The organism is Jilunia laotingensis (assembly GCF_014385165.1).
GTDB lineage: Bacteria > Bacteroidota > Bacteroidia > Bacteroidales > Bacteroidaceae > Bacteroides > Bacteroides laotingensis.
In genome coordinates this window covers 1211102-1268772 of the sequence record NZ_JACRTF010000001.1, presented here as the reverse complement: position 1 = coordinate 1268772, position 57671 = coordinate 1211102, and the positions used below count along the sequence as shown (strand labels likewise).

The window sequence follows — 57671 nt, the reverse complement described above, 5'->3', positions numbered from 1 at the left end:
CCGTTGACTTTGTTGGTAAAGCCATAGGTCAAACGTCCCAATTCGACATCCGCAATGTCTTTCAGTCGTAAGACTTGTCCGTCACTGGTCGCGCGGATCACGATATTTTCGAATTCGGTTTGATCCTGCAGGCGACCTTTGTATCTCAATGTGTACTGGAACGTTTGGTTCCCCTGTTCACCGAATGAACCCGGTGCGGCTTCTATGTTCTGTTCCGACAGGGCAACCGATACATCGGTAGGCATCAGATGGTATTGAGCCATTTTATCGGGTTTCAGCCAAATACGCATAGAATAGTCGGCACCCAGCACCATGGCATCACCTACACCCGGTACACGTTGTACTTCCGGAATTACGTTGATCTTGGCGTAGTTCTCAAGAAATTCGTTGTCATATTTGTTGTCCGAACTATAGAGGGAGAATACCAGCAACATACTGGTTTGGCGTTTGGAAGTGATGACGCCTACTTTGGTTACTTCGGCCGGTAAGAAACCTTGTGCTTTGGCTACGCGGTTCTGTACGTTTACGGCAGCCATATCAGGGTCGGTGCCTTGTTTGAAATATACATCGATACGGGCTTCACCTGTATTGGTGGCGGTAGATGTCATGTACATCATGTTCTCCACACCATTGATCTGCTCTTCCAATGGAGCAATCACACTATTCAGCACAGTTTGTGCATTGGCTCCCTGGTAAGTGGTGGAGACGCTTACCGTTGGCGGTGCAATGTCCGGATACTGGGAGATAGGGAGCGAGAGCAATCCCAATACACCCAATATAACTATTACGATGGAGATCACCGTAGATAGTACCGGGCGGTTAATAAATCTATCTAACTTCATAGTTTTGTTATCTCTATAAACTGAATTTACATTTTTCCTTCTTTACGATCTTGCATGGCTTGTTGGAAGCTTGCTTCCGATTCGGCCGGAGTGACAGGTTTGATGGTCTGCCCGTCTTTCAGTGTACCTACGTTCTCGATTACGATTTTATCACCGCTTTTCAAGCCGGAGGTTACCACATACTCTTTTCCATCACTGATGTTAAATACCGAGATCTCGTTCATCTTGACGGTGTTGTCCGGTTGCAGAAGGAATACGAATTTTTTGTCTTGTATTTCCGTAGTAGCTTTCTGAGGGATGCTGATCGTATTCTCCATAGTGTATGGAATGATCAGATTGGCCATACCTCCACTTCTCAAGAGATGGTTGCTATTCGGGAAAGTGGCACGGATACTTACAGCACCGGTATTTGCATTGATTAAACCACTGATGGTTTCGATCTTACCCTTTTCTCCGTAAGTAGTTCCATCGGAAAGTTGCAGCTCGACTTCCGGATAAGTCTCTACGGCAGCCGTTTGTGAACCGTCTTTGCGCACCAGATTCAGAAGTTCTTTTTCTGTCAGTGAAGCATAAACAAACATCTCCGTGATGTCTGAAACTACCGTCAGCGGTGTTTGGATGGAGGGACTTACGAGACTACCCAAACGGTAGGGGATGTTGTTGACAATACCGTCTGAAGGGCTTTTTACGTTTGTAAAGCCAAGGTTCTGCTCTGCGCTGATAAGCTGTGCTTTGGCGGAAGCTAATTGTGCTTTAGCCGATGCCAGTGAGTTTTCAGCCATCGCCAGATCGTAGTCACTGATAATATTCTTCTTGTTTAATTCGCGTTTGTTGTTGACGGTGATCTGCTGGGTGCTTACGGCAGCTTCTGCAGTTGCAACAGCGGCTTTGGCAGAGCGTGCGGCTGCTTCATATTGGGTAGGGTCAATGACAAAAAGGACTTGCCCTTTGCGAACCATAGAACCTTCATCCACACAGACTTTAGTGATGAAACCGGAAACCTGAGGGCGGATTTCAACGTCTTGTTTACCTTTAATAGTAGCCGGATAAGAACTTGTCAGGCTGACAGTCACAGGCTCCAATGTTTGTACAGCACATTCCGGGGTTCCCCCTAAGTTAAAACCCTTTTGACCACAGCTTGACAAGAGGGCTAAACAAAATGCAAATAATACAATTCTACTTTTCATACTTTTATTTCAGTGTTTATTGATAATTTCTCGGCTATATCGCGCATCCATAGTAAAGACAGGAGATAGAAGAAGAAAACCGAGTGGCTTTTCTCGGTTTTCGCTGCAAAAGTACTTCATTTTATGCTAAAAATGTTCTTTGTCCCGTTCTTTTTTAACTATGTTTTTCTCTTATTAATAGAGGCCTTCCTGCTAGGACGGAATATTTCAGTAAATAGTTGACATTTGGAGACTATCGGTGAACCTATTCCTCGTTTTTTCATTAAATTAGTGTAAAGTATGACGTTTATTATTCGAGAACCTTTAATTTTGCACCATGTTAAGGAAGAAAGAATACAATAGGAAGCAGCTTATCCGCAAGATAATGAGCGCAGTCACCTTGGTGGCTGTCCTTTATTCCTGTGCAAGTATAGGACGACCGGACGGTGGTCCGATCGACGAGACTCCACCCCGTTTTATCGGCAGTTCACCGGTTGATGGAGCGTTGAATAATAACAAGACAAAGATTTCACTTGTATTTGACGAATTTATAAAACTCGAGAAGGCGAATGAAAAGGTTGTCGTTTCCCCACCGCAGATACAGATGCCCGAGATAAAAGCATCCGGGAAGAGGATACACGTCAACCTGCTCGATTCGTTGAAACCCAATACTACCTATACGATTGATTTCTCGGATGCCATCGTGGACAATAACGAAGGAAATCCGTTAGGTAATTTTGCGTATACCTTCTCTACAGGTGGAGCGATCGATACATTGGAAGTATCCGGTACGTTGCTTGAGGCTTCAGACCTCGAACCGGTGAAAGGGATGTTGGTGGGATTACATTCTAACTTGAGCGACACGGCTTTCACAAAACTCCCGTTTGACCGGGTGGCGCGTACCGATAGCCGTGGTCGTTTCTCGATCCGTGGCGTTGCACCCGGCAAATATCGCATTTACGGGTTGATGGATTCCGATCAGAACTTTGCCTTTACCCAAAAAAGTGAAGCGATTGCTTTTGACGACTCGTTGATTATTCCGCGCTGGGAAGAACGTCTTCGTCAGGATACCTCTTGGATAGATTCACTTACCATCGATACGATAATAGAACGGAAATATACTCACTATTTGCCCGATAATGTCATTCTGCGCTCGTTTAAAGAGGAGTTGTTCTCTCAGTATCTCATCAAGAGCGAACGCCTTACTCCTGAAAAGTTTACTTTTTATTTTGCAGCGAAGGCAGATACGTTACCCCAATTGAGGGGCTTGAATTTTGATGAGACCGATGCGTTTATCATCGAGAAGAATTTGAGGAATGATACTATTCATTATTGGGTAAAAGATTCGTTGCTTTACAAACAGGATACGCTGTCGATAAGCCTGACTTATCTCTATACGGATACTTTGAACCAGTTGATACCCCGCACGGATACTTTGAATCTGGTTGCAAAAAAGGTGAAGAAAGATACGGAAGAGCCTAAGAAAAAGAAGAAAAAGAAAGGGGAGGAGGAAGAACCGGAACCGACCCAGTTCCTGCCGGTATCTCCACACGTGCCTTCTGCCATGGATGTGTACGATTATATTTCACTGAACTTTGAGGAACCTATCGCATCCTATGACACTGCGGCTATCCATCTCAAACTGAAAGTGGACACATTGTGGGAGGACGTGCCGTTCTTGTTTGAACAGGATTCATTGAACTTGCGCAAGTATAATTTGTTTTACGACTGGGAGCCTATGGCCGAATATGAGTTCTCGGTCGATTCCACCGCCTTTCATGGCCTTTATGGGCTGTTTACCGACAAGATAAAACAGAACTTTAAGGTACGGTCTACCGATGAATACGGTGCTTTGTTCTTTAATGTGACGGGAGCGGATTCCATTGCCTTCGTCGAACTGCTTGATTCGCAAGATAAAGTGGTACGTCGTCGTGCGGTGGACAAGGAGGGTAGGGCCGACTTTTATTTCCTTGACCCGGGAAAATACTCTGCCCGTCTGATTAACGATACGAATGGGAACGGAGTATGGGATACGGGGAGCTTTGAAGATAAACGGCAACCCGAGATGGTGTACTACTATCCGCAACTGATAGATATAAGGGTGCTGATGGAATACAACCAGGATTGGAATGTGAAGGCCGTTCCTCTGGATAAGCAGAAGCTTGATGAATTGAAAAAACAGAAACCTGATGAAGATAAAAAAAATAAAAACAGGAACAACAGTCGGAATAACCGCTAAGATTAACAGAAGGATTCTTCTGGGGGGATTGGCGATACTCTTTTGTCTTTGTTCTTCTCTGCCTGCAAAGGCGCAATGTGAAGCTCCGAATGAAGCATTCAAGTCGGGCGAACATGTCATGTACGATTTGTTCTTTAACTGGAAGTTTATTTGGGTAAAGGCGGGAATAGCCAGCCTGACTGCCAATGCAACGACCTATCAATCCAAACCCGCCTATCGGTTCAATCTGATGTCGATCAGCAGTAAGAAGGTTGACTTCTTTTTCAAGATGCGGGATACACTGACCTGCATTGTGACGGACAAGCTTGAACCCCGTTACTTTCGTAAAGGAGCCGAAGAGGGCAAACGCTATACTGTCGATGAGGCTTGGTTCACTTATAGGGACGGTGTAAGTTACGTCAACCAAAAGCGTACATACAAGGATGGCGAGATAGTGGAAACGGAATATAGTGACAGCCGTTGCATCTTCGATATGCTCAGTATTCTCGCTCAGGCGCGTTCCTATAATCCGAAGGACTATACCGTGGGACAGAAAATAAAGTTCCCGATGGCCACAGGACGTAGGGTAGAGGAACAAACCCTTATTTACCGGGGAATGAAGAATATAACGGCTGAGAATGATACGACCTATCGTTGCCTGGTATTCTCTTTTGTGGAATATACCGATAAAGGGAAAGAGAAGGAAGTGATTACATTCTATATAACTGATGACAAGAATCACCTCCCCGTCCGTCTGGACATGTTCCTTAATATCGGTTCGGCAAAAGCTTTCCTGAAGAGTGTTACCGGAAACCGTTATCCGCTGACCTCGATCGTTACAAAGTAAAAGGCACCTGTTGGTCTTTGCGGAATACGCTTGACTCGAAAGTTGCAATCAGTTCTCCCTTTTGGTTGGTGATATCTATCTGATAGTATCCCGTACTCCTGCCGATGTAACGTTCGCGCGCTTCGGCATAGAGTGTGTCACCTTCTCCGCTGGCACGCAGGAAAGTGATGTTCGATGACAGTGAAAAAGAGAGTTGTCCGTGTGAGTTCGCGGCCGCTGCCAAGGTGAGATCCGCCAGAGTGAAGATCGCTCCTCCTTGGGTACGGTTTCCTGCGTTCAGATGTTCCTTCTTTATTTCAAGTTTGGCTTTGCCATATCCTTTACCTATTTCCATCAATACAACGCCTGTCTTTCGGGCGAAAAGGTCTTCATTGAAAAATTCTTGTGGAGTCATGATCAGATTGTTTTTTGTCTTTTGCCTGCAAATTTACCAATTTTGAAGTTTAATTGGTTATTTCCGGGAGATCAAATCTATTATTTCATGTTGACTAGTATTCTTGCGGGACATCGGAAAGGAAAAGGGCATTATCCGTAGCCCTTTAATGCATGTCTTATAAAGGAACATATGACAACATGCCGACATAGTATGTAAGACATGCCCATGTTTCACTGTCAAACATGTACATGTCTCACTGCGAAACATGGGGGTGTTTCACTGTCAGACATGGGCATGTTTCACATTGTATCTTTGCAGGTAACTCCACTTTCCTTTCGGAGGGATGTGGCTTTCCTTTCCTTGCTTGCTTATCTTGGTGTCTGATAGACAATGAGACTGAAGCAAAGAAGTCACTTGTTCCATAAAATCCCTTGTCGATCTTACAAAACGTGATGGCTATTTTATGATTTACGTTTCACCGTAATGTTTGCAGTATACATCCACTAATAAGCTTTCAGGATGGCACTGTTGATATTGGTATTGGTGTCATTTTTCTCTCTGTCTGTCTTTTTCCCGAAGTCAAAAGTGTATGATAGGCTGATGTAGCCGGTTTGTTGGAGTGATTCGTCATAACGGATCTGTTCATATTGATAGGCTTCTGTATCCAATCCGGTGGTGATCGACCAGTTCTTGCTGAAAGGATTGTTCGTTCCTATTTCTGCCGACCATCCTCCATGATTCCAGCTGATGGAAGCACCGTAATTTGTCTTGTATTTGAACTCTTTTCTTAATAGAGAAGTATCTACTATTTTGTAGGGTAGGTTTGTAAAGAGATTAAATTTCCAGTCTTTTAGATAATAATTCATAGTAAGGCTGCCCATCCAGGTCGTATGGTCTTTGTGAGTAAGCTTGGAGATTCGGCTATGTACCCATTGCCCTTTTGCTTTAATGCTGAGGTTATTAGTCGCTTTCCATGTTATTTCTGCCATCATATTTGTAAGTAAGAATCCGGCATGGCTGCTATAGCTGCTTATTAATTTTTCTTGGTCTGTATAGTAATGTTCCGCCACTGTATTTGTCGAGTAGAAGCAAAAAGCTGCAACCATGATGTTGATGGGGCCGAATTGTGCGTTGTAACCGGCATTGCCTTGATAGAAGATGGAGTTGTCCATGTCCGGATTCCCTCGTTTGATGATAAAAGGATCTATATCCAATTCCACATCATTCAACCGATCGAGTGTGGGATATGTGCTTGTGATGTCAAAAGAGACTTGTATAAATTGGTTTTGCTTCGGTTGAATTGTCAGACGGCCGTTTAGTCGTGGCCCTATGCGGTCGACACGATCTTTGCCCAACAGTTTGTATTGTAACATCGAAAAACCGGCATGTGCGTAGAGCGAGAGCTTCTGGTTGATTCTTTGGTTGTAGCTTGTATAGAAGAAGGATTCGGCTGACCACAATTGCTGTTTGTTGTTATAGTCGCCCGTGTAGTTCGATCTACTGTTTTGATAAAGGTGACTGAGTTGTATGGATAGCGAATTGTTATGTTTCATTCCGATATAGTACATAAAGTTTGCGAGGCCTTTGTAGAAATCTTCATTTGCATCGGTTGCGGAGTTGAATCCTGTTTCCCGGTAAATGCGATTGTAGTTGTTGTGCGAGTAGGAAGTATTTAGGTACGCAATGAACATTTGATTGCTTTTTATACTGAACTTGCCCATGAGGTCTAAGTTAGGCATCCATCCGCTTTGTGTGTTTTCAATATAGGCTGACGACTCTTTTCCCGCATATCGGCCTCCGTAGATGATGTTCTCTTCCAAAAAGTTTAGTGGTGAATTGCTGTGCGCAAGGGTCAATTTGCCGGATAATGTGCGCTTTTGTGTGGAGTTTTCTACATCGAAACGTGCATATTGGTTATTTGTTTTTGTTGTTGCTCTGTTGCCGCTTTTGTTGCGGGTGATATTGTAATCGTGAAAATTCAACGTTTCAAGTTCCTTTACCGTACTGTCCACCTTTCTCATACTGTGTCCGCCGAAAAATTTATAAGTCGTGCTTCCTCGGCTCATTTTCGCTATTGCGTTATAATCCCCGTTCAAATATCCTATGGACTGTCTCCCGTCCACAGAGAGGTATCCCCCTGTCTTGTATTCCTTAATGATGTAATTAATTGCTGCTATCTCGCCCGCGTATATTCCTTTTGGCGCATCATGATATTCTATCTTTTCGATATCTTTGGAACGAAGGGATTTGACTTCACGGAAGTCTGCTTTTCGTCCGTTAATGTACAGGGTGACAAGTCCATTGAAATTTTTGACAATGCCGCTTTGCTTGTCCACGTCCAAACCGGGAATCATCAGGTTGTCCAGTAAATCATATCCTGTGGTGGCATGTTTTGATTGCTGTTTGCCGGGTATAATCAGCATGAAATCCTCTTTCCTTATGAATTCCCTACCTTTTACTTCCACTTCGTCCAGGAGGAAATTGGATGTTCTCAGCAGGATGTCAGGCATGTCGATGTCTTTCCCTTCCATTACGATAGGGTTTGAAAAGTCTTCGAATCCCATGCTTTTTGCTGTGAATATGTATTTACCTCTTTCAATGTTATTGAAGGTGAAATGTCCGGTTGAGTCCGTCACTGCGCCTTTTATTAGAATAGAATCGGGGTCGGACAGTGTCACTGCGACATATGGCAATGGTTTATGCTTTTCATCCGTTACGTTACCTTTTATATAATGGAGTTCTTGCGCATATGTTGACAGAAAACAAGCGGTTGAAAAAATGAATAGTAATATGCTTTTCATAATAGTAATAGATTTTGTTAAACAATATATAATTGACGCGATCGATTCTATGTACCAAAAGGCTAATTGCATGTATATTAGTTTGTGAATTACAACAGTCGCAATAAATGATAATGTTTTATTGCTCAGTAGGATGTCTCTCGCATGCTAATAGCCTCTTCATCTTGTAATAGATTAAATTACCAATGGCTTATCCTTTTACAATATATGGTTATTTTTGTGTTTATTGATAATATACGTTTAAATATTGTTGTATTTTAACACGACAGGGAAATAATTATACAATTTATGAATAATTACAGACAGACTTCGTACAAAATACTTTGCTGGGAAATGTACAAAAACATCTTCTCGGCTTCATTCTACTATACTACAGATTATACCTATGAATATTGACAATGACCACTCCTTCTGAAAAGTGTAAATGAGTATCGAAATAAGCATTAATAATGAACGTGCTGGGTATTAATACTTATCGTGCTGGTTATTAATGTCCAGCATGCTAGCCTTTAATACTTGATGCGATCACTGTTAATACCTGTTAGCATGGTTGTTGCTTGTAGTAAATTTGGGTAATAGGGAAGTTGACAATAGAAAATACCTAACACCCTTAATCATTATGATATCGTCTTATGCTATATCTAATAATAAAGGGCGTTAGGTGTGACAGGGATGATTTTCAAAAGTGATATTTGGGGGAGTGAGAAAGGGTTTATTTATTCAGTCTCCACTCAAATCCGTCTTTCGTATCTTTGATCTCAAATCCCAATGCGGTAAGTTCGTTGCGAATCAAGTCCGAAGTTGCCCAGTCTTTATTCGCCTTTGCCTTCATACGCTGATCCAGCAGCATGTCTACCACTTTGCCGTAAGCGGCTTCACGTCCATCGGATGAACCTGTTTCTTCTTTCAGTCCCAAGACATCGAAGCTGAACAGGTGGAAAGTCTCTTTCAGGTCTTTCAGGTCTTCAGCGGTGATCGTGTCGTTTCCAGCGATGATGGTATTGATCATCTTTGCACCTTCAAACAAGTTGGCAATGACTATCGGTGTATTCAGATCATCGTTCATCGCCTCGTAGCATTTGGTGCGTATATCTTTTACGTTTACGGTTGAATGGGCTGACGGAGTGATCTTTTCCAGATTGTCCACAGCTTCCATCAGTCTCTGAAGCCCTTTTTCGGCAGCCTGCAATGCCTCATTGCTAAAGTCTACCGTGCTGCGGTAGTGCGCCTGAAGGATGAAGAAACGGATCGTCATCGGAGTATAAGCCTGAGACAATATCTTGTTGGAACCGGTAAAGAACTCTTCCAATGTGATAAAGTTGCCCAATGACTTACCCATCTTCTGACCGTTGATAGTGATCATGTTATTGTGCATCCAGTAATGTACCATATCGTCACCTTGTGAAGCTACCGATTGTGCGATCTCACATTCATGGTGCGGGAATATCAAGTCCATTCCTCCCCCGTGAATGTCGAAATGTTCGCCCAGGTATTTACGTCCCATAGCCGTACATTCGGCATGCCATCCCGGGAAACCATCGCTCCATGGGGAAGGCCAGCGCATGATATGTTCCGGTTGTGCTTTCTTCCACAAGGCAAAGTCAGCGGGATTGCGTTTCTCGCTCTGTCCGTCCAGTTCGCGGGTGGTGTTCAGCATATCGTCCAGATTGCGTCCGGAAAGCTTGCCGTAATTGAAATCCTTGTTATATTTGACTACGTCGAAATATACCGAGCCTTCGCTTTCATAGGCATAGCCTGCTTCCAAGATCTTTCCCACCAGTTCGATTTGCTCGATGATATGTCCCGATGCGTGAGGCTCGATGCTGGGTGGAAGGACGTTGAGGGCATCCATCGCTTTGTGATAGCGGTTTAGGTAATATTGCACCACTTCCATCGGTTCCAACTGTTCCAAACGGGCTTTCTTGGCAATCTTGTCTTCTCCTTCATCGGCATCATGTTCCAGATGGCCGACATCTGTGATGTTGCGCACATAACGTACTTTATATCCCAGGTGAGTGAGATAACGGAAGAGTACGTCGAAGGTGATTGCCGGACGTGCATGTCCCAAATGGGCATCACCGTATACGGTCGGCCCGCAAACGTACATCCCTACATGAGGTGCGTGCAATGGCACGAACAACTCTTTTTTCCTATCTAAAGTGTTGTAAATGGTCAGTTGATGTTCCATAACGTTTGAGATTTATTCTATTTGAATCCACAAAGTTAGAATAAATAATTGATTCGGACAGTCCGGGGAGTAACTTTTTGCATATCCCGGCTTTTCTATCGCTTACTTTTTAAAGAATTGATAGGTCAATGATAGTCCGAATTCTTTTGTCTGCATCACATTTCTTTCCGTCAAATTATTAAATGTTTGGGTAAACCGTTTATCACCTATGAAGTCTGTGGCGTATAAGGCGACAATCAAGTGTTTCTTTAATAACTCTTTTGAGAGGTTCAACCGATAGAAGTAATTGCCCATTTCTTTATTACCTTTTATTTGCCGGGGGAAGTAATATCCACCGTTTGCGGTCAGATTGAACAAACCGGGAAATGTGAAAATTGCTCCACCGGACAATTGGCCGTAGGTGCCATCAAGTTCTTTTTCATTAACTATAGTATAAGTCTGTTGAGCGACCATGGCTGTTGCTTGTAGGCGTATGGATGGAGATATTTTATAAGATCCTGCCAATGAAAATAAAACTTGCTTGTAATGGATGTTTGCTTTATATATATCATGATAATAGCCATATGGCTCTTCATAATTATCGTAGGAAACGAATTCAATGGCCGATATAATGCTTTTTGGACTGTTGTGATAGATCAGGTCAGCCAATATTTGGAGTTTTGTGCCATTATAATGGTAATTCAGGTTTAATTTATTCAGGTATTTGTGTCCCGTCCATCCTGCGGCCAAAGCTGGTTCGGGAACGGTACGCTGTATGGTATAGTCCACTGAAAACCATCCGTTGGGAGTTATTTGGTAGCTTGCATTCAAAAAAGGGTAAAGTGTGTTTGAATCATCCAGATAATAAAAATGATTGTAAGGACGTTCCCACTGTAAACCGGTATTCAGTCGGAATTTGGATAGTTGCAGCGAATATTGTAGATAAACTGACCATCGATCCAAATCGTTTGAGAGATGATCGTAACATTTTGAGGAATAGCGCGCGCCTGCACCGATTGCATTGGCATGGTTGAGGGGAACAAATGCATCCAATCGAACGGCATGTTCTTTTAAATCAATACTGGATAAAGTTTTAATTAAGATTGGTGACAGTAAGTTTGTTGCTCTGGTTTCGGTTGATATCGGTACAATTGCCTCGGTTATTATATCTGTTTCAGAATTGTATTTTGAAGAGCCTTGTTCATAGGCAAGTGAGAGATACCCTCCACTGTTGAAACTGTGTTGGTAGTAAGCGCTTAAGTTATGGGTCGTTTGTTTGGTACTTAATTTGTTGTTTTCGTATAAGTAATAGTCTTCCGCAGGGATAAAGTTTATTTGAGCCTTCCTGTCGAGTTTCCAGGGATTTACAAACAAATTATACGAAAAGCCGATAATATCTTTTTTTGTGAGATTAACCCCGGTTTGTAAATGTGCATTATGATTATTGTTATGGCGTATGTCTAAATGACTGGGCGTAAAGGTGCCGGTTTCGACTTTTTTGTAGGAGAGATATGTTGCATCGTTGTCTGATTTTTCATAGTTTTGGTAAGTATAAGCATATCCGCCATCAAAAAAGAACTTTTTGTATTTGGCATTCAGCATGACATTTCCGCCCGAAAGGGTAGAAGTGGCGGTATGGCCGGATGCTCTTACAAACATTCCTTCGTTTTTTTGCTTTCGGGTAATGATATTAATGATTCCACCTTCATCTAGTGCCTGATCAGCTACATGATGGTTGGTGTAAATTTCAAGTCGTTCTACTTGATTGGCTGGCATCGATTTGATGAAACTACCTATCCCTATTTTGGGTAATAACTGGGGTACACCGTCTACATAGATGGCAATGCCCGATAAGCCTGTTAGAGTGACTTCTTCGAATGCATTGACTTGTACAAGCGGCATCTTTTGTAATATTTGCAAGAGATTGGCAGAAACGGCCTCGGGATCGGTTGCGACATCGTAAACGATGGCTTCATTCTTTGATTGGTTTTCTTTTACTTGGGCAAACCCATGAAGAGAAAGTGTTGCAAGCAACAAAATAGTAAGAATCCTTCGTGTCATAATATTACATTATTGGTTAGTCATAGTGTGTTGAGAATTCGCTTCTTTTTCACAAAGTTAGAATAAATAATTAAATACTATGTCAGTTGAAGGATAATATTGCTTTTGTAATTGAATTTTCCCTTACTTTTCTACTAGAAAGAACTTTTCGACGGCTGCTGCTACTCCATCTTCATCATTTGAAAGAGTGATATAATCGGCTGCTTTCTTTACCGGTTCCTGTGCATTTGCCATGGCTATGCCGAGACCGGCAAACTGGATCATGCTCAGATCGTTATAACCGTCGCCTATGGCTACCATCTCTTCTCTTTTCATTCCTAACTTATCCAGAAGCACAGCGAGTGATTGGGCTTTGTCTATGCCGAGGGGGACAAGTTCGAGGAAATAAGGCTCCGAGCGGTAAACGCTGATCTCTCCCTGTAACCGGATGGAGAGATCGGACTCTACTGTCATTAGAAGTTCCGGATCACCGACAATCAGGCATTTGGGAACAGGAAGAGAGAGGTCTGAAAGAAAGTCGTTGCTTGCCCTTATCTCCATTTTGTTGAGGTATGCCTCTTTCAGGACATATTCATCATCGGGGTTTTCAGTGATAACACGGTCTCCATCATAGGAAAGGATGGCCATTTTGTTTTGTTTTGCGCATTCGTAGAGTTGGGGTATTATAGCATTGGGCAGTACGTTGGCATAAAGCTCTTTCTTGGTTTTCCAATCGATGATTTCTCCACCATTGTACGAAAGGATGTAACCTCCGAACTGTTCCATGTGGAGTTTGTCGGCAAGAGGGGCTATACCATAGGTGGGGCGTCCCGATGCTAGCACCAATTTGGTCCCTTGCTGTTGAGCGCGTATTAATACCTCCAGGTTTCGGGGAGTGATCTCTTTTTTTGTGTTTGTCAACGTGCCGTCCAGATCGAGTACGAGAAGTTTATAATCCATTTGCATCTTTGTTTAAGTTGAATGAGGGTGCAAAGTTAGTACTTTTCTTGTTATTCCAATAAACCTATCCATTCTTGGTCGGTGAGCGCAGGGATGGAATCTGTGTCTGTGATGAATGTTTCCGCCAGTTTCCGCTTGTCTTGTTGCAGATGGATTATCTTTTCCTCAATGCTGTCCTGGGTAATGAATCTATAGGCAATGACCTGTTTGTCCTGTCCGATACGATGGGCACGCGCTATTGCCTGGGCTTCGGTGGCGGGATTCCACCACGGGTCGATGATGAAGACGTAATCTGCTTCTGTCAGATTCAAGCCAACGCCTCCGGCTTTGAGCGAGATAAGGAAGGCCTGGATATCTTCGGAAGTGCTGAAACGGGTGATCTCTTCCGGACGGTTGGTGGATGAACCGGTGAGCATGGCGTATTTCCAATTGCGCTTACGCAATTCGTCAGCGATCAGTTCCAGATGTTTCACAAAGGAGGAGAATATAAGTACCTTATGACCTTCGCTGCGGAGGGTCTCGAAGGTGTCGATTACTTGTTCCAGTTTGCCGGAACCTCCTGTGAAGTCGGGGAATATCATTTGCGGATGGCAAGATAGCTGCCGCAGGCGAGAAATACCGTTTAAGACGGTGAATTGTTTGTGTTGAGGCTGTTTGCCTTCAAATTTGAGTTTGAGTAAGGTGTTGCGGAGGCTGTTCTTTTCCTGCTGGTAGATCTCATTTTGTTTCTCCGTCATGTCGCAGTAGATAATCTCTTCGGTAAGTGAGGGGAGTTCGGGGGCAACCTCACTTTTGCTCCTCCGTAAGATGAAAGTGCCGATGAGTTGGCGCAAACGGGTTTCCATGCGTGTATCTCCCTGTTTGATGGGGTTGATGAATTGTTTGGTAAATGCACGTTCATTGCCTAAAAGTTCGGGTTGGAGGAAATGGAACTGCGCCCAGATGTCTTTGAGCGAGTTTTCAATCGGAGTACCGGTCAGTACCAGCCGATGACGGCTTTGTAATTGTATGGCCGAACGAAAGGTGATTGATTCGCTGTTTTTGATATTCTGGCTCTCGTCAAGTACGACATATTCGAAACAATAGTTACGAAGGATCTCTATTTTGCTCCGTAAGAAGCCATAAGAGATGAATATCAGATGAAAACGGTTGAAATATTGTTCGGGATGAGCTTCGTTAAGCCGGCTGTTGCTATTATATTCTGTCATGGACAGGGTAGTGAAACGAACCGCTTCACGTCTCCAGTTATGTAATAAGGAAGTCGGCACGACAATCAGGCTTGCCGGTTTGCGTTGTACTTTTTTTATATCTTGGGAGATTGTAGGAGCATCCAGTGTGTTTTCAACTGTCAATTCTCCAAATAGTTCGAATTGTCCGTTTGTGGCGGAAGGTTCTGGGCCATTCTTTCCAAGTTCCATACTACTCCTTTCATTCTGCGGGTGATATATCTGTTCCAGTAAGGTCAATGTCTGCAAGGTTTTTCCCAATCCCATGTCATCTGCCAAGCAGCCGTTGAACCCTTTTTCATACAAGTTCATCATCCACCGATACCCTTTTAACTGGTAGGGGCGCAATTGGGCTTTTAAACCGGAGGGGATGGGATATTCTTCTTGTGGCCGGAATAATGGAATCTCCTTTGGAAAGTTACTTTCCAGAAGAGATTGTACCATACCTGCATAGGGATGTTTTACATAAATTGCTTTCCCCCGGGGCGTTCCTAATTCCATTAAATTGGCATATTTGCTGAACCACTCTTCCGGAAGTAAGATTACCCGTCCGTCAGGCAAAGTGAATTCATGCCTGTCTTCCAATATGTGTTTGCGGAAACGGCTGAAAGGAATCTGAAGCGTACCGATCACTACGGTAATATGTAATTCGAACCAGTCCGGTCTGTCTTCAAAACTTTGTTCGATACGGATCTCATCCAGGGCATAGGGGATGTCTTGGATGCTACTGGTCAGTATAAATGACTCCCGGAGCAAGGAACGATAATGGGAGATCCACTCTGTGAGGGTGCGTTGCGGAGCATCGTCAGACAATTTGAAATGACAATCGCTGATTTGTTCCAATCCGGCTTCTTGCAATAATTGCACGGCTCTTTTTTCAGCAGTTGCATTGCGACGGAAATAGTTGACCGGGTTTCCTTGTCCTGTCTTTCTCCGTGAAAAATACTTTTTAATTCCGTTCTCTTCCAAGGAGGAGAAAAGCTGGTCACCATAGCGAAAGTTGAGGCGCAGGAGGGGAGAGGAGTAGATTGTCTCTTCTACGTACAACAGGCATTCGCAGGCTCTTTTTTCTTCTATGATGTTGAAACCATGGGTACTGATTGTGTGATACCGGGCGATAGGGATGAGTATGTTTTCGATATATTTTTCGGTAAGCGAGGCATCTACGCTGATACAGTTTTTCTTGGTAAACGGCAATAGGCGGGATGCTTCAATATGCTTGAAAGTGTGGACTTCCATACCTAACAATAGTGTTGCAGGGTTAGAGGTTAACACACTGACCGGCTTGAGTTCGGTCAGAGGAACGGGTTTATCTTGCTGAAAGCATTGCAATTGATAACAGAAGGATGTTTCGTTTATTTCAAAAATGGAATGAATCCGAGTATCTTTCTTATGTACCAGGTAGGCATGGTAGGGATAAAGTTGTTTGCTCCCGCTTTGTTTTTGGTAAAGAGGTAGATTGCTGTTACGAATCAGTTCGATCATTTCCAGAAGTTTCTTCTCAATGAACAAGCGGATCGTCTTTAGTTTTTCCGTATCTTCTGCAACCCGGTGTAAGAATCTGCTGATCGTTTTGTCTTTGGAATAAACCGTCATCAGGTATTTTTCAGTGTAATGAGAGGCTATTTCAATGACCTTCTGATCGGTTTCGCTCATTCTTGAAAGAGCCTCCGGTGAAAGGTGGAAGGCTTGTTCCGTCAAACGGAGTTCTCCTTGCCCGGAAGAGGTTTCGGCAATGTATGGGATAAGGAGCAAACCTAGTACCGGATGCTCTGAAAGGACGATGACAAGTTGATTAAGTGACTCTGCTTCTTTCATTCTATCTGGTTTGAAAGGGTAAAGGTACGGGATTTTGTTTAATTTTGCGGCATGATGGACGAAAAGAAACGTGTTTTATTAGGTATGAGTGGTGGTACGGATAGTTCGGTAGCTGCCATGTTATTGCAAGAAGCCGGTTATGAAGTGACGGGAGTGACTTTTCGTTTCTATGAGTTGAACGGCTCTGTCGAATATCTTGAAGATGCCCGGCACTTGGCGGAACGGCTTGGAATTGAACATATCACGTATGATGCGCGCCATATTTTCCGTGAAAAGATTATTACTTATTTTGTGGACGAGTACATGGCAGGACATACACCGGTGCCCTGCACACTTTGCAATAACTATTTGAAATGGCCTTTATTAGCGCAATTGGCTGATGAAATGGGAATTTATCACTTGGCGACAGGACATTACGTACGTAAAATGTATTTGGACGGGAAGTATTATATTATTCCCGGAATGGATGGGGATAAAGATCAGTCGTTCTTTTTATGGGGGTTGAAACAGGATGTGTTGAAACGAATGTTATTACCTATGGGAGAGATGACGAAACCGTATGCCCGTGCTTATGCTTCGGAAAGAGGTTTCATGAAGGCTGCGACTAAAAAGGATAGTCTCGGAGTGTGCTTCTGCCCGATGGACTACAGGACTTTTCTGAGGCAATATTTAGCATCCAATTCTTTAAATGCTACTCTTGCCAAAGGGAGATTTATCGATGAAAAGGGGACTTTTATAGCTTGGCATGAGGGATATCCTTTTTATACAATCGGCCAAAGAAGAGGGTTGGGCATCGATCTGAACCGGGCCGTATTTGTGAAAGAAGTCCGTCCGTCTGAAAACGAAATTGTATTAGCTTCTTTACAGGCTTTAGAGAAAACTGAAATGTGGTTGAAAGACTGGAACATAGTCGATGAATGTCAATTGCTGGATCGGAAAGATATTATCGTGAAAATAAGATATAGGAAACAGAAGAATTTTTGTACGGTAAATATCGATGGAGAAGGGCTTTTGCATGTTCGGCTGCACGAACCTCTTACTGCGGTAGCTCCCGGTCAAGCTGCTGCTTTTTACCGTAAAGACGGGCTGTTGCTTGGAGGTGGGATCATAACCGGCTCGAAATAAAGTCATTGTTTGCTTATTTCGAACACAAATTGCACGGTGCTTCTTATTCGATAAATCCGTGCAATCCGTGTCTGAAAAAATTATAATGATAACGATTATACTTTTAATGTACTCTCACGGAAAATATTATTATTCATTCAATGATAACATTTCTTCAATATATTCCCGTGTATTGCTAAGCCTTGGAATCTTATGCTGGCCTCCTAATTTCCCTTTTTTCGCCAACCAGTCATGGAATAAACCTTTGCGTGCTACGATCACCTCCAAAGGCTGGAGGGCAATATCTTTCCAACGTTTTGCTTCGTAATCAGAGTTTACCTCTTTTAATGTTGCATCGAGTATGGCTGCAAAATGTTCGATGGAATCCGGCATTTTAGCAAATTCTATCAACCATTGATGGCGGCATTTTGCATGTTCGTCCATAAATACCGGGGCCGCCGAGTAATCACTAACCTGCGCTCCTGTTTCTGCACAAGCTTTAACCAATCCTTTTTCGGCATTGTCTACTATCAACTCTTCACCAAAAGCATTGATGAAATGTTTAGTCCGTCCTGTAATGATAAACTTATAAGGGTTCTTACTGGTAAATTTAACCGTGTCACCGATCATATACCTCCAAAGTCCGCAGGAAGTCGATATTATCAAGGCATAATTCTTGTTCAATTCGACTTCTTCCAGTTGATAGGTCTTGGGAAACTCTTTGCCCACTTCTTCTAAAGGGGTGAATTCATAGAAAATACCATAATCGATCATCAACAACATTGCCGGATCGGATAGATCATTTTGGGTGCCGAAATAACCTTCGGAAGCATTGTAAGTCTCTACATAATGCATCTTAGGCGAACGAATCACTTGCTTATATTGCTCCCGGTAGGGGGTGAAGGCTACGCCACCATGGAAAAATACCTCCAGATTGGGCCAAACTTCTTCTAATGTTTGTTTCCCGGTCTTTTCAAGGATTCGTTTGATCAGTACAAGCATCCAGGATGGTACTCCCGATAGATTGGTGACATTGACTGGAATGGTACTGTTGGCAATGGCTTCAATTTTGCTTTCCCATTCGTTCATCAGAGCGATTTCTTTACTGGGAACACGTATCAGGTTAATGAGCGGACTTACATTCTGAATAAGAATAGCAGATAAATCTCCTACCAGACTATGGTTTGAGTTTAAATTCGGACTATGGCTACCACCTAATATTAAACCTTTTCCGGAGAAAAAATGACTATTGGGATTTATCCGGAAATAGAGTGCGGCTGCATCTTTTCCGCCACGGTAATGAATGTCCTGAAGTGCTTCTTTACTGACAGGAAGAAATTTACTTTTATCATTAGTCGTTCCCGAAGACTTGGCAAACCAACGGATTTCTGAAGGCCAAAGCAGATTCTGTTCTCCTGCCCGAAGCCGTTCCACGTATGGCTTTATTTCCTCATAAGTCTGTACAGGTATGCGGTTCTTGAATTCTTCGTAATTTTGAATAGATTTATAATCATACTTCTTTCCCCATTCTGTGTTAGCGGCCTGGGCTACAAGGCGTGTCATAACACGGTGCTGTATGTCGCCAGCATGACTGGCATAGAGGTCGATTTCTTTCAAACGGGAATTGAACGCTTGCTTTATAATCTTTGTGATATTCATTTCTCTTAAAATGGATAATGTTTAATCGTGCAAAAGTAACCTTATTTATCTTTTTTTTCTATCTTTACGACGGAAATAATAGTTAAAAGTTGGAGCTTGTTTTTAAATTTTCCTCCAAAAACATTTTATTCAGCTTCTCTTAATTTCCTTTTTGGTCTGTTTTTCCTTTTTATTCGTCACATGGCCCTGTTATGCACCTTATAGAATAAATAGCATCATAAACAGTATCCTCAAAAGGAATTTAAAAATGAGGCTGATCCAAATTTGACAGGTTCTTAACTGATAGTAGATTAGTGCTGAATATATAGAACAAAAGAGACGATGATGAGAATAGGAATTTTAACTTCAGGGGGCGACTGCCCAGGCATCAATGCTACTATTCGTGGCGTGTGTAAAACAGCTATAAATTATTACGGTATGGAGGTAATAGGTATTCACAGCGGATTTCAGGGGCTATTGACCAAGGAAGTGGAACTTATTACTGATAAGTCTTTGTCTGGGTTACTTAATCTGGGCGGTACGATTTTGGGAACTTCCCGTGAAAAACCTTTTAAGAAAGGTGGTGTTGTGGCAGAGAATGTTAATAAGCCTGCATTGATTGAGCAAAATATCAAAGAGATGGGGTTAGATTGCATCGTTTGCATCGGTGGTAACGGAACTCAGAAAACAGCTGCAAAGTTTGCCGCTATGGGATTGAATATTGTTTCTGTTCCTAAAACAATTGATAATGATATATGGGGAACCGATTTTTCTTTCGGATTTGATTCGGCTGTCAGCATTGCTACAGATGCCATCGACCGGTTGCACTCAACTGCCAGTGCCCATAAACGTGTAATGGTTATTGAGGTTATGGGGCATAAGGCTGGTTGGATTGCTCTATATTCGGGTATGGCAGGTGGAGGAGACGTGATACTTGTCCCTGAAATACCTTATAATATAAAAAATATCGGTGAAGTGATCCTCAATCGTTTGAAAAAAGGGAAACCATATTCGATTGTTGTTGTAGCGGAAGGCATTCAAACAAATGGAGGCAAACGTGCGGCCGAATACATCGCTCAGGAGATAGAATATGAAACAGGGATAGAAACTAGGGAAACAGTTCTTGGATATATTCAGCGTGGTGGTTCACCTACTCCTTTCGACCGTAATCTGTCTACCCGTATGGGTGGTCATGCTACGGAATTGATCGCAAATAGACAATTTGGACGTATGGTAGCTTTAAGGGGTGATGAAATATCTTCTGTACCTCTTGAAGAAGTGGCTGGTAAATTAAAGTTAGTGACGGAAGATCATGACTTGGTTATTCAAGGTAGGAGGATGGGGATTGGTTTTGGATAAATTAAGTTTATCTAAATCTATTCCGTAAATCATCTAACTTCCTTTTTATGACATCTATTGTGCTGAAAAGGTTTAATCGTTGGCGATAGATTCTGACACGTCCATAGTCTGTGAGATATCTAGCTTCCGATTTTGGTTTGTTGAATATATTGTCAAAAAAATCATAGAATTGGCTTTCCCAATTTAGATAGTTGTTTTTGTTAAGCCAGGGGATCGATAATTTGGAGAGATAATCTTCGTCATTCGTGTCTAATTTAACAACATATTCAACGACCGCTTCTAAAGAGGGAAAGTCTGTAGCATTGATGAATGATTGAGGATTAAAGTCCAATCCCACTAATTTGTTGCCCCAATAAATAGGCAATGAGTCCATAAGCATAGGTTCCAGTAACTTTTCTGTAGTGTACCCATCATATATGCTATTCTCGAATGCAATATTGAATTTGTAGTCTTTTATAAATGCCTCTTTGTCTGGAACCGGGCCTCCGATATTGTTCATAAAACGTCCTCCGGAATCTACTCGTTTGTATTCGGATAATAATTTAAAGAAACGATTCCTTTCCGGACTGACACCATTAGAAACAACGAAACTACAGAATTTTCGATTTAATACTTTCTCCGGATCAATAGCCTTAGGCTTTGCTAATCGCTCGATATCATAGGATACATAGAGGGGTAAGCGCATATAACGATCACCAAAGGTTATGTGGTCGAAACCGATGGCATAGTCGCAAAGGTTAAAGTCCGGGGTTATGTTTTCTCCGGAATATAATATCTTTATGCAATTTTGGAATTTCAGATGTTCGTACCCAAAGATAGAGAATATTAAATAATCAGGGGTGTCGCTAAACTCAATATGGTATTTTTTAGATAAGACGTTTGTTATGAAATTGTTTTTGGGATCAAAATGATCCCAAAAATCGGTATATTTTAACTTGATGGTTTTCATTCAGACCGGGTTGTTTAAAGGTTCTTTTTTATCCTTCTATTGTTTCTTTTTGTTTGGTGTCTTTCTCTAATTCTATTAATATAGTCTCTTCTTTTTCTAATAATTCTCCTTCCATCTCTTCACTACTCACTTCTGTTACTGATGCCTGTGCCTTGGCTTCCTTTATGTTTGCCATAAATTCGGGAGATTTGATTTTTTTCAAAGCCATTTGCGCAGCGTTTTGTTGAGACTCTTTTTTTGAATACCCCGTTCCATTTCCTCCTGCTAAACCTTCAATTCTGACTTCTGTTTGGAATACCGGGTTACTCTCTTTGTCAAAGAACTGTTCGATAAGTTCAAAAGAAACCTCTATTTTGTTTTTCTGGCTCCATTCAATCAACTTTGATTTGAAGTTTACTTCTTTACGTGATAACTTGTCTAGGTCGATATAAGGATGGATAATCCTTTCTTCAAGAAAACGTTTGCATCGTTCATAACCTTGATCTAGATAGATTGCACCGATAAACGCTTCGAAAGCATTTCCGTACATATAGCTGTTGTGTGAAGATGAACGGGCGGAATATTTAATAAGCTTGTCGAGCCCTATTTCTACTGCTAATTTATTTAATGTTTCTCGCTGTACGATTTTAGACCGGGTATTGGTGAGAAAACCCTCTTTTTTCCCTTCGAAGTGTTTGTAGACAATATCCCCTACGATGGCATCGAGAATGGCATCACCGAGAAATTCAAGGCGTTCGTTGTTGATAGGACGTCCTTTTTCCGAACGGAGGGAGGTTGACTTGTGCAGGAGAGCCTGGTGGTAAAGATGAATATTATGGGGATAGAATCCTAATATTCTATAAAAGCAAAGATAAGACTCTCTGTCCTTATGGAACAGGAGCCTTATCTTGTCTATTTGATTTCGTAACACGATATTACTCAGCGTATTTCTTGAAGATTACACAAGCATTGTGACCACCGAATCCGAATGTATTGGATAGGGCAACGTTAACTTCACGTTTCTGTGCTTTATTGAAAGTGAAATTAAGGTTATAGTCGATGTTCTCGTCATTGTCACCTTCTTCGTGATTGATAGTCGGAGGCACTATATCGTTTTGGATGGCCATTATACTTGCAATAGCTTCTACTGCACCGGCTGCACCTAATAAGTGACCGGTCATTGATTTGGTTGAACTAATGTTCAATTCAAATGCATGATCACCAAATACTTCTTTAATAGCTTTAGCCTCCGAAATATCGCCTACGGGGGTCGATGTTCCGTGTACGTTGATATAATCAACTTCTTTCGGATCCATCTCTGCATCTTCCAATGCATTGAGCATCACTAGTTTTGCACCCAAACCTTCGGGATGGGAAGCGGTCAAGTGGTATGCATCGGCAGACATGCCCACTCCGGCAACTTCTGCGTAAATCTTCGCACCGCGTGCTTTGGCATGTTCCAGTTCTTCAAGAACTAGACAACCACCACCTTCACCCATAACAAAGCCGTCTCGGCTTGCACTAAACGGGCGGGATGCTGTCTCCGGAGATTCATTACGGGTTGACAGTGCATGCATGGCGTTGAAGCCACCTACGCCAGGAGCAGCAATCGCAGCTTCCGAACCACCGGACACGATGGCATTGGCTTTACCCAAACGGATAAGGTTGAATGCATCGGCAATGGCATTGGTTGAAGTTGCACATGCGGAACATGTGGCATAATTAGGACCGTGGAAACCGTACATAATAGAAATTTGTCCGGCAGCGATATCCGAAATCATCTTGGGGATGAAAAACGGATTGAACTTAGGACCATTTTCTTTATTGATAGCGTAGTTGCCTACTTCTTCTTCGAATGTACGAATACCACCGATACCTGCACCAAAAATAACTCCGATTCTATTTAAATCTTCCTTTTCGATATCAAGACCTGAGTCGGCAACAGCCTCTTTAGCTACGGCTACAGCGAGTTGTGTATACCGGTCCATTTTGCGTGCCTCTTTACGGTCAATATATTTGGTTGCATCGAAGTCTTTCACTTCACATGCAAATCGGGTCTTGAATAGCGAAGCATCGAAATGAGTAATAGGCCCTGCTCCACTAACCCCGTTCACCAGATTTTCCCAGAATTCAGGTACACTATTGCCAACGGGAGTAATGGCACCGAGGCCCGTTACTACAACTCTTTTCAATTCCATACTGATGAAATCCGATTACTTAGCGTGTTCTTCGATATAAGATACAGCGTCACCTACAGTGCCAATCTTCTCAGCTTGGTCGTCAGGAATAGAGATGCCGAATTCTTTTTCGAATTCCATGATAAGTTCTACAGTGTCAAGAGAATCTGCTCCCAGGTCATTAGTGAAGCTAGCTTCAGTGGTAACTTCTGATTCTTCAACGCCTAATTTATCAACGATAATCGCTTTCACTCTTGATGCAATTTCAGACATAACTTTAAGTTTTTAATTAATAATTAGTTTTATTTCTTTAATTTTGCGGTGCAAAGGAATGAATATTTATCGTTTCGCGCAAATATTTGACTAATTAAATGCAATCTTTTGCACATTTTTCACTGTTTTGTGCATTGAAAAGACAGCTTATGAAGAAAAACATCGCTATTTTTGCTTCCGGTTCGGGTACAAATGCCGAAAATATTATCCGGCACTTTGAAAAAAGTGATTTTGTTAGAGTGGCATTGGTAATTTCTAATAAAGAAGGTGCGTATGTTTTGGAACGTGCGCATCGCCTACAGGTGCCTTCTGAGGTGTTTCCAAAAGAAGAGTGGCGTTCCGGTGAGCGTATTTTGGCTTTATTAAAGGAGTATGAGATTGATTTTATTGTGCTGGCGGGATTCTTACTGCGAGTGCCAGAGGTGCTTTTGTATGCTTATCCTGATAAAATCATAAATATACATCCGGCACTTTTACCTAAATTCGGTGGAAAAGGTATGTACGGTGACCGTGTACACGAAGCGGTGGTTGCTGCGGGCGAGTATGAAAGCGGAATTACTATACATTATATAAATGAACACTATGATGAGGGAAGTACTATTTTCCAAGCGAAGTGTTCTGTTCTTCCGGAAGATTCAGCTACCGATGTGGCAAAGAAAGTACATGCATTGGAATATAAATATTTTCCAGTAATTATTGAAAAGGTACTTGATCAGAAGTAGGTTGATGCGAAGGGATTTGAAAGCTATATGCTTCTTTTTCTCTCCTTAAAGGATAGTCACCTCTTAGCTTTTCAAAAAGCTCGGGATGGGTTTTGAGGACTTCGCTATCTCTGCGAGGATCATAGATCGATAAAAGTGCTTCATCAAGAGTCGATGCTTTTACGATTTTATTTTGTGGTTCAGGCGGTGTAATCTTATAATCTGTTGGGGTATTGAAGAACCGACAAAGGGCATCCAGTGACATACGGGTTGCATTAGCTTTTCCATCGGCTGAGTATCCGGCAATGTGGGGTGTACCTAATAGTACCTTATTTAATAGTTCAAGATTAATTTTTGGCTCATTCTCCCAAACATCAATGACGGTATCCGAAATAAGTCCAGTATTCAATGCTTTCAATATTGCTTCGGTTTTGATAACCTCTCCACGGGAAGTGTTGATTATAATAGGTTTCCGTTGTAAGGACTGAAAGAATGCTTCGTCTGCCAAATGGTAAGTTTTGTATTTCCCTTCTTTATATAAAGGTACGTGGAAAGTGATTATGTCGCATTCTTGCGCCAATTGTTCCAATGAACAAAAAGCTGTACTTCCTTCTTTATCTTCGCGAGGAAGGTCGTTTAACAGAACGCGCATACCTTGTGCTTCGGCTACTTTGACAATCTTACTTCCAACATTTCCGACGCCTACTATTCCCAAGGTCATTTCATCCAACCTCTTCTTCTGGAAGAGCTTTAGTAAAATAAGAACGGATTCTATATATTGAGCTACTGAAGCTGAATTACATCCCGGAGCGTTAGTCCAGGTTATTCCGGCTTCATGGCAATAATCGGTATCTATATGATCGAAACCGATTGTTGCCGTTGCAATGAATTTTACACGGCTTCCTTCAAGTAACTCGCGGTTGCAGCGGGTACGTGTGCGTACGATAAGTGCATCGGCATCCCTTACGATATCCGGGGTAAAATCTTTTCCTGAAATAAAGGTTACATCATGAGTTAATTTCTCAATGGCTTTATTTATATAAGGAATCTTATTATCTATAATTATTTTCATCTTGTTTCCTCTTTTGTGGCAAAAATACGAAAAAATAGTATCTTTGCCCGGATTTATCAGGTAAAAACAATTGTAAAAGAGGCCGAAGGGACTCCGTTTAGAGCAGTTGGCCTGACCTATTACAGATTGTACAGGTGTAAAATGTGCGTTTCTGATGCCAAAGCACAATAAAATACAGGAAAGGATTGCCCGTATGAGAAATATTCTTTAGTTTTGTCTCTTGTAGTATATTCATTAAAAAACGATTAAGATTATGGTATTTAGTAACCTTTGCAACGACATTTTCTGGAAATCAACTAACGATTATCATATTACAGATAGCGTGGATGCACCGATGAGTAATCCTTTTGAATTGAAGACGATAGAGTATTATCTGTATCTTAAAAATTGGATTGATGCCGTGCAATGGCATTTTGAAGACATTATCCGTGATCCGCAGATAGACCCTGCAGAGGCGTTGAAACTGAAAAGAAGGATTGATAAGTCAAATCAGGATCGTACGGATCTTGTAGAACTGATCGATAGCTATTTTCTTGACAAGTATAAAGAAGTGGTTCCTCAACAGGATGCAACGATCAATACCGAGAGTCCTGCATGGGCGATAGATCGTCTTTCTATCCTTGCTTTGAAGATTTATCACATGCAGCAGGAGGTAAAACGTACGGACACGACAAAGGAACATCATGATCAATGCGAAGCGAAGCTTGCCGTTTTACTTGAGCAAAAGAGAGATCTTTCCGCTGCTATTGACCAGTTACTGGCCGACATTGAAGCCGGACATAAATATATGAAGGTATACAAACAGATGAAAATGTATAATGACCCGGCATTGAATCCGGTTCTTTATGCTAAAAAATAGCCGATGGCCCGTATTCTTATTATTCGTTTTTCAGCACTTGGTGATGTCGCAATGACAATCCCGGTTGTGTATTCACTGGCGAAACAATATCCTCAGCACGAAATAACCGTACTGAGTCGCGGTACATTACAACCTCTTTTTCAAGGTTTGCCGTCAAATGTTAGTTTTATGGGTGCGGACTTAGTTGGGAAATATAATGGGATTCGAGGGCTAAATGCCCTCTATTCGGAATTGAAGGAAAAAAAGTTCGATTACATAGCCGATTTTCATGATGTGCTACGGACAAAATATCTTCGGCTTCGATTCAGGATGGCAGGTATCCCGGTCGATTATATCCATAAAGGGCGTAAAAAGAAGCATCAGTTAGTGCGACGTCGTCATAAAGTTATTGAGAATCTGAAAAGTTCTTTTCGTCGTTATGAGGAAGTTTTAGAAAGACTTGGTTTTCCTGTTATGTTAAACTTTACTTCCATTTATGGAGAAGGGAAAGGTGATTTCTCGTTGATAGAGTCTGTAACCGGATCTAAACATGAAGGAATAAAGTGGATAGGTATCGCCCCCTTTGCTAAACATGAAGGGAAAATTTATCCCTTAGAGTTGCAGGAGCAGGTAGTCGCTCATTTTGCAAACCGACAAGACGTAAAAGTTTTCCTATTTGGGGGAGGGGCAAAAGAGCAGGCTGTTTTTGATGCCTGGAGGCAGAAATATCCCACGATAATTTCGATGATTGGTAAATTGGATATGAATACGGAATTGAATATGATGAGTCATCTTGATGTAATGCTTTCTATGGATTCGGCCAATATGCATTTGGCTTCTTTAGTGAATACTCCGGTAGTTTCTGTTTGGGGTGCCACGCATCCTTATGCCGGATTTATGGGTTGGAAGCAGCTACCGATCAATGCAGTACAGCTTGATTTACCCTGCCGTCCTTGTTCTGTGTATGGACAGAAACCCTGTTTCCGCAAAGACTATGCTTGTATGAGGCAGATTCAACCGGAACAAATCATACGTAAAATAGAAGGATTGTTAATAAAATAGATAAATAGTTTTGCATGAAGCACTTATTGTATTATTTGTTTTTCTTTTTCTGGTTTGTCGCTTCATTGCTTCCGTTGCGACTTCTCTATTTTTTTTCCGATTTATTATATTACCCGCTATATTATGTTGTTCGGTATCGTAGAAAAGTAGTCAGAAAGAATTTGGAGGAATCTTTCCCAGAGAAACCTTTGGTTGAATTGCGTAAAATTGAAAGAGAGTTTTATCATTACTTTTGTGACTATATAGTTGAGACCATCAAATTGTTTTCTATGAGTGAGAAACAAATGCGTCAGCGTATGACATTTGGTGGAGTGGACAAAATCAACGAGATAATCAAGCACAAGGATTGTGTGCTTTATCTAGGGCATTATTGTAACTGGGAATGGGTCTCGTCTATTCCTTTGCATCTTGGTATGACTGATAATTTTATAGCCGGTCAGATTTATCATCAGATTGAGAATAAAGCATTCGACAAGCTATTTCTTTGGATGCGCAGCCGTTTTCATGCTGTCAATATAGAGATGCTGATGGCATTGCGCCATTTGGTGCGTTACAAACAACAGAATAAACGTTTTATCATCGGCTTCATATCCGACCAGTCACCTAATTGGAACTTTGTCAAGATGTGGACAGAATTTTTGAATCATAAATCTTCTTTCTTTATCGGAGCAGAAAGCATTGCTAAAGCAACGGATGCTGCGGTGGTCTATCTGGATGTACAGAGAGTGAAAAGAGGTTATTACCATGCCGATTTTGTTGTGATGACAGAAGATCCGAAATCGTTTCCCGATTATGAGATTACGGTAGATTATGCCCGGAGGTTAGAGGAAACTATTCGTAGGGCACCTCAGTATTGGCTTTGGAGTCATAATCGTTGGAAACGGACGTATGAGAAATATTTGAAATTGAAATCAGAATCTGCATAGCCGATAAGTAGTATTACTTAAGAGGAGTTCTATAAATTAAAATATTGTAGTACAGTTGTTTATATGGTTCCAAGAGCGTAAATTTGCAGAAAATAAGAATTTTATAATGAACAAGTTATCCCGATACCGTAAGCTTCGTTATAATCAACTATTTGAGTCAGAGAATCGTGAATTGCGTTTGAATGAAATGGGCAATCCTCTTGAAGTGTTGTCTCAGTATGTTGATTTTGAGATCTTTCGTCCTACTCTTGAATCAGCCCTTTTTACCGGAGAGCGCAAAAGTAATGCCGGTCGTCCGCCGATAGACTGTGTGCTGATGTTCAAGGTCTTGTTTCTTCAGCGTTATTATGGTTTGAGTGACCATCAGATAGAGTATCAGATAGTTGACCGTACGAGTTTCCGCAAGTTTCTTGGTATTGAATGTGTTGACGATGTTCCTGACGAGAAGACGGTGTGGAAGTATCGCGAACTCCTGACAAATACAGGCGTTTATGACAAGCTTTTTTCGGAATTTCATAGTTTCATGGAAAGTAAGGGTCTGCAATTCAATGAGGGTCGCATCATTGATGCCAGTTTTGTTATTGCCCCTCGCCAACGTAACACCCGTGATGAAAATGAGCAGATAAAACAGGGAGCGGGTGATAAGTTGTGGAATGACAATCCCCACAAGAAGTGCCACAAGGATGTAGATGCCCGCTGGACAAAGAAGCGTGATGAGACTTTTTACGGCTACAAGCAGCATACTAAAGTTGAGAAACGCAATAAGATCATACTTTCTTATGATACCACGTCGGCAGAAGTGCATGATTCCAAAGGCTTTGAAGGACTGCTGGATGAAAAAGACGAAGGCAAGGACTTGTATTTGGACGCCGGTTATGTCGGACAAGAGGAGATTGTAAAACAGCATAAGATGAATCCGATAATTTGCGAAAAGGGCTACCGTAACCGTCCGCTTACCAAGGAGCAGAAATCAGACAATAGGAAAAAATCCAAGACACGTTGCCTTGTCGAGCATGTATTCGGGTTTGAGGAACAAACCATGCGTGGACTTGTGGTGCGTACAGTAGGGCTTATTCGTGCTAAAGCCAATGTAGCATTCACCAGTCTTGTGTATAACATCAGTCGTTACACGCAAATAATCAGGCTGAAACCTGAGTTGTTGGGGTGAATTATGCCTGCACATCCAATTTTTACAACAAACACAAGTTAATTATTGTAAAAATCGGGGGGGGGGGTAGAAAATATTCGCTAAATTTGCAAGACTAAAGCTCACAAATTGGGCAGTTAAAGAGTTCTGCTGTCTGATACAAGAGGATAAATTGAATTGATAGAACTCACCTTAATAATAAAAATGCTTTTATGGTAGGAAGTAAGACATTGAAATATATATTTCATAGCGGTAAGAATAGTAAGCAAGTATACTATATCAGGAACTTCCTGCGCCTATGCTTGTTGCCAGATGTTTGGTACAGGTCGCAGCGGAATGCTATCTTGCAGTCGTTGGACGATCGCCCTGATAAGGAATATATTCTTTCCAGGGTTGATTATTATTGTCGTTTGGCACAAGAAACTCCTCTTTCTGGTAAAGCAAAACGAATTGCAGACTTTCATCGAAAGGGACATCGATCGGTTTATTTTTTCGATTCTTACGAGTTTGTCCGTTATTTCCCCACCGCATTGAGATGGCAATTTGCTTTTGGTGATATACGCGATTTGCAAGATGAGCCTTCCATCGTAAAAAGTCGTCCGTTGGTCGATAATAACGAGAACTCCATTCTTTTGAATATGGATAAAGTGCGGCATTTTATTTTCCTGAATGACAAAATCCCATTTGTGAAGAAGAAAGATAAGGCAATCTTCAGAGGGGAGGTTGTAGGAAAGCCAAGACGGATAGAATTCCTGGAACGTTGGTGGGGTGACCCTTCGTGCGATGTGGGTGAAGTAGGGAAACATTGCGTGCGTCCGGAGTGGAGAGGAGTAATGTTAACTTTGGCGGAGCATTTGGAATATAAGTTTGTTCTGTCCCTTGAAGGAAATGATGTGGCAAGCAATCTGAAATGGGTAATGAGTTCCAACTCACTTGCAGTTATGCCCCGGCCTACTTGTGAAACTTGGTTTATGGAAGGAAAACTTATCCCCGATTATCATTATGTGGAGATTAAGCCGGATTATTCGGATTTGAAAGAACGGATGGAGCATTTTATCAACCATCCCGATGAGGCACAGACCATTATTCAACATGCACACGAATGGATAGCACAATTCCAAGACAAACAACGAGAGAAATTAATTTCCCTGCTGGTATTTGACAAGTATTTCCGTATGACCGGTCAGAGTAAACTTTTGTGCAGTCAAGAATAGCTATAGTAACGAATGGTAAAGTCCTATCATTTCTCTTGTTAGCTGTTTTTGTTCAAATCGCCGGGCATATTCTACGCCTTTTTCAATCATGTTCTGTTGCAGTTTTTGATCGCTTATGATACGATCGATAGCATTAGCCATGCCATCGGCATCCTCGGGATGGACGTAAATCGAATCCGGGCCTCCGGCTTCTTCAAGGCACGAGCCGGTAGCGCCGATTACAGGAACTCTACTATTGAGTGCTTCCAATATCGGTATACCGAACCCTTCAAAAAAGCTTGGATAGATAAATAGTGAAGCCATCTGATAAATAGCAGGAAAATAGCGGAACGGGACATTGTGAAGCATGAAAATTCTTTCGGATAATTCATGTTTGATAGCATACTGCCATACTTCATCGGCATAAGGCGTATGCTTGCCGATAGCAATCAGAGGAAGATCGCACTTCGCTTTTTCCAAAGCTTTTACAATCAACAGTAGATTTTTTCTGCTCTCAATGCTGCCTACATATAACAAATATTTCGAAGGCAAATTATATGACTTTCTCGCTTCTTCTTTTACTTTATCGTTCGCAGTATGAAGAAAGCTCTCGTCACATCCTTGGTAAATTACTTTTATTTTTTCATCTGGTATTCCATAATACTGGATGATGTCGCGTTTCGTACACTCGCTTACAGCTATAATGCTATCTGCTACTTTACAGGCCCTCCCGAATTTATAAGCGTAGATTTTCCGGTCGATAGGAGCATAGAACTCCGGATAATGGAAAAAGATAAGGTCATGAATGGTAACTATGCTTTTGGTCTCTTTCAGGCGTTCGATACCCAATGGAAGTTCGTTGCTCAATCCGTGAAATATGGCGGGACGGTCATTCCGTAATTGGCTTTTGATGCCGCTGATACGCCATAAAGCGGATAGCTTTTTCCAAATGATTTTGTCGGGATAGCAGATCGTGCAATTCTTCTGTTGAGTCAGATCACCGAATAAACGTGCTTTTCGTTCGTTCGGTGTATACAACAGATATTCATTCTCTGGGTAATAATGGCTTAAACCTTCAATTACAAAGCGGCTGTAGTTGCCAAGCCCTGTACGGTTTTGGGCAGCTCTTTTGGCGTCAAAAGCTATTTTCATTCGTTTTATAGTTTGGAGTTCGTCATTAGGCAAAGGTAAGTGTTTTTAAGCATTTTAATGGCAGAACCGATTAAATATATTACATTTGTGGCTGTTATATTATGATTTTACATTGATATGAAGCAATCCTTTTCTTTCATGCCCTATGTGCGTGTGGTGCTTGCCGGCATCTGTAATCTGGCACTTTCTTATTTTCTGTTTATGCTTTGCCGGTTTGTTTTTTTGTGGGTAAACCATTCATATTATGCGGAATTGACAGGAACGGAATTGATGACTATCGTGCGTGGAGGACTTGTTTTTGACACATCGGCAATTATTTATATCAACGCTTTATACATCTTCCTGATGTTTATACCGTTGCATTACAAAGAGTCAAAGCGTTATCAGCAAGTAGTAAAAGGTGTGTTCATCTTCACTAATAGCATGGCTTTGATTATGAATCTGATGGATACTGTTTATTTCCAGTTCACTAATCGGAGAACTACGGCTTCTATTTTTAACGAATTCAGTCACGAAAATAACATAGCCGGAATTATCGGCATAGAAATCTTGAACCATTGGTATTTGACATTATTAGCTATCGTATTAATCTATGGTATGTTCAAGCTTTACCGGAAGCCTTTCGGTACGTTCGGAAAAACGAATCTATGGGGATACTATGGTGTTCAATTAATGTGTTTGGTTGCTATCATTCCTTTTTGTATTTTCGGCATGCGTGGCGGTATTGGGGCTGCGGTACGTCCTATAACCGTAAGTAATGCTAATCAATATGTAAATCGTCCCATTGAAACAGCTTTAGTGCTAAACACTCCTTTTGCCATGATCCGTACCATTGGCAAGAAACCTTTTGTCGTTCCTGCATATTATAATGATGATGCGACAATGGAAGCTATCTATTCACCTGTCCATCAACCTGCCGACAGTATCACATTCCGGCCGTTGAATGTAGTGGTATTCATCATGGAAAGTTTTGGAAAGGAATACATCGGAGCTTTGAACAAGGATTTGGATGGTGGGACTTATACCGGTTATACTCCATTTCTAGACTCGTTGATATCTAAGAGCCTGACATTTGAATATTCCTTTGCAAACGGTCGGAAGAGTATTGATGGAATGCCTTCCATATTGTCTGGAATACCTATGTTCGTAGAACCTTTTTTCTTGACTCCCGCTTCTATGAATAAAGTATCGGGGATTGCCGGTGAACTGCGAAAGAAAGATTATTATACTGCTTTCTTTCATGGTGCTGAAAACGGGTCGATGGGCTTTGAAGCCTTCTCTCGTGCTACAGGTTTTCAGGACTATTACGGGAGAACGGAATATGATAATGACGATGATTTCGATGGCCGCTGGGCTATATGGGACGAGGAGTTTTTTCAGTTTTTTGCTGATAAGCTTTCAGATTTCAAACAACCTTTTGCAGCCGCACTGTTTAGCGCGTCTTCCCATCATCCTTATGTTGTACCTAAGAAATATGAAGGAAAGTTCCCGAAGGGCACCTTACCTATTCATCAGTGCATAGGTTATTCGGATTATGCATTGAAGCGTTTCTTTGAAACTGCTTCGCGCGAAGCTTGGTTTAATAATACTCTATTTGTGATCACCGCTGATCACACCAATCAGACAGAGCATCCTGAATATATGACAGAAAGCGGAACATTTGCCGTTCCGATTATTTTCTATTATCCCGGAGGTGATTTGAAAGGGCATATTGATGCCATTGCCCAACAGATCGATATCATGCCTACTGTCTTGAACTATTTGGGATACGACCAGCCTTACGTCTCTTTCGGATGTGATTTATTGACTACTCCGCCAGCGCAAACTTATGCTGTGAACTATGTGAATGGCGTATATCAATATCATAAAGGCAAGTATCTTCTTCAATTCGATGGTGAGAAATCCATTGCTTTTTATGATTTCGTATCCGACCGTTTGTTGGAACACAACTTGTTGGATTCTTTTCCGGAATTACAGACATCCATGGAGGCCGAATTAAAAGCAATGATTCAACAGTATATGGTTCGTATGAATACGGATCGGCTTACTGTAAATTGATGTAATTGCTTGTGAAGATTCTTTTTTAATTTACCTTAGATTTACCTCAAATGCCAATATAGCACTTGCGGGATAGAACCTCATCATAGCTAATATTGCCAATAAATTATTAATTATAGAATAGTTTACCTAGATTGCATTCAATACTATCACTATAGACAATAAACATCAGCATAAAAGCTATATTTTTTTTCTTGCAAAAGATTAATTAACTTCATAGTCGGCAAGTCAATATTGTAGGCTGGCCTATGTGAATTATTGTAATAGAAAAGGTGTGTATATTTGTTTTGAAAAAGAAGAAATATACATTACAAAAAGGACAATGCTGATATTTAAAAAACAAAGTATTCATTTTTTCTGAAAACAAATCAATACTTATTGATGTTAGAGAATCACATAGCCTGATAGTAACTTGCAATATAGTGCATATAGGTAAATATATCGTCAGATGTTAATAGTGCTGGACGTAAGTGATAGATCAGTCCATTAAAAACTCTCTCGAATTTAATAGCAAAACAGTGTAGCAGAAGTGACAATAGTCTCTTCTGGATTCTCTGTATTGTTTGGATATGACGTAAATAATAATTAATGATTAAACTGTGGCAGTTATTATGCGGTATGTTATTAAAAATAGAATGAAAGGTTTAAGATATAGGCTTTTGCTTGTTTTTATAGGAATGGCATTAGGACGTTCTTTCGGGCAGGCTCCGGATTGCTCCCCTGCTTCAATCGGCATTGAGTCCAAAGAAATATCTAAATCTCTCTTGTTCGGTCCAGATGAATGTGAGATTACACCGATAATAGTAGGAAAAGATACTTTTAAGATGGAGCATCGTGAAAGCATAGTAATTATCGATACGATTATTGATAACAGCAACCATTTGGGAGATAATGTAATGATAAAAGTCAATATGCCAACCCCTCTGAAGAAAGAGAAAAAAAGAAGCTTGTCCTGGGCTATCAAAACGAATCTTTTATATGCGGCAACATTGACTCCCAATTTAGGCTTAGAAGTTGGGGTGAGTCCGAAGATGAGTTTGAATATAACGGGGGGATATAATCCGTGGAACCGTGAAGGGAAAAAAGGCGATAATGATAAATGGGTACATTGGATGGTTCAACCGGAATTGAGATATTGGTTCTGCGAAACTACAAATGGACATTTTATCGGCATACATGGCATTGCAACCAAATATAATATCGGTGGTCATAAACTCTTTAATATCTTTGATAAAGACTATCGTTACGAAGGGTGGGGAGTAGGTGCCGGATTTACTTATGGTTACAGTTGGCTGATATCCAAAAGATGGGCGATTGAGGCTTTTCTCGGTGTAGGCATAGTACATCTTGATTTTGACAAGACAGATAATAGAGACTGGTGTTGTGGTGAATCGCAGCATTCCACTAAGACCTTTTTCGGACCAACTAAGATCGGTATTTCGCTGATTTATAATATTAAATAGAGAGGAAAGTCATGAGACTAACAAATCATTCCATAATTATAATTTCACTCTTTTTATTACTACTATCGTTTCATACGAATGCGGCAGCATGTGGAGAACCCGATAGAGGACGATTATTAATTACAAATATTCAGGTGAAAAATCTAGGCGACAGCATAGAACTCAGTTTTAATTTCGTTCCCGACCAATTCTCTATCAAGAAGAAAGAGGTCATTTTGGTGACTCCTGTCATATCCGATGGAACTCACCAGGCAGAGTTTCTCCCTTTTGCAATAGTAGGGAAAAGGGGTAAAATATCTTTTATCCGAAGTTTATATTACCAGAAAAGCATGAAAGTGGTAGGCTATAAACAGATGCTTGTATACAATGCTAAGATGAAATATGAAGACTGGATGAAAGGGAGTATACTTGCTTTTGAGAGTTCAACTAAAATATGTACCAAACGGGCCATGCTGACAACAGCAACCGTAGACGGTAGAATCCTTCAAGACCCTGATGTCGAAATTATAGAAATTATCAAAGAGATTACGCCAGTTCAGACTACTGCTGAAAGATTGTCACAAGACTATAATTTTCTTACTGCTATTTCCAAGAGGTCTGAGTTTGGTAAGGAAAACGGTAATAAGTCTGTTTCCATTTTATTCAAATCAGGATCTTCGATGATAGATTCCGGCTATCAGGATAATGAGCAGAATCTTGATTTATTAGTTTCCACTATTGATAAAATCAATCACTCTCCGGATAGCCGGGTTACTGATATCCTTATTGTCGGTTATGCATCTCCTGAAGGCGATTATCGTATGAATTTAGATTTTGCGGAAAAGCGCGCTATTGCGCTAAGAGACTATCTGATACAAAGAACGAAAATTGATAAGAAATCGTTCGAGATGATCAATGGAGGAATTGATTGGTTCGGCTTGTATCGGATGGTGGATGAATCTGATATGCCATATAAAGAAGAAGTTCTTCCTATCATTGATTCCAACACGATTAAAGGAAGCAATGGAAAGCAAAGTCGAAGAATCGAACTGATGGGTCTGAAAGGTGGTGTCCCTTACCGTTATATGCTAAAGAACTTTTTCCCGAAGTTACGTTCGGGTACTTGTATCAAAGTCTTTTATGAAAATATAGATCAGAAAACTAAATAAAGCCATCTGTAATAGTCTTGAAAACAACATTAATAACTAAACTTTAGAATTATGAAAATTAAAAAAATCTTGGCAGTTTATGCAACTGCATTCGCTTTGCTATCCTGTAGTGATTCCGACAACAATTTGAATCCGGCTCCTGACCAAGGTGGATTAGCTGCAATTACCATTAACGTAAAAGGAAATGTCGGTACCCGGGCTTTGACCGGAGATGAAGCCGGCTCGGCTAAAGAAAATGACATTAAGTCATTAGAATTCTTCGTCTTCAATGGTGATGGGTCTTACCAAAAATATTATAAGCCCACAGCATTGACTCCCAATAGCCAGTACACCTTTTTGGTAAATGCCGGGAATCTTACAGTCTTTACGGCTGTAAATCAAAATTTGGGTGAGCCTTCATCTGCTCCTGCTTCTTTAGCTAATTTCAAGGAAAGCAGTTTATATAAAGAACTTTCTTTGGGTGGCTCAAACTCCCGTACCGATGTAAGTGACGCAACCGGATTTTCTATGGCTGCAGAAGGTACGGTCAATGTCGTGGAAGGTGAAACAAATACCTTGAACCTTTCTGTTCGCCGTTTACTGAGTAAGATTGAAAGTCCTAAGGTCGATCCTGCAAGTCAAATTACTGCTCCTAAGGCCGATTTGCTTAAAATACTGGGTCTTGATGAAAGCGGAACCGTTCCAAGTGATCTTGCATGGACATTCAACGGTTATATGGTAATTAATGGTATCAACCAATCGCTGGCTTTTGAATATGAAAATCTAGATAATTGGAAGCGTTTTGCAACTGCCTCCAATTTCAAAACAACCTTTTCTACCGATGGGAGAACTGTCGAAACTGTATATTCTGTACAAAATGATGATGCCAGTGAAACTACAAACGGTTTCTTGCCGGCCGCATATGCTAAGCCGGTTTATGTATACGAATGCATACCTTCTACCATACAAGGTGGTGACGGATCGGCTGCGACAGTTTTTAATAAAGATGAAGTAGTGGCTCTCATTATTCAAGGGACATTCTCCGGGACAGGAGTAAGTGCTGTCACTCGTTATTGGAGAGTCAATCTATTGAAAGATGATATTTGGAAAATCTACCGTAACAGCATCTATCGTATAACGATGAATGATATCAAAACCGTAGGTTGGTCCACTCCGAAGGAGGCTGAAAATGAAGGTCCGGTAGTCGATCCGACCGAAAGTACGATTACCATCAATATTGAAGTCGCCAACTGGGATGTCAGAACTGAAAATGTTGATTTGTAATTAGTACCTATATAACCGATTACTAATTCTCCCGAAGGGTATTATATCCCTTCGGGAATAACAAACGATTAACAGAAAATTATTATACCGTGAAGAAAGTATTTCTGATATTATTGATAATGTTATCCTGTTTTGGATGCACTTACGAAGGGCCCCACGATGGTTGTGATGGTGAGTCTTTGAATCTGATCTTCACGAATGACGGGAGTACGGCTAACTTTGACCGCTTGGTGGCCAGTGATATCGAATTATATCTGTATGATAGCGAAGGCAAAAAAATAGAGGCATTGCATATTCCTTATGAAAATATAAAAGGAGGGAAGCCCTATTCTATAGAACAGCAATATGTCGGAAATACTTATCTGGTAGCATGGTCATTATCCGGAGATGAGGCTGTAAATAAACTTTCACCGGTATGCCTTGATGACGAGAATTATTCGACTGCAAGGTTTATCATGGGTGAGAGGCTGACTCGACAGTCCCACGCGTATAGTGGTTCTGCCCGGGATTTTTTTCTAAAAAGCTTGATGTTCAATCAGAACCCTTTGGAAGAAAGGACTCTCAATGTTGATGTCAAACAACAGTTATGCACTATTACCGTCATAATAGAAGACGGGAATGATTTTAGGACTCAATATCCCGGGAAACTTAGTGTAAACATCGAAGGATCGTCGTATTCGTATGAAGTAGCCGGAGATAAACAATCCGGTGGCGGGATTATAATAGAGGACAATTTTTCTTATTTAAAGGACAGCGATGAATACATTTCGAGGAATAAAGTAATGCCTGCGTCCACCGACTCAGCTACCGGATTGGAAGATAATTTGGTAGTCAAACTCTTTGCGGACGGAATAGCCCGATTGATGGTAGATACCGAGGTAAAAGCCCAAAGTGGCACAGAAGTGAATGTTGTGATTAGGCCAACCAAGCTGGAAGCAGTTATTACAGCCGATTCATGGCAGATCCGTAAAGGGCTGGTTGTACTTTAAAATAACAATGTACTTTTTTTCTGAGTACATTTAATTTTATTATAAAGGCGGGGTCTCTCGCGAAATGAAAAATAGTAAAAGAATGAAAAGATTATTTATACTACCAACTATACTTATGTTGGTAGGATTTTGGTCATGCCAAACAACGATTGACGAAGAGTCCCCCGCTATCCATTCTTCCGGTGAGTCTAATGTCGAGATATCTATTGTAGCAAATCCTACAACCCGTAACATTGAGTATTCTACTCCTGATGAAAATATTATTGATAATCTGGATGTCTTACTTTTTGATTCTAACGGGAAGTTTGTATGTTGGCGGACTACATTCAAAGTCAATGGAAAGTTGCGGACTACTCTTCCGGTAGGGATCGATTATGATGCCTATTTCCTGGCTAACTGTCGCTCCTTTATAGAAAAGATGCTTCCTGATGATACGGCAGTTGCCCAATATAAAGGGAAGGTTGATTGGGAATTCTTCCGGAATGAGCTTCTCGATACAGCTCCCCGAAGATTGCTTCAGAACGATGGAGCATTTACAAATTTACCTATGTGGGGAGTACTCGAAAAACAAGAAGTGAAAGATGATGTGATCAACTATTGGCCGTTATTAAGTCTAATCCGGTCGGTTGCTTCGGTAGACATCTATGTGGTAGCCGATATTGATAACTTTACAATGAATGACGCTACTTTATACTACGTTCCGGATAGGGGCTTTTTAGGCGATGTTTCCAGTAATATCATAAACAGCCAAGCTCAAGAGGCATACTCTCCTGTAGGAATGGAAACAGTTTTGACTTTAGAGTCTAAAAGTTACAATACGGTCAATCGGTCCATAGCCAATAAACTGTATCTATACGATAATGACACGGAGGACGAAGCAGTAGATAAAAGACATACCCGCCTTGTGATCGGAGCCGTATACAATGGAACGAAGTATTACTATCCCATTGATTTTGAAAATTCCGAAACAGATAAGCTTATCAAGATTATACGAAATAAAAAGTATGTCTTCAATATCAATTCTGTGAGCGGTCCCGGATATACTGATAAAGAGACTGCTGCCGAACAACCTTCGATTCATTTGAATGTCAATGTGGTTGAATGGAATATGACCGAGGGACAAATGGGCTTGAGTGGCAATTACTACCTGTGGATAGAAAAGCGCACCGTAGTATTGTATCGTGAAATGCCTCCGGCAGTGACTATTGGAATGAATAGTAACATTTTGTCGGAAGTTATAACGTTAGCATTTAAGACAGATATAAACGGAGCGACGACGACATTGGCAAATGGTATTCAAAACAACCGTTTTAAAGTTGAATTGATTAGCAATGCAGATGGGTATCCCATTGGCTTTAAAACAACGGCTTTGGGCGATTTTGATAAAGACTCTGCCGCTGCCAATTCCGATACTGTCGTATTGCTTTCCGGAAGAATCAGACTGGAAATAAAGTTATCCCGCGTTGACCGGGGGAAAAATGATTGGGAACTGGATGGTGATATCGGTGTTGATTTGGGAGAATAATTACATGTATAATCACATAAAAAAACAAAGATAGTATGAAAAAAATATTATGGTCCGTTTTTCTCCTGACTGCAGCTATTTTCACGTCTTGTAGCTTGGACGACAATAGTCAGTTTGCCTCAGCGGGAAACGGCAAGTTGATTGTAAACTTCAGTATTCAGGATCCTACCAGTGGAATGGCAACCCGTGCTGCGATTGCACCTGAAGCAGGTGAAGAGAATGTAAAAACACTTGATCTGATTTTCTTTCAATCAAACAGTAACGGAACCGGTGATTTTAAAGGATGGAAAGAGTTGATGGCTACATCGAGTACACCGCTGGAAATGAATACCGATATGACGTTCGATTTTTCGGACCTTGGACTCAACATGGCTGACGCTTATGATATTTTAGTGGTAGCTAATATGGGGAATAACTATTTGCCCATTGACGGCTCGCAGACCTTGGACGATTGGAAGGCAGAAATCAAAAGTAAGAACTTTAAAGAAGTCAAGGCCGAAATTCAGGTATTTATGGCCGGCACAGCCACTGATGCACCGGAGTATACTACTAAACCGCTGGAAAGTGAAGCTTTACTGATGAGTACTTCACTGAGAAAGGAATCTCAAGATACCAAGATCGGTATCGTATTGAAACGTTCCGTTTCCCGTTTTGATATTTATAACTCAGCAAAAGGATACACCCTCGAATCCGTTGCGGTTTGGAATGCATATCCTTCTCTCTTTGTATGGGACGGTGAGCCGAATGCTTTTGACAAGGAAGCTGTGCGAATTGCAAGACTGTACGGGGTGGAGAGTGATGCCGGTGCTGCTATTGTGGGGAAGCTTTACGCTTTTGAGAACTATGTGGTGGCTCCCAAACAAAACGATGGATTAACCACTTGCTTGATTATCAGGGTGAAAAATGGAGACACCGGTATGGTGTCATACCATCGTGCTAATGTGCATCCGCTCGGGTCGGGGCAGTCGCTCAAGCGTAATAACGTATATAAACTAACAATCAACTCCATTAAAAAGGAAGGGTACACCACAGAATTGGAGGCATATAAAGGTGAAGTAGCTTCTTTGAGTTACTCCATTAACTATTGGGATATGGACAGCCATGGAACCGTGCAGTTCGATGGTGATAACATTCTGGCCATACCGACTAAAAAGGTGATGTTTACGCCCAACGGTGGTAATTATGATCTGGGTATATTTACTTTTGGAGAGGGAACCCTGTCTGTCAGCAAAAAAATATTGGATAATGGCTTTTCTGTAAGTTTGAACGGTAAAACATTGACTGTCTCGGCAACTGCCCTGAACAATGTAAAAGATCAGCGTAATGGCATGGTAGAACTTTCTTTTGGTAACTTGAAAGCAACGATTGATATAGTACAGTTAGAGGGTGGTGATCTTTATTTGGAGTTAAATCCGAAGACTATTTCCCATTTCACTAATGACGCTGGCGTAGCGGCACCGTCCATTGCGGTGAACAGTTCGGGCGATTGGAATGCGACTATTTATCCACCGGGAGCGGGAGCATTTTTCTCTTTCGATCAGGTGGGTTCAGCCGCTGTGACCGATTATGACAGTAGTAAGTCTTTGAATAATACCATTCCGGTTTACACACATACGGCCAATGCCGGGACAAGTCCCCGCTATGGCTTTCTAGTGGTTAGTTTGAAGGAGGATCCATCGGTACAAAGCACTATGTTATTGATTCAAGATGGAGAACCCGGATTTGAACTGACTCCGTATGTCAATTCGATTGACTTTGAATATGATGGTGAATTGACGATTACGGGAAATAATACCAACACATTCCTTGTCAATCCGGGATTGACCACCGATGGATCGACAATCAACGGATGGACATATATCCTCGAGGGTGATAATGCTGATGCTTTCGAAGTAAGGGACATGCACGATGCTGCCGATCTGAAGCTTAATCGTCTTACCGTGAGAGCCAAGAAACAAAATGAAAGTAGTAATACCTTGAAAGCCACTCTTTATCTAGCGTTAGAAGCCGATCCCACGGTGAAATCTCAAGTGATTGCCATCACTCAGCGGCCTATGTCCTTCAGCACGGGTATTGTGGGGAATACTCTTTACGTCTCTGAAAATGAAGATAAGACCCAAACCGTTAATTTGCAAGGAGGCAGTAGTATGAGGTGGATTGCGGAACTGGAACAACCCGAACCTGCATTGCAGCACATCTATGATGTGAAAATGATTAGTGAAACCGGTACTGAAATGCCGTGGGGTACTGATTATGCGATGGGAACTAAGTTTAAGATTCAATTACCCAAGACATTGTACAAGGATGCAAACCGTGATATTACATATCATGTGAAGTTAACATTGGTGGGGACTGATGTGACATCCCGTTTTGCTATCGTTAGGACGATGCTCAAGCCTATCACGATTAATGTCGCCAACCTTTATGGAGGCTATGGTGCGCTTGGAAATAGCATTCTCAGTGTTTTCCGTAATTACGGAAATTATGCAACATTCTTTGGCCCGAAAGGTGTGGTTTATACTCCGGTAACTCCCACCTTGCCGAATAATGAAAGCAATAGTGCAGGAGTGGGTGCGAGTATACCTGATGATGTGAATGTTCTCTTTTCCGGAAGATACGCCACTGCGGCTTCTGGTTACTATGATAATTTGATTACATGGTTGGAAAACAGCCCGAAGAAAAACAGGTTTGCTGTTGTTGTCCTTGATAATAGTGCTTCTGACAATCAGGCTCTGTTTGCAAAATTCAACTCATGGGGATATACATATAGAAGCAACAGCGGTACATCGGCTACTTGGGTCACTACACACTCCAATGACTCTGTATGGAACTATATTGTTAAGAACGGACCATTCAGCAATTACAATCCATTGCAAAAGATTGATTTTAATGCTCTGTTTTATAGAGATGGGATAAGCGGAACTTTCGATGCACCTGGCAGCGCAACGAAAGTACTGGAAGTAGCCGGTAATGGGTGTTCGTTATCCATTGATTTGCAAAAACGGGTCATTTTCCTTGGCGATTCTCAACATACCAATACATGGACTCCGGTTTATAATGCTTTGGCGACTACCACGAATAATGAATATTACGGTCGTGGGGTATTATGGGCAACATTGTGGTCAATTATTTACAACACAGCTCAGTACGGTGATCACTTTACAGATGCTTTTAGGTAGCCGGAATAATCGATACGAATTAATCGAAGCAGATTTTTAATTGAAATCCCTCAAGAGTTGATGTTTTTGCATTTACGCTTGAGGGATCATTTTTTTATTCCAACACTTACTTTGTATTTCGGCTGGCGAAATGATGTTTTTACAGTAATATGTTCATTCTTATAAGTTGCCTTATCTCCACTGCATAGGGATACCTTGCTTATTTAAATTATGTCCTGTAATGTATCTCCAAGTATTATCTATACCCTTTGAGTCATTTTTGATAGCCATGAAGACAACATCAAGGAATCCATTATTATCTATGTCATATAAACAACATCCGCCTCCAGCACCTTTCTGGCAAGGGGATAAGCTGGTTGGTAAACCAATTTGATCAGATAATGGTGAATAACTAACTCCATATTTATCTATATCAGGAAGTATTCTGTATACAAAAGTATCACTTCCTGCAGGGGCATCAATGGCCATAAATATAATATCTAATTTCCCATTTCTGTCAATATCGCCCACTGCAACGCCTGCACCATCTCCTTCATATCCAACTCCTGGAATTACGTAGCTAGGTGACAAACTTTTATAGTTTCCGGAGGGATCTAAGTCAAATGCGATTTGGTATACAAAGCTATTCATGTCTTTCGGATTATCATAAACGGCTACTAACAAATCCGGAATTCCATTCCCATTTATATCATTAATATCAATATCAGCCCCTTGATAATGGCTGCCATAACCTGGAATGCATTTTGGTGAAGAAATTGAAGAATAACTCCCATCCGATTTTAAATCATATGCAATGCGGTAACAGACATTTGCTGTATTGCCATTATTAGGATCATCTGCACAAAGTAAAATCATATCCGGCTTTCCGTTTTTGTTTAAATCTGCTATAGCTACTCCACCTCCAGCGTTATCCCAGCCTACTCCTGGCAGTGTGTAAAGTTTAGATTGCCTAGAAGAATATCCATTCTCATCTATATCGAATAAAACTTTATACCAAAATGAATTATCTTTAGCTGGAGCATCGATTCCCATAAGTATCATATCTGGTTTACCATTCCCATCAATATCAGCAATAGTTACACCTCCTCCATCATTTAATTGTCCCAATCCTGATACTGAACGCATACCTGCACCCGTTGGATACAATGTTACCGACTTTAGTTCTTTATTTTTTGTATAACTAGTAATGTAATTTTTTATTTCCTGGCTTTTGGCAGGATCGGCTACTAATTCATAGATTGGTATAAATGATTTAGAATTGGCATCCACATCAATAAATTTAGGAGTTGCATTTCTTACTGTTGCATTCCATTTGGAAATATCTACGGATGGGTATGTTTCTGGATTTAGGGAGCCTATTAAACCGACCATAGGATCGCCACCCACAGTTGAGTAAAATAAAGATTGTTCCTTGTTATTTGTAGCCAAGGAACTGTCGTAATTAAATTTACCATCTATTTTGAAAATATTGACAAGAGACATTCCTAAGCCAGCATCGACATTTTGTTTTTTAGAAGTTGTAGTAGACTTAGAGGAATAATATACCTCTAATTTAGCACCCACATAAATGTCTTTTAAAACATGTGTACCATATACTTCTACAATTTGGGCTGGTGTATAAGATGAAATTCTATCTTTAAATTGCTGAGTTAAACATTCACGTAATACGTTTATATTTGATTCAGCTATTCTAAATCTACTATCTACATATTTTTGAGTGAAATATGCAAATGAATAGTCTGATGTATAAGTGTTATTTCCTCCAAAAGCTACATTTAAAGATGCGCCAGCTATAACTTTCAAAAATTCCGGTTCTATTTTTAGTGATGAAGACATGTTAGATGTGAAATCGTAAACGTCTTTACCTGATGTATAGCGAGATTGTGATTCTTCTAATTTATATTCTAATATTAAGTTTCTATTTTTTAATTTATCTATATCTAGAACAAGCGCTCCACTAGCTTTAGGATCTAAATACGCGCTTGTAATGTTATACCCGTGCCCTAAAATATCATACTTTCCATCTCCTGCAGTTCTCGTTATTATTTCGTTAGATGTAGGAGAGGAGTCAATAGGTAATTCTTCCAGATTTGAACATGAGCAAAAACTTAATGTTAAGCCTAATACTCCAAATAAATTTCTTTTTTTCATAAAAATATATTTAAAATTTATATATCCACAAATATAGATTAATTTCTGTGAACTTAGACATAAATGAAGGAAATTATTTTAATTGGAGGATGTCAGGCTTAAATATATATGTAAAAAGAGAAAAAAGAGTTTTATTAAACAAATGATTTTTTGTTCAATATAGCTATAAAGGACCATTGGATATAGTGTATATTTGAGATGTCCATAAAATGGGCAATGACTATTCTTGTTAAGTGCTATGGAAATTGTATTCTAATCGATTGTTGTTCAATGATTAACTTTTTAAATGTTTATATTTAAAATTCATAACATCCGGATGTTTTACGTAATAACATCCGGATGTTATGACATAAAACATGGGGATGTTTCACTTCACAACATCCCCATGTTTTTACCATTTATTTTTTAGTTTAATATCTTTGCAAAGGATATCCTTATTAATTGCCATTTATGTTTTCGCTATATGTACTCCGTAGATAAAATAGTAGTGGATAAAGATATTTCTGTGTGTTATACACATTCTTTCTCATTCATTAGTTTCAGGTATATTTCCCAATATCTTTTTGCAGCGGTTTTCCAAGAAAATCTGAGGGCATGTTCCTTCATCTTTTCCTTATCAATACCTCCGTTCTCAAAATCGTCCATACCTTGTTTGAATTCTGCCTGCATTTGTGCTTCATTGAATTCAGAGTTGAAATAGTAGGCAAATTCACCACCGATTTCAGGCAAACAAGTATGGTCAGATAGGAAAATTGGCTTTTGGTAATACATGGCTTCAATAACCGGAAGCCCAAAACCTTCGGCAATAGAGGGGAATAGGAAAGCTTTGCAGTGGAGCAAATACCAATGCTTTTCCGCTTCGGGGATAGTACCGATGATTTTCACACGGTCTTCCACTCCAAACTTTACGGCTTCTTTCATAATCCGTTCTTCATATTCCGAGCGGACACCTGCTATGATAAGCTCGTAATCATTGTCTTCTAGCAGGCAGGGCAATACGTGAAAGTTTTTTTTGGGAAGTACGGTTCCAACTGTAAAAAGGAATGGGCGTTGAGGTACTTCTGTCGGTTGTACATAATCACCAGTGTAGACATTGCGTCCGTTGTAGATTACTTCAATAGGTTTACCTTTTAAATCAATGTGTTCTAATAAGTCTTTACGGGTAGTCTCGGATATAGTGACTATGTAATCTGCTTTATCTACAATCCGTTGTAGTTTTCTTAAGCATTTACCTTGTTTGCTTTTCTTTTTTTCATAAAGGAAATTAAGATCGTGTATGGTTAATACTAACTTTTTGTTATTGGGAATATAGGATGAAAGCTGGTAGGTTGTATGCCAGACTTTGATATTGGAATTACAAGGAATGAAAAGTTTATGGATTTTATGAACGATCTTATATGCATATTTAGCTCCCCAACGGTTCTTTAATCCTTTGGGTACATAGAACGCTAATTTTTCTTCATGCTTTAGTGATTCTTCAGAAAGACCTTCAGCCAACATGTCGCAGAAGAAATAGAGCCCAGTATTGGGGTATTTCATTCTTTCACAGTCGAAAATGATCGTATTATCCATATTGCTGTTTATTTTTTGCAAAGTTAAGAATTTTGGTTAGGTTAAATGCTATTTGATTCAATATGTTCTTCTTCTTTCTTTCTAGTTGGTATTAAGAGAGCAATTGCTCATAAATATCCCAATATTGTTTGGCTGCGTTTGCCCATGAAAAACCAAGAGCATGTTCTTTCATAGCATCCTGATTCATATTTCCGGAAGAGAAATCTCTCATTCCTTCTTTGAATTCCTCTTGCATCTTTTTGCGATCAAAATCTCGATTAAAATAATATGCGTAGTGGCTACCTATTTCGGGAAGGCAAGTGTGTAATGATAAAAAAATAGGACGTTGATAGTACATAGCCTCTATAACTGGTAATCCGAATCCTTCGGCTACAGATGGGAATAAAAAGGCTTCGCAATTCTTATAATACCAGTGTTTTTCGGCCTCGGGAATAGTACCAATGATTTTAACTCGTTCTGAAACTCCAAGTTCTTGAGCTTCTTCTATAATTTTGTTCTCGTATTCGCTCCGTACCCCAGCTATAATTAGCTCATAGTCGTTTTCTTGAAGCAGGCAGGGAAGCACATGAAAGTTTTTTTTGGGTAAAACGGTGCCGACAGAGAAAAGGAACTTTTTCTGTGGCTTTATAGGTGGTTCTTGTAGTCTTCCATTAAATATAGAACATCCGTTGTAAATGACGGAAACTTCTTTACCTTTAGTGTCAAGATGGCTCAGGATGTCATTCTTCACAAATTGAGAAATGGCTACGATATGAACGCTCTTATCCACAATCTTTTGCAATTTGAATAGTTCTGCTTTTTGTGCATTTGCATTCAATTCATACAAGAAGTTTAAGTCATGGATGGTTAGTAATATCTTCTTTCCTTTTGGGAAAAAATGAGATAACTGAAAGGGGCTATGCCATAGACCAGTATCTTTAGGAGTTAATAATATACGCTTATGTAAAGATTTGAATACTTTTTTACGCTCAATATTAATCCCCCAATCATCAACAGTGCTTTTTCTGGCATAAATCATGAGTTTCTTCCCCCTTTGAAAAGATTCTTTTTGTAATGCTGTGACCAGCTCCTTACCAAATACATATAAGCCTGTATTTGGATATCTCATTCTTTCACAGTCGAATATGACAGTTGTCTGTTTAGGCCTCATATACAGATTATTTTAGGAGGATTTTGAATAATGTAGCAAAAATATGTATTTTTGTACAGTTAAACAAATAAATGTGGGATTATGCAACAGAAGAAGAGAAGAATAGCGTTTATCCATGATGAATTTCCGGGAGGAGGGGGAGAGAGAGTTACTATAGACGTGGCTAATTTTCTTGTTGCAGCGGGGTATGATGTTTTTGTTTTTGCAGGGAAGTTTTGTAAGGAAAAAGTGTCTTCAGAAATTACTTTGAACCTACAGGTGATAGAATTGCCGGAAAGATACGTAGAACAGTCCAAAATCGATGCTGATGCGATTGTTGAGTCGGTTAATAGATTGAATATAAATGTTCTTGTTTCAGTAGGAAGGCGTATGCTTTTTATTAATGATATATTACAAAAGACTCATTGCAAGTATGTATATGCTTTGCATAGTATACCCTTTTGGGAAGCTGAACTTATATTAGATCGTGCCCGAAGACGTGGGATGGTTTCATGGATATCCAAATTGGAATGGTATTTGATATCATATCCCAAATATGTATGGTTTAAGAAGGCCTTTCGGAAGATCAGAGCGATGTATAAAGAGACTTATCAATTAGCAGACCGTTATGTTGTTTTGTGTGATGCATATAAAGATGAATTAATAAGAAGACTATCTTTGGATGCCCATGATACCAAATTGAGAGTTATTCCAAATTCGGAACGCAAGGTCAAATTAGTCAATTGGGATAAGAAGCAGCAGCTTCTGTTTGTAGGGAGAATGAGTTATGTTGATAAACGGGTGGATAGATTGATTGATATTTGGCGGAAGATTTTTAATCAATTGCCCGATTGGGAATTGATTCTCGTAGGCGATGGGGAAGAACGAGAAAAATTAGAGAAGAAAGTTAAACTGGAAGGTTTGGAACGGGTTCGCTTTGTCGGCTTTTCGGATAATGTTGGTTCTTATTATAGAGAAGCTGCTATATTATGTTTGGTTTCCACATTCGAAGGTTGGCCATTATGTCTTACAGAAGCTCAAGCGAATGGAGTTGTACCCATTGCTTTTGACTGTTCGGCAGGTGTACATCATATTCTTTCTCCTTCAGGTAAAAATGGAGTTCTCATTCCTCCTTTTGATTTGGATCGTTATGCTGATTCTTTATTGAAATTAATAAAGAATCCAGAATTGCTTCAGGAAATGAGAAATGATATCGTGAAGAAGGCAGAAGAGTATTCCATTGACGTAGTTGGAAGACGGTGGATAGAGTTATTGGATGAATTGTGTGTGTAAGACTAAGGAAAATGCTTTATTAAAGGATAAAATATATGGATGGATCATGCCCGTTGGTATCTGTTATTATACCAGTTTATAATAGTGAAAATTATGTTGAAGCATGTATAGGAAGTGTTGTAAATCAATCTTATAAAAACCTTGAAATCATAGTTGTGAATGATGGAAGTACAGATGGAAGTCAGTATTTAGTAGAAAAATATGCATCTGCTGATTCACGTGTTGTAGTAATTAATAAAACGAATGAGGGCTTGCCTTTAGCTCGACGATCGGGATTATCGGTCGCGAATGGAAAATATATACAACACTTGGACAGTGACGATACATTGCTAGAAAATGCAATTGAGTGTTTGGTAAAAAGAGCGGAAGAAACAAATGCAGATATTGTCGCTGCTCCTTTCTATTTTTGTTATCCAGGACAACCTAAACGTTTTTCAGGAGCATTGGCTTTTGATGAACTGAAAGGAACTGATTATTTAGATGAAATATTAAATGAACAGGCATATTGTAGCGTGTGGTCAAATTTCCAAAGGAGGTCATTGTTTCAAGATAATGCGGTTGAGACTGTATCTCATATTTATTATGGCGAAGATGCGATTATGATGGTTCAATTGTTAGTACATGATCCCAAAGTTGTATCTTTTGACAAACCTATTTTGAATTATAATAGGGTTCCGACGTCTATAACCGTGAATGTAAATGATGAGAAATATTTGAATTACAGAGCATATCAGGTTTGGCTGGAAGAATTTTTTAAAAAGTTAGGTATAGATAAGAAATATGAAAGAGGAATGGCTCGACTTCATATACGGACAACATTCACAAGCATTTCTTGGAATCATCTTGAAGATGTTCGTAATGATTTAAAGAGATTAGTAAGGGATTTAAAACTATATCCTGATTTGGAAAATCTGTTGTCTCGGCGTGAGCGAAAGATTATTACGATATATCGCATTTCTCCATGGCTTGGTTATTTTAATATAATACGTTATAAGAAACAAGGAAAAATTTGAATTATATTAGAAAGATTAATGGGTAAACTAAAAAGAAGTTTTTATAAAAAGTTGATGCAGTTTGGATTTGTACATCCGGAAGTCATATTGTTAATGGATGGAGGTATTTGTTCCCAAATGCATCAATATCTGTTAGGGCAGCTTTATGCTGAAAAAGGCTATCTGGTATGTTTTGATGTCTCCTTTTTTCAAGAATGGGGAAGTGATCTAAATCGAAAATTTGTTCGTAATTTTGATCTTTTAAAAGCTTTTCCATATCTTCACTTCGATAAAGCGTCCAAAATGGCAGTTGATTTTTATAAAAGAAAGTGTTATTTTGGAGGGAATAATTCGGGAACGAGAATTGATGATTTCTCTTTTTTACAGTTTACCCCTCCTGTTTATTTGGGGGGATACTATCATTTGCCTCCTGAAATTTGGCTGAAAACATTCCGATCGTTATTCAAAATGACTCCGGGGGTACTGGACAATTCGAATGAGGAGTTGTGTAAAGAGATCAAAGATTGTATTTGTCCTGTAGCAGTACATGTACGACGTGGAGACCTTTCGGTTGACGTATATGCATATGGAAAGCCTGCTTCGTTTGATTATTTCAAGAAAGCGGTTCGATTTTTTGAAGAGAAATTGTTATTACCTTACTTTTATTTCTTTTCTGATGAACCAAGTTGGGTGGAAAAAGAGCTAATTAGCAATTTATCATTAAACGATAACTTTAAAGTGATAGATATTAATGGCTCTGATAAAGGTTATATGGATTTATTTCTTATTGCTCATTGTAGACATTGCATTACTAGCAAAGGGACACTAGGCAAATATGGTGCCCTTTTAGGTGATGACTCGAATAAGTATGTCATTTTGTGTGATGATGAGACAGAGTATGTATGGAAAAACTTGTTTCAACATCCAATATTCTTATAATATAGAATATTATTTCCCAAATAGAAATAGTGATAATATCTTGTTTTGTTTGACTAATTTTGCAAATAAGAGACTACAAAATAGACTGATAATACATGTTAGTACTATTGCTAACCAAGTATTCATATGACCTTTAAGAATTGATACGCATGGGAAAATGAATAAAAAGTGAGCAATATATATTTCGAGTGTTTTCCTGCCAATTACTTTACTCCAAAAGTCAGATTGGATATTAATGGCTTTGAATATGGAAAATGTACTAATAATTCCTAAGCAGGGTACGGCCAATTTATAGATGAGTGCGCTTACTGGCTTTCCAAGAAAGAAATTGGGCAACATTGTTCTATGCCAAAAATAGCTTAGGAAAAAGAATAAAGGGACTGATAAAATAAGAATGAGTGAGTTTTTGATTCTTAGATGATTTTTGTACTCACTTACTCCTCTTCCTATTATAAAAAAGAAAAAGTACCATTTGAATAGGTTGAACCCAAATGAATGGAAGGGGAGCAACATGATAGGGATGGAAATAATTATTCCGATCCATGTATCAAAATGAGATGGAATTTTATTTAGAAAATAAAAAGTTAAATGACAGAAAAATAAAACATAGAGAAACCATAAAGCGTTGTCTGGTTCATTGATTACCATTTTTTGATATTCATAGAATGACATTCCATAATGAAAGATGAAATAATTGATAAAAGCCCACGACAAATATGGTAGGAGTAATGTCTTTGCCTTTCGTGCCAAGGATTTTAGATTTGGCTTTTTTGAAAATATGGTTACATAACCGCTGATAAACATGAATAAAGGCATATGGAAAGAATAAATAATCCTAAATAGATAATCGGAATCAAAATTTTCGGGTATATTAAATTGTATACTGTGCCCTAAAATGACCAGTATAATAGCAAAGGCCTTTATTGAATCAATTAAATTATCTCTCATGCTGCGAAAATGTTACCATTTGAACTCTTTATTGAAGTACATATCTTCAAATGCTGCCATATACTTGCGTTGCAGCCATTTATAAGGATCCAATATAAGATTGAGTATTCTGTTCTTTTTGTATTCTGTTTTTCTGGCACCCCATATCGGATAAGGTTCCATTTGTTCCCATGTCCTTTCGCCACAATACACTTCGTTGCTCGAAATCTGTATGCTGTCGTAGGATTTAACTAATAAGGAAAAGACGCTTTGATCATGCCTGTTTTCTCTGAATCCGGGTAGGTTCGGAGATTGCGATCTCTTATCTGTGGTCAGGTCATAATGGTTCATGTGAACATCGTACCATCTGTTGACGAACTCCTGAGAGATGGCTGTTTTTCGGAGGATGAAACAGCCTGCCCACGCTTGAGAACTATCTGTAAAGGCTGGGTTATCTTGTACATTGAAGAATCGGAACAAGTCTCCTTTTGTCCAATACCTTTCTATGTTTCCTTCCTGGCGGAAGAATAGAATCCCGGTTTCGTTCTTGCACAGCATATCGATATATTCCAGAAATCTCTGTTCTCCTTTTATGTTGAACACATTGCCAACGTCAGACCAAATGACGATATCATTTTGATTCATTTGCTCGAATATCCTTTTTACAAAGTAAGGTTTCCATTTCCAGTATCCGTATCCACGCCGATAATGGATGGGGTGAAAGTCCTTTTTGAAAGAAGGTTCAAGATCCTCTTCTCCATAAAAATGTACTTCATCTATCATTTTGAAGTTGCTGACTTCACCTTTTAGCCGGTTGGTCGATTTTTGAAGTCTGGAATCTGCAAAGCAGATGAGATAAATTTTGGGATTCATTTTTTCTTTCAGGTTTTGGGAGTGTGAAGATATATATTTTTAAGTTATACTACCAAATTATTTGATTCTGTTTTTGAATTTATTGTGTTCCCATGCTGAATGTTAAGCTATTATTTACTGTAGCCTTCACATTAATTTATAAGGAATAGAACTTTCCTAAAGAAATAACTTCTATCTTTGCACCCTAATTCATTTAATGACAAGCAATGAAGGAATTCTTTCAACTCATGCGACGTTTTGTGTCGCCTTATAAAAAATACTTAGGTTGGGCTATCGTGCTGAATGTTTTATCGGCTGTGCTAAATGTCTTTTCGTTTACATTACTTATTCCTATTCTTCAGATATTGTTCAAGATGGATAATAAGGTTTATGAGTTCATACCTTGGGACTCTGGTGTAGGAATGAAAGAAGTTCTTGTGAATAACTTCTATTATTTCGTCACGGAGATGATTGAAAAGAATGGTCCGTCTTTGGCATTGCTCTTTCTGGGGCTGTTCCTTGCATTTATGACTCTTCTGAAAACATCCTGTTATTTTGCTTCTTCTGCCATTATGGTTCCTTTGCGTACAGGGGTTGTGCGTGATATTCGTATAATGGTTTATTCGAAGGTGATGTCTTTGCCTTTAGGATTCTTCTCCGAAGAGCGTAAAGGAGATATCATTGCACGTATGAGTGGAGATGTGGGGGAAGTTGAAAACTCTATTACCAGTTCGCTTGATATGTTGATAAAGAATCCTATCCTGATAATTTTCTACTTTACTACGTTGATTATTACAAGCTGGCAGTTGACTCTATTTACTATTCTGGTTTTGCCTGGTATGGGATGGCTGATGGGAGTGGTAGGCAAGAAATTGAAACGCGACTCTTTGGAAGCACAGGGGAAATGGAGTGATACCATGTCACAATTGGAGGAAACGTTAGGTGGGCTTCGCATCATCAAGGCTTTTATTGCCGAGAAAAAGATGGTCGACCGCTTTACAAAATGCAGCAATGATTACCGGGACGCTACCAATCGGGTGGCAATCAGACAGTCATTAGCACATCCGATGAGCGAATTCTTGGGTACACTCCTGATTGTCATAGTGCTGTGGTTTGGAGGCTCATTGATTTTAGGGCATAATTCAAGTATCGATGCTCCTTCTTTCATCTTTTACATGGTCATTTTATATAGTGTGATCAATCCTTTGAAAGAGTTCTCAAAAGCGGGCTATAACATCCCTAAAGGATTGGCTTCTATGGAACGTGTGGATAAAATATTGAAAGCTGAAAATAAGATCAAAGAGGTGCCGAATCCTAAACCACTGAATGGATTGAATGATAAGATAGAGTTTGAAAATATCTCATTCAGTTATGACGGTAAGCGGGAGGTGCTGAAAAGTGTCAATGTGACTATCCCTAAGGGGAAAACGGTTGCATTGGTCGGTCAGTCCGGTTCTGGTAAATCCACGTTGGTCGATTTGTTGCCCCGTTATCACGATGTGCAGGAGGGGGATATCAAGATCGATGGCACCAGTATTAAAGATGTACGCATTTCCGATCTGCGCAGTTTGATCGGCAATGTGAATCAGGAAGCTATCCTTTTCAACGATACATTCTTCAATAATATCGCTTTTGGTGTTGAAAATGCTACGATGGAGCAGGTGGTGGAAGCTGCAAAGATTGCCAATGCTCACGATTTTATCATGGAGAAAGAAGAGGGGTACAATACGAATATCGGTGACCGGGGAAGTAAACTTTCCGGTGGTCAGCGGCAACGTATCAGCATTGCCCGGGCCATTTTGAAAAATCCTCCGATCCTGATCCTTGACGAAGCGACTTCTGCGCTGGATACGGAGTCCGAACGTCTGGTACAGGAGGCACTCGAAAGACTGATGAAGACACGCACTACTATTGCCATCGCACACCGGCTTTCCACTATCAAGAATGCGGATGAAATCTGTGTCCTTTATGAAGGAGAAATCGTAGAGCGTGGAAAACATGAAGAATTATTGGCATTGAATGGTTATTATAAACGGCTGAATGATATGCAATCACTTTGATCTTTTTAAAATGAAATACGGCAAATATATTAGATGGATACTTTGTGTAACGATGTTTTTCATGGCGGATATTTCCGTCCGGGCACAAGTGGAAGACCGAGTTTGCAAGACCGACTATGAAATCAATCCGAATCGTGTAGGGGAATTGTCCGTAGAGCTGGACAATATCAGCTTTTTCAAAGACAATGAGTATGCGGGCACTGTAATGAAAGGCTATTCTTTGCCGGGATTGTGGTTGCAGCCGAAAGGAGTTTTTTATCCGCTGAAAAATATAAAACTCGAATTGGGTGTTCATGCCTTGATTTATAGTGGTGCTTACAGGTATCCTAATTATGCTTATCATGATATAGCTACATGGAAAGGGAACCAGTATCAGCGCGGAACACATATTTTGCCTTATTTCAGGGCGCAACTCGCTTTATCGAAAGTGAACCTTGTATTGGGAAATATTTATGGCGGTTCCAATCATGGGTTGATTGCTCCTATGTACAATCCTGAACTTAACCTTACTTCCGACCCTGAAACGGGCTTTCAGCTCTTGTATGATTCCCGGCATTTGCATCTGGATGCGTGGGTGAACTGGCAAAGTTATATTTTTGAGGAAGACACTCATCAGGAATCTTTTATAGTCGGATTGTCCACGCTGATTAAATACAATCGTCCGGAGGCAAAGTTTCATTACTACACTCCTGTGCAGATGACCATTCAACACCGGGGAGGGGAACAGGATACGATACATACCAATTCGGTTCAAACATTGATGAATGGGTCGATCGGTGCCGGAATTACCTGGAATATTAATCGTCCGGTTTTGAAAAGGGTAAACCTTGAAGTCGATGCCGTTGCTTTTTATCAGCAGGCAGGGCATTTGTGGCCTTATGAAAAGGGGGTAGGGCTTTATGCGGCCGCCTATACTGATCTTAAAAACATCCGTGTCAAGGGTGGCTATTTTATAGCAAAAGATTTTATCTCATTATTGGGTATTCCTTTCTTCGGAGCAGTCTCTACTAAAAACGAAGGTGCTTATTATGATGATCCGCAAACCTATTTTCTCTCTGTGGAATATTCGCGTTCTTTCGGCAAGCACTATGCATTAGGAGCTAAAGCGGACGTTTATCAATCCATTCCCGGTACGATGACAAAAGCGGATGGAGAGATGATAAATCCGGGAAGCTCTACCAGTTTCTCATTTGGTGTTTTTCTTCGGGTGAATCCGAGCTTCCTGATTAAAAAGTTCAAGTAATCATTGGTAAGAAGTTTGAGTAGTCATTTTCTTCCGAAATCCGCTGGAATCTCTCCCCATTGTTTGGTTTCCCATTTCAGGATGGGAGTGGTGTAAGTATTTTCTCTTAGCCATTTCTCAGCGCGTTCGATAAGTTGGAATAATTGTTCCGTATCTGCGGTTCGGGGCAATTTTGTTTTGCATTTCTTTTGTTTCACCCAACTGATCGCGTTCACGCTGTCGCTATAGATCGGCATGTCGAACCCTTTTTGTTTCAATAAGGCGAGCCCGTGTACCAATGCGAGAAATTCTCCGATGTTGTTCGTCCCTTTCATCGGACCGAAGTGGAATATCTCTTGGCGGCTGGCAACGTGTACACCGCGATACTCCATCGGCCCCGGATTGCCACTGCAAGCGGCATCCACCGCAAGGCTATTGTCTATTACGGCAGGAGGCAATGCATCTGTTGACTTATGATTACCGGCTTTACTTTTCGCATTTTTACCGATATAGGCATAGGGTGAGGAACTTAGTGCGCGTTCAGCCTCTTCCCGGCTGTCGAACGATTTATATTTTGCTCCTTCGTATCCTTTGATTTGAAGTTGGCACTCCGTCCAGGAAGTGTAAATTCCGGGACTTACCCCTTCCCATACTACGTAGAATTTTTGCTTTGCCATTCACTTTAACTTATTTGGGCAGTAAAGGTACAAATATATTTTATTCTCGAACAAGTTTTCGGAGTCAGTTGTTATCTATATAATAGATTATAATTTTAAAGAAAGGATATTATCATGCAGAAGTCATTTGAAGAGGCCCTAAAACACAGAAGAACTTACTATTCTATTAGTAATCAATCTCCCATTTCAGATAAGGAGATA

The 57671-nt window shown here is 40.3% G+C and carries 44 protein-coding genes (2 of these 44 running past the window's edge); 23 read left to right on the top strand and 21 right to left on the bottom strand.

The genetic code is table 11. The features are described from left to right. Both H8744_RS04985 and H8744_RS04980 read right to left on the bottom strand, forming a co-directional pair. Positions 1–842: the start of an efflux RND transporter permease subunit gene (locus H8744_RS04985; RefSeq protein ID WP_262433778.1), read on the bottom strand. Its footprint begins 2362 nt before the window's first position; the window shows 842 of its 3204 coding nt (coding positions 1–842); its start codon is at positions 840–842; its stop codon lies off the left edge, out of view. 26 nt (positions 843–868) lie between these two features. Continuing rightward, entirely contained in the window at positions 869–2029 is a 1161-nt protein-coding gene (locus H8744_RS04980) for an efflux RND transporter periplasmic adaptor subunit (RefSeq protein WP_262433777.1), read from the bottom strand. Between the two features lie 316 nt (positions 2030–2345). Here H8744_RS04980 and H8744_RS04975 point away from each other — a divergent pair, with 316 nt between their 5' ends. Both H8744_RS04975 and H8744_RS04970 read left to right on the top strand, forming a co-directional pair. Continuing rightward, a complete protein-coding gene (locus H8744_RS04975; protein ID WP_262433776.1) occupies positions 2346–4247 on the top strand; it encodes an Ig-like domain-containing protein in 1902 nt (633 codons plus the stop codon). Then, entirely contained in the window at positions 4198–5073 is an 876-nt protein-coding gene (locus H8744_RS04970) for a DUF3108 domain-containing protein (RefSeq protein ID WP_262433775.1), read from the top strand. Before H8744_RS04975 ends, H8744_RS04970 begins: the two co-directional genes overlap by 50 nt. Here H8744_RS04970 and H8744_RS04965 read toward each other — a convergent pair. From H8744_RS04965 to H8744_RS04940, 6 genes are all read right to left on the bottom strand, one after another. Next, entirely contained in the window at positions 5063–5467 is a 405-nt protein-coding gene (locus H8744_RS04965) for a hotdog fold thioesterase (RefSeq protein ID WP_262433774.1), read from the bottom strand. The two genes, H8744_RS04970 and H8744_RS04965, sit on opposite strands and share 11 nt — an antisense overlap. A 485-nt stretch (positions 5468–5952) precedes the next feature. Further along, positions 5953–8250 carry a TonB-dependent receptor gene (locus H8744_RS04960; protein ID WP_262433773.1) on the bottom strand — a complete coding sequence of 766 codons (2298 nt, stop codon included), beginning with the start codon at positions 8248–8250 and terminating at the stop codon, positions 5953–5955. 712 nt (positions 8251–8962) lie between these two features. Continuing rightward, complete coding sequence (gene cysS, locus H8744_RS04955; protein WP_262433772.1) at positions 8963–10438, bottom strand: cysteine--tRNA ligase; 1476 nt, start codon at positions 10436–10438, stop codon at positions 8963–8965. Between the two features lie 102 nt (positions 10439–10540). Next, positions 10541–12478 carry a TonB-dependent receptor plug domain-containing protein gene (locus tag H8744_RS04950; protein ID WP_262433771.1) on the bottom strand — a complete coding sequence of 646 codons (1938 nt, stop codon included), beginning with the start codon at positions 12476–12478 and terminating at the stop codon, positions 10541–10543. Between the two features lie 123 nt (positions 12479–12601). Beyond that, positions 12602–13417: a Cof-type HAD-IIB family hydrolase gene (locus tag H8744_RS04945; protein ID WP_262433770.1), complete on the bottom strand. Its 816-nt coding sequence runs from the start codon at positions 13415–13417 to the stop codon at positions 12602–12604. A gap of 50 nt (positions 13418–13467) precedes the next feature. Then, positions 13468–16461 carry a DEAD/DEAH box helicase gene (locus H8744_RS04940; protein ID WP_262433769.1) on the bottom strand — a complete coding sequence of 998 codons (2994 nt, stop codon included), beginning with the start codon at positions 16459–16461 and terminating at the stop codon, positions 13468–13470. Positions 16462–16515: 54 nt separating this feature from the next. Between H8744_RS04940 and mnmA the strand changes: the two genes are divergently transcribed. After that, a complete protein-coding gene (mnmA, locus tag H8744_RS04935; protein ID WP_305067445.1) occupies positions 16516–17586 on the top strand; it encodes a tRNA 2-thiouridine(34) synthase MnmA in 1071 nt (356 codons plus the stop codon). A 129-nt stretch (positions 17587–17715) separates the two neighbouring features. Here the strand turns inward: mnmA and H8744_RS04930 are convergent, their stop codons facing one another. Then, entirely contained in the window at positions 17716–19224 is a 1509-nt protein-coding gene (locus tag H8744_RS04930) for a GH3 auxin-responsive promoter family protein (RefSeq protein ID WP_262433767.1), read from the bottom strand. A gap of 324 nt (positions 19225–19548) precedes the next feature. Between H8744_RS04930 and H8744_RS04925 the strand changes: the two genes are divergently transcribed. Beyond that, the gene (locus tag H8744_RS04925) at positions 19549–20562 is read left to right on the top strand and encodes an ATP-dependent 6-phosphofructokinase (protein ID WP_305067444.1); all 1014 of its coding nucleotides are present in this window, start codon (positions 19549–19551) and stop codon (positions 20560–20562) included. Positions 20563–20569: 7 nt separating this feature from the next. On the opposite strand, the gene H8744_RS04920 is transcribed toward H8744_RS04925, so the two are convergent. The 4 genes from H8744_RS04920 to H8744_RS04905 are packed head-to-tail and all read right to left on the bottom strand — an operon-like array spanning position 20570 to position 23940. Continuing rightward, on the bottom strand, positions 20570–21511 hold the full coding sequence (locus tag H8744_RS04920; protein ID WP_262433765.1) for a glycosyltransferase family 10 domain-containing protein: 942 nt from the start codon (positions 21509–21511) through the stop codon (positions 20570–20572). A gap of 28 nt (positions 21512–21539) precedes the next feature. After that, a complete protein-coding gene (gene rnc / locus H8744_RS04915; RefSeq protein ID WP_262433764.1) occupies positions 21540–22421 on the bottom strand; it encodes a ribonuclease III in 882 nt (293 codons plus the stop codon). 4 nt (positions 22422–22425) lie between these two features. Continuing rightward, entirely contained in the window at positions 22426–23688 is a 1263-nt protein-coding gene (fabF, locus tag H8744_RS04910; protein ID WP_262433763.1) for a beta-ketoacyl-ACP synthase II, read from the bottom strand. Between the two features lie 15 nt (positions 23689–23703). Beyond that, a complete protein-coding gene (locus H8744_RS04905) occupies positions 23704–23940 on the bottom strand; it encodes an acyl carrier protein (protein ID WP_002558672.1) in 237 nt (78 codons plus the stop codon). Positions 23941–24038: 98 nt separating this feature from the next. Here H8744_RS04905 and purN point away from each other — a divergent pair, with 98 nt between their 5' ends. Next, on the top strand, positions 24039–24662 hold the full coding sequence (purN, locus tag H8744_RS04900; RefSeq protein ID WP_305067340.1) for a phosphoribosylglycinamide formyltransferase: 624 nt from the start codon (positions 24039–24041) through the stop codon (positions 24660–24662). Here purN and pdxB read toward each other — a convergent pair. Beyond that, positions 24634–25713, bottom strand: coding sequence for a 4-phosphoerythronate dehydrogenase PdxB (gene pdxB / locus H8744_RS04895; protein ID WP_262433761.1), 1080 nt, complete (start codon positions 25711–25713; stop codon positions 24634–24636). The two genes, purN and pdxB, sit on opposite strands and share 29 nt — an antisense overlap. Before the next feature lie 253 nt (positions 25714–25966). On the opposite strand from pdxB, the gene H8744_RS04890 reads away from it, so the two are divergent. From H8744_RS04890 to H8744_RS04870, 5 genes are all read left to right on the top strand, one after another. Continuing rightward, complete coding sequence (locus H8744_RS04890; RefSeq protein ID WP_262433760.1) at positions 25967–26572, top strand: DUF4254 domain-containing protein; 606 nt, start codon at positions 25967–25969, stop codon at positions 26570–26572. 3 nt (positions 26573–26575) lie between these two features. Next, a complete protein-coding gene (locus H8744_RS04885) occupies positions 26576–27613 on the top strand; it encodes a glycosyltransferase family 9 protein (RefSeq protein WP_262433759.1) in 1038 nt (345 codons plus the stop codon). 14 nt (positions 27614–27627) lie between these two features. Then, entirely contained in the window at positions 27628–28539 is a 912-nt protein-coding gene (locus H8744_RS04880; RefSeq protein ID WP_262433758.1) for a lysophospholipid acyltransferase family protein, read from the top strand. Positions 28540–28645: 106 nt separating this feature from the next. Beyond that, positions 28646–29707, top strand: a complete 1062-nt coding sequence (locus H8744_RS04875; RefSeq protein ID WP_008777670.1) for an IS5-like element IS1169 family transposase — start codon at positions 28646–28648, stop codon at positions 29705–29707. Between the two features lie 191 nt (positions 29708–29898). Next, positions 29899–30900: a glycosyl transferase family 90 gene (locus H8744_RS04870; protein WP_262433757.1), complete on the top strand. Its 1002-nt coding sequence runs from the start codon at positions 29899–29901 to the stop codon at positions 30898–30900. Here H8744_RS04870 and H8744_RS04865 read toward each other — a convergent pair whose 3' ends face one another. Further along, complete coding sequence (locus tag H8744_RS04865) at positions 30901–32031, bottom strand: glycosyltransferase family 4 protein (RefSeq protein WP_262433756.1); 1131 nt, start codon at positions 32029–32031, stop codon at positions 30901–30903. Between the two features lie 117 nt (positions 32032–32148). Between H8744_RS04865 and H8744_RS04860 the strand changes: the two genes are divergently transcribed. The 7 genes from H8744_RS04860 (at position 32149) to H8744_RS04830 (ending at position 43656) form a co-directional block, all read left to right on the top strand. Further along, positions 32149–34089, top strand: a complete 1941-nt coding sequence (locus tag H8744_RS04860) for an LTA synthase family protein (RefSeq protein WP_262433755.1) — start codon at positions 32149–32151, stop codon at positions 34087–34089. A 635-nt stretch (positions 34090–34724) separates the two neighbouring features. After that, a complete protein-coding gene (locus H8744_RS04855; RefSeq protein WP_262433754.1) occupies positions 34725–35552 on the top strand; it encodes a DUF3575 domain-containing protein in 828 nt (275 codons plus the stop codon). A gap of 11 nt (positions 35553–35563) precedes the next feature. Beyond that, complete coding sequence (locus H8744_RS04850) at positions 35564–36700, top strand: OmpA family protein (protein ID WP_262433753.1); 1137 nt, start codon at positions 35564–35566, stop codon at positions 36698–36700. Positions 36701–36751: 51 nt separating this feature from the next. Next, positions 36752–37963 carry a fimbrial protein gene (locus H8744_RS04845; RefSeq protein WP_262433752.1) on the top strand — a complete coding sequence of 404 codons (1212 nt, stop codon included), beginning with the start codon at positions 36752–36754 and terminating at the stop codon, positions 37961–37963. A gap of 89 nt (positions 37964–38052) precedes the next feature. Then, positions 38053–38952, top strand: a complete 900-nt coding sequence (locus H8744_RS04840; RefSeq protein ID WP_262433751.1) for a FimB/Mfa2 family fimbrial subunit — start codon at positions 38053–38055, stop codon at positions 38950–38952. A gap of 82 nt (positions 38953–39034) precedes the next feature. Further along, positions 39035–40477 (top strand): fimbrial protein, encoded by a 1443-nt coding sequence (locus H8744_RS04835; protein ID WP_262433750.1) that lies wholly within the window; start codon positions 39035–39037, stop codon positions 40475–40477. Positions 40478–40512: 35 nt separating this feature from the next. Next, positions 40513–43656, top strand: a complete 3144-nt coding sequence (locus H8744_RS04830; RefSeq protein WP_262433749.1) for a hypothetical protein — start codon at positions 40513–40515, stop codon at positions 43654–43656. Positions 43657–43827: 171 nt separating this feature from the next. Here H8744_RS04830 and H8744_RS04825 read toward each other — a convergent pair whose 3' ends face one another. The 3 genes from H8744_RS04825 to H8744_RS04815 form a co-directional block, all read right to left on the bottom strand. Beyond that, positions 43828–45807: an FG-GAP-like repeat-containing protein gene (locus H8744_RS04825; RefSeq protein WP_262433748.1), complete on the bottom strand. Its 1980-nt coding sequence runs from the start codon at positions 45805–45807 to the stop codon at positions 43828–43830. 510 nt (positions 45808–46317) lie between these two features. Beyond that, positions 46318–47379, bottom strand: coding sequence for a glycosyltransferase family 4 protein (locus H8744_RS04820; RefSeq protein ID WP_262433747.1), 1062 nt, complete (start codon positions 47377–47379; stop codon positions 46318–46320). A gap of 91 nt (positions 47380–47470) precedes the next feature. Beyond that, positions 47471–48529, bottom strand: coding sequence for a glycosyltransferase family 4 protein (locus H8744_RS04815; RefSeq protein WP_262433746.1), 1059 nt, complete (start codon positions 48527–48529; stop codon positions 47471–47473). 81 nt (positions 48530–48610) lie between these two features. Between H8744_RS04815 and H8744_RS04810 the strand changes: the two genes are divergently transcribed. The 3 genes from H8744_RS04810 to H8744_RS04800 are packed head-to-tail and all read left to right on the top strand — an operon-like array spanning position 48611 to position 51732. Further along, positions 48611–49801 (top strand): glycosyltransferase, encoded by a 1191-nt coding sequence (locus H8744_RS04810; RefSeq protein ID WP_262433745.1) that lies wholly within the window; start codon positions 48611–48613, stop codon positions 49799–49801. Positions 49802–49836: 35 nt separating this feature from the next. Beyond that, complete coding sequence (locus tag H8744_RS04805; RefSeq protein ID WP_262433744.1) at positions 49837–50814, top strand: glycosyltransferase family 2 protein; 978 nt, start codon at positions 49837–49839, stop codon at positions 50812–50814. Between the two features lie 18 nt (positions 50815–50832). Further along, on the top strand, positions 50833–51732 hold the full coding sequence (locus H8744_RS04800) for an alpha-1,2-fucosyltransferase (RefSeq protein WP_262433743.1): 900 nt from the start codon (positions 50833–50835) through the stop codon (positions 51730–51732). Between the two features lie 9 nt (positions 51733–51741). Here H8744_RS04800 and H8744_RS19010 read toward each other — a convergent pair whose 3' ends face one another. After that, entirely contained in the window at positions 51742–52680 is a 939-nt protein-coding gene (locus H8744_RS19010) for an acyltransferase family protein (RefSeq protein ID WP_369410994.1), read from the bottom strand. Positions 52681–52692: 12 nt separating this feature from the next. Continuing rightward, positions 52693–53532 carry a hypothetical protein gene (locus H8744_RS04795; protein ID WP_262433742.1) on the bottom strand — a complete coding sequence of 280 codons (840 nt, stop codon included), beginning with the start codon at positions 53530–53532 and terminating at the stop codon, positions 52693–52695. Between the two features lie 206 nt (positions 53533–53738). Between H8744_RS04795 and H8744_RS04790 the strand changes: the two genes are divergently transcribed. Continuing rightward, on the top strand, positions 53739–55571 hold the full coding sequence (locus tag H8744_RS04790; RefSeq protein ID WP_262433741.1) for an ABC transporter ATP-binding protein: 1833 nt from the start codon (positions 53739–53741) through the stop codon (positions 55569–55571). Between the two features lie 10 nt (positions 55572–55581). Beyond that, positions 55582–56814: an LpxZ family protein gene (gene lpxZ, locus H8744_RS04785; RefSeq protein WP_262433740.1), complete on the top strand. Its 1233-nt coding sequence runs from the start codon at positions 55582–55584 to the stop codon at positions 56812–56814. A gap of 23 nt (positions 56815–56837) precedes the next feature. On the opposite strand, the gene H8744_RS04780 is transcribed toward lpxZ, so the two are convergent. Further along, positions 56838–57470: a ribonuclease H1 domain-containing protein gene (locus tag H8744_RS04780; RefSeq protein WP_262433739.1), complete on the bottom strand. Its 633-nt coding sequence runs from the start codon at positions 57468–57470 to the stop codon at positions 56838–56840. A gap of 114 nt (positions 57471–57584) precedes the next feature. Between H8744_RS04780 and H8744_RS04775 the strand changes: the two genes are divergently transcribed. Then, positions 57585–57671, top strand: partial view of a nitroreductase family protein gene (locus H8744_RS04775; RefSeq protein WP_262433738.1) — the beginning only. The gene runs 516 nt beyond the window's last position; 87 of the gene's 603 nt are visible here — the first part of the coding sequence; it begins with the start codon at positions 57585–57587; its stop codon lies beyond the right edge, outside the window.

Bases quoted from the DNA above. Each gene is read 5' to 3' on its own strand.
- H8744_RS04835 (WP_262433750.1), top strand. From the start codon at position 39,035: ATGAAAAGATTATTTATACTACCAACTATACTTATGTTGGTAGGATTT.
- purN (WP_305067340.1), top strand. From the start codon at position 24,039: ATGCAATCTTTTGCACATTTTTCACTGTTTTGTGCATTGAAAAGACAG.
- H8744_RS04890 (WP_262433760.1), top strand. From the start codon at position 25,967: ATGGTATTTAGTAACCTTTGCAACGACATTTTCTGGAAATCAACTAAC.
- lpxZ (WP_262433740.1), top strand. From the start codon at position 55,582: ATGAAATACGGCAAATATATTAGATGGATACTTTGTGTAACGATGTTT.
- H8744_RS04870 (WP_262433757.1), top strand. From the start codon at position 29,899: ATGGTAGGAAGTAAGACATTGAAATATATATTTCATAGCGGTAAGAAT.
- H8744_RS04945 (WP_262433770.1), bottom strand. From the start codon at position 13,417: ATGGATTATAAACTTCTCGTACTCGATCTGGACGGCACGTTGACAAAC.
- H8744_RS04920 (WP_262433765.1), bottom strand. From the start codon at position 21,511: ATGAAAACCATCAAGTTAAAATATACCGATTTTTGGGATCATTTTGAT.
- H8744_RS04980 (WP_262433777.1), bottom strand. From the start codon at position 2,029: ATGAAAAGTAGAATTGTATTATTTGCATTTTGTTTAGCCCTCTTGTCA.
- H8744_RS04885 (WP_262433759.1), top strand. From the start codon at position 26,576: ATGGCCCGTATTCTTATTATTCGTTTTTCAGCACTTGGTGATGTCGCA.
- H8744_RS04845 (WP_262433752.1), top strand. From the start codon at position 36,752: ATGAAAATTAAAAAAATCTTGGCAGTTTATGCAACTGCATTCGCTTTG.
- H8744_RS04830 (WP_262433749.1), top strand. From the start codon at position 40,513: ATGAAAAAAATATTATGGTCCGTTTTTCTCCTGACTGCAGCTATTTTC.
- H8744_RS04975 (WP_262433776.1), top strand. From the start codon at position 2,346: ATGTTAAGGAAGAAAGAATACAATAGGAAGCAGCTTATCCGCAAGATA.
- H8744_RS19010 (WP_369410994.1), bottom strand. From the start codon at position 52,680: ATGAGAGATAATTTAATTGATTCAATAAAGGCCTTTGCTATTATACTG.
- H8744_RS04930 (WP_262433767.1), bottom strand. From the start codon at position 19,224: ATGAATATCACAAAGATTATAAAGCAAGCGTTCAATTCCCGTTTGAAA.
- H8744_RS04865 (WP_262433756.1), bottom strand. From the start codon at position 32,031: ATGAAAATAGCTTTTGACGCCAAAAGAGCTGCCCAAAACCGTACAGGG.
- H8744_RS04905 (WP_002558672.1), bottom strand. From the start codon at position 23,940: ATGTCTGAAATTGCATCAAGAGTGAAAGCGATTATCGTTGATAAATTA.
- pdxB (WP_262433761.1), bottom strand. From the start codon at position 25,713: ATGAAAATAATTATAGATAATAAGATTCCTTATATAAATAAAGCCATT.
- H8744_RS04810 (WP_262433745.1), top strand. From the start codon at position 48,611: ATGCAACAGAAGAAGAGAAGAATAGCGTTTATCCATGATGAATTTCCG.
- H8744_RS04925 (WP_305067444.1), top strand. From the start codon at position 19,549: ATGAGAATAGGAATTTTAACTTCAGGGGGCGACTGCCCAGGCATCAAT.
- H8744_RS04850 (WP_262433753.1), top strand. From the start codon at position 35,564: ATGAGACTAACAAATCATTCCATAATTATAATTTCACTCTTTTTATTA.
- H8744_RS04795 (WP_262433742.1), bottom strand. From the start codon at position 53,532: ATGAATCCCAAAATTTATCTCATCTGCTTTGCAGATTCCAGACTTCAA.
- H8744_RS04965 (WP_262433774.1), bottom strand. From the start codon at position 5,467: ATGACTCCACAAGAATTTTTCAATGAAGACCTTTTCGCCCGAAAGACA.
- H8744_RS04875 (WP_008777670.1), top strand. From the start codon at position 28,646: ATGAACAAGTTATCCCGATACCGTAAGCTTCGTTATAATCAACTATTT.
- H8744_RS04970 (WP_262433775.1), top strand. From the start codon at position 4,198: ATGAAGATAAAAAAAATAAAAACAGGAACAACAGTCGGAATAACCGCT.
- H8744_RS04825 (WP_262433748.1), bottom strand. From the start codon at position 45,807: ATGAAAAAAAGAAATTTATTTGGAGTATTAGGCTTAACATTAAGTTTT.
- H8744_RS04805 (WP_262433744.1), top strand. From the start codon at position 49,837: ATGGATGGATCATGCCCGTTGGTATCTGTTATTATACCAGTTTATAAT.
- H8744_RS04940 (WP_262433769.1), bottom strand. From the start codon at position 16,461: ATGAAAGAAGCAGAGTCACTTAATCAACTTGTCATCGTCCTTTCAGAG.
- cysS (WP_262433772.1), bottom strand. From the start codon at position 10,438: ATGGAACATCAACTGACCATTTACAACACTTTAGATAGGAAAAAAGAG.
- H8744_RS04780 (WP_262433739.1), bottom strand. From the start codon at position 57,470: ATGGCAAAGCAAAAATTCTACGTAGTATGGGAAGGGGTAAGTCCCGGA.
- fabF (WP_262433763.1), bottom strand. From the start codon at position 23,688: ATGGAATTGAAAAGAGTTGTAGTAACGGGCCTCGGTGCCATTACTCCC.
- H8744_RS04950 (WP_262433771.1), bottom strand. From the start codon at position 12,478: ATGACACGAAGGATTCTTACTATTTTGTTGCTTGCAACACTTTCTCTT.
- H8744_RS04820 (WP_262433747.1), bottom strand. From the start codon at position 47,379: ATGGATAATACGATCATTTTCGACTGTGAAAGAATGAAATACCCCAAT.
- mnmA (WP_305067445.1), top strand. From the start codon at position 16,516: ATGGACGAAAAGAAACGTGTTTTATTAGGTATGAGTGGTGGTACGGAT.
- H8744_RS04880 (WP_262433758.1), top strand. From the start codon at position 27,628: ATGAAGCACTTATTGTATTATTTGTTTTTCTTTTTCTGGTTTGTCGCT.
- H8744_RS04790 (WP_262433741.1), top strand. From the start codon at position 53,739: ATGAAGGAATTCTTTCAACTCATGCGACGTTTTGTGTCGCCTTATAAA.
- H8744_RS04860 (WP_262433755.1), top strand. From the start codon at position 32,149: ATGAAGCAATCCTTTTCTTTCATGCCCTATGTGCGTGTGGTGCTTGCC.
- H8744_RS04815 (WP_262433746.1), bottom strand. From the start codon at position 48,529: ATGAGGCCTAAACAGACAACTGTCATATTCGACTGTGAAAGAATGAGA.
- H8744_RS04960 (WP_262433773.1), bottom strand. From the start codon at position 8,250: ATGAAAAGCATATTACTATTCATTTTTTCAACCGCTTGTTTTCTGTCA.
- H8744_RS04800 (WP_262433743.1), top strand. From the start codon at position 50,833: ATGGGTAAACTAAAAAGAAGTTTTTATAAAAAGTTGATGCAGTTTGGA.
- H8744_RS04855 (WP_262433754.1), top strand. From the start codon at position 34,725: ATGAAAGGTTTAAGATATAGGCTTTTGCTTGTTTTTATAGGAATGGCA.